The 57,671-nt window shown below is 43.3% G+C and carries 40 protein-coding genes and 1 rRNA gene (1 of these 41 running past the window's edge); 17 read left to right on the forward strand and 24 right to left on the reverse strand.

Annotated elements, in window-relative coordinates:
- From CS948_RS05990 to CS948_RS06065, 16 genes are all read right to left on the reverse strand, one after another.
- Positions 1-210, reverse strand: a 16S ribosomal RNA gene (locus tag CS948_RS05990); the annotation flags it as partial.
- A 722-nt stretch (positions 211-932) separates the two neighbouring features.
- Positions 933-1,571 (reverse strand): hypothetical protein, encoded by a 639-nt coding sequence (locus CS948_RS05995; protein WP_099290826.1) that lies wholly within the window; start codon positions 1,569-1,571, stop codon positions 933-935.
- Between the two features lie 105 nt (positions 1,572-1,676).
- Entirely contained in the window at positions 1,677-2,270 is a 594-nt protein-coding gene (locus CS948_RS06000) for an N-acetylmuramoyl-L-alanine amidase (protein WP_255301882.1), read from the reverse strand.
- Positions 2,271-2,294: 24 nt separating this feature from the next.
- Complete coding sequence (locus CS948_RS06005; RefSeq protein ID WP_099290827.1) at positions 2,295-2,675, reverse strand: 3TM-type holin; 381 nt, start codon at positions 2,673-2,675, stop codon at positions 2,295-2,297.
- Entirely contained in the window at positions 2,672-3,298 is a 627-nt protein-coding gene (locus CS948_RS06010; RefSeq protein WP_099290828.1) for a DUF6266 family protein, read from the reverse strand. Before CS948_RS06010 ends, CS948_RS06005 begins: the two co-directional genes overlap by 4 nt.
- On the reverse strand, positions 3,298-3,561 hold the full coding sequence (locus tag CS948_RS06015) for a hypothetical protein (protein ID WP_099290829.1): 264 nt from the start codon (positions 3,559-3,561) through the stop codon (positions 3,298-3,300). The genes CS948_RS06010 and CS948_RS06015 overlap by 1 nt, the downstream gene beginning before the upstream one ends.
- A gap of 177 nt (positions 3,562-3,738) precedes the next feature.
- Positions 3,739-4,155 (reverse strand): LytTR family DNA-binding domain-containing protein, encoded by a 417-nt coding sequence (locus CS948_RS06020; RefSeq protein WP_255301883.1) that lies wholly within the window; start codon positions 4,153-4,155, stop codon positions 3,739-3,741.
- A gap of 134 nt (positions 4,156-4,289) precedes the next feature.
- On the reverse strand, positions 4,290-5,342 hold the full coding sequence (locus CS948_RS06025) for a TlpA disulfide reductase family protein (protein ID WP_176554949.1): 1,053 nt from the start codon (positions 5,340-5,342) through the stop codon (positions 4,290-4,292).
- Between the two features lie 155 nt (positions 5,343-5,497).
- Positions 5,498-7,018, reverse strand: a complete 1,521-nt coding sequence (locus CS948_RS06030) for a DUF4998 domain-containing protein (RefSeq protein WP_099290831.1) — start codon at positions 7,016-7,018, stop codon at positions 5,498-5,500.
- Between the two features lie 3 nt (positions 7,019-7,021).
- Complete coding sequence (locus CS948_RS06035; RefSeq protein ID WP_176554950.1) at positions 7,022-8,341, reverse strand: DUF4959 domain-containing protein; 1,320 nt, start codon at positions 8,339-8,341, stop codon at positions 7,022-7,024.
- Between the two features lie 25 nt (positions 8,342-8,366).
- Positions 8,367-10,322 carry a RagB/SusD family nutrient uptake outer membrane protein gene (locus CS948_RS06040; RefSeq protein WP_099290833.1) on the reverse strand — a complete coding sequence of 652 codons (1,956 nt, stop codon included), beginning with the start codon at positions 10,320-10,322 and terminating at the stop codon, positions 8,367-8,369.
- A gap of 19 nt (positions 10,323-10,341) precedes the next feature.
- Positions 10,342-13,734 carry a TonB-dependent receptor gene (locus tag CS948_RS06045; RefSeq protein WP_255301884.1) on the reverse strand — a complete coding sequence of 1,131 codons (3,393 nt, stop codon included), beginning with the start codon at positions 13,732-13,734 and terminating at the stop codon, positions 10,342-10,344.
- A gap of 173 nt (positions 13,735-13,907) precedes the next feature.
- Positions 13,908-15,065, reverse strand: a complete 1,158-nt coding sequence (locus CS948_RS06050; protein ID WP_099290834.1) for a FecR family protein — start codon at positions 15,063-15,065, stop codon at positions 13,908-13,910.
- A gap of 152 nt (positions 15,066-15,217) precedes the next feature.
- Complete coding sequence (locus CS948_RS06055; protein WP_099290835.1) at positions 15,218-16,750, reverse strand: RNA-binding domain-containing protein; 1,533 nt, start codon at positions 16,748-16,750, stop codon at positions 15,218-15,220.
- Positions 16,751-16,780: 30 nt separating this feature from the next.
- Positions 16,781-18,133 carry an ATP-binding protein gene (locus CS948_RS06060; RefSeq protein WP_099290836.1) on the reverse strand — a complete coding sequence of 451 codons (1,353 nt, stop codon included), beginning with the start codon at positions 18,131-18,133 and terminating at the stop codon, positions 16,781-16,783.
- A 64-nt stretch (positions 18,134-18,197) separates the two neighbouring features.
- A complete protein-coding gene (locus CS948_RS06065; protein WP_099290837.1) occupies positions 18,198-18,764 on the reverse strand; it encodes an RNA polymerase sigma-70 factor in 567 nt (188 codons plus the stop codon).
- A 178-nt stretch (positions 18,765-18,942) separates the two neighbouring features.
- Between CS948_RS06065 and hisS the strand changes: the two genes are divergently transcribed.
- From hisS to CS948_RS06080, 3 genes are all read left to right on the forward strand, one after another.
- Positions 18,943-20,304 (forward strand): histidine--tRNA ligase, encoded by a 1,362-nt coding sequence (gene hisS / locus CS948_RS06070; RefSeq protein ID WP_099290838.1) that lies wholly within the window; start codon positions 18,943-18,945, stop codon positions 20,302-20,304.
- Positions 20,305-20,542: 238 nt separating this feature from the next.
- Positions 20,543-22,039 carry a histidine ammonia-lyase gene (hutH, locus tag CS948_RS06075; protein WP_099290839.1) on the forward strand — a complete coding sequence of 499 codons (1,497 nt, stop codon included), beginning with the start codon at positions 20,543-20,545 and terminating at the stop codon, positions 22,037-22,039.
- 443 nt (positions 22,040-22,482) lie between these two features.
- Complete coding sequence (locus CS948_RS06080) at positions 22,483-28,266, forward strand: alpha-2-macroglobulin (protein ID WP_099290840.1); 5,784 nt, start codon at positions 22,483-22,485, stop codon at positions 28,264-28,266.
- Between the two features lie 68 nt (positions 28,267-28,334).
- On the opposite strand, the gene CS948_RS06085 is transcribed toward CS948_RS06080, so the two are convergent.
- From CS948_RS06085 to alaS, 6 genes are all read right to left on the reverse strand, one after another.
- A complete protein-coding gene (locus tag CS948_RS06085; protein WP_099290841.1) occupies positions 28,335-29,021 on the reverse strand; it encodes a response regulator transcription factor in 687 nt (228 codons plus the stop codon).
- A gap of 10 nt (positions 29,022-29,031) precedes the next feature.
- Positions 29,032-30,639, reverse strand: a complete 1,608-nt coding sequence (locus tag CS948_RS06090) for a sensor histidine kinase KdpD (protein WP_255301885.1) — start codon at positions 30,637-30,639, stop codon at positions 29,032-29,034.
- A 154-nt stretch (positions 30,640-30,793) separates the two neighbouring features.
- On the reverse strand, positions 30,794-31,477 hold the full coding sequence (locus CS948_RS06095; RefSeq protein ID WP_099290842.1) for a hypothetical protein: 684 nt from the start codon (positions 31,475-31,477) through the stop codon (positions 30,794-30,796).
- 142 nt (positions 31,478-31,619) lie between these two features.
- Positions 31,620-32,921 carry a redoxin family protein gene (locus CS948_RS06100; protein ID WP_141560893.1) on the reverse strand — a complete coding sequence of 434 codons (1,302 nt, stop codon included), beginning with the start codon at positions 32,919-32,921 and terminating at the stop codon, positions 31,620-31,622.
- 121 nt (positions 32,922-33,042) lie between these two features.
- Positions 33,043-34,764: a tetratricopeptide repeat protein gene (locus CS948_RS06105; protein ID WP_099290844.1), complete on the reverse strand. Its 1,722-nt coding sequence runs from the start codon at positions 34,762-34,764 to the stop codon at positions 33,043-33,045.
- A gap of 116 nt (positions 34,765-34,880) precedes the next feature.
- The gene (gene alaS / locus CS948_RS06110; protein WP_099291806.1) at positions 34,881-37,508 is read right to left on the reverse strand and encodes an alanine--tRNA ligase; all 2,628 of its coding nucleotides are present in this window, start codon (positions 37,506-37,508) and stop codon (positions 34,881-34,883) included.
- 161 nt (positions 37,509-37,669) lie between these two features.
- On the opposite strand from alaS, the gene CS948_RS06115 reads away from it, so the two are divergent.
- The 13 genes from CS948_RS06115 to CS948_RS06175 all read left to right on the forward strand — a co-directional run bounded on the left by CS948_RS06115 (position 37,670) and on the right by CS948_RS06175 (position 53,001).
- Complete coding sequence (locus tag CS948_RS06115) at positions 37,670-38,638, forward strand: M23 family metallopeptidase (protein ID WP_099290845.1); 969 nt, start codon at positions 37,670-37,672, stop codon at positions 38,636-38,638.
- Between the two features lie 101 nt (positions 38,639-38,739).
- A complete protein-coding gene (locus CS948_RS06120; protein ID WP_218014302.1) occupies positions 38,740-39,075 on the forward strand; it encodes a MerR family transcriptional regulator in 336 nt (111 codons plus the stop codon).
- A 66-nt stretch (positions 39,076-39,141) separates the two neighbouring features.
- Complete coding sequence (locus CS948_RS06125) at positions 39,142-39,927, forward strand: Nif3-like dinuclear metal center hexameric protein (RefSeq protein WP_099290847.1); 786 nt, start codon at positions 39,142-39,144, stop codon at positions 39,925-39,927.
- Between the two features lie 3 nt (positions 39,928-39,930).
- Positions 39,931-40,773 (forward strand): zinc ribbon domain-containing protein, encoded by an 843-nt coding sequence (locus tag CS948_RS06130; protein WP_099290848.1) that lies wholly within the window; start codon positions 39,931-39,933, stop codon positions 40,771-40,773.
- 149 nt (positions 40,774-40,922) lie between these two features.
- The gene (locus CS948_RS06135) at positions 40,923-43,544 is read left to right on the forward strand and encodes a valine--tRNA ligase (protein ID WP_099290849.1); all 2,622 of its coding nucleotides are present in this window, start codon (positions 40,923-40,925) and stop codon (positions 43,542-43,544) included.
- A gap of 363 nt (positions 43,545-43,907) precedes the next feature.
- A complete protein-coding gene (locus tag CS948_RS06140; RefSeq protein WP_099290850.1) occupies positions 43,908-44,714 on the forward strand; it encodes a M48 family metallopeptidase in 807 nt (268 codons plus the stop codon).
- Between the two features lie 285 nt (positions 44,715-44,999).
- Positions 45,000-46,469: a cysteine--tRNA ligase gene (gene cysS / locus CS948_RS06145; protein WP_099290851.1), complete on the forward strand. Its 1,470-nt coding sequence runs from the start codon at positions 45,000-45,002 to the stop codon at positions 46,467-46,469.
- 16 nt (positions 46,470-46,485) lie between these two features.
- The gene (locus CS948_RS06150; RefSeq protein ID WP_255301886.1) at positions 46,486-47,607 is read left to right on the forward strand and encodes a glutaminyl-peptide cyclotransferase; all 1,122 of its coding nucleotides are present in this window, start codon (positions 46,486-46,488) and stop codon (positions 47,605-47,607) included.
- Positions 47,608-47,708: 101 nt separating this feature from the next.
- The gene (ung, locus tag CS948_RS06155) at positions 47,709-48,377 is read left to right on the forward strand and encodes a uracil-DNA glycosylase (protein ID WP_099290853.1); all 669 of its coding nucleotides are present in this window, start codon (positions 47,709-47,711) and stop codon (positions 48,375-48,377) included.
- A gap of 202 nt (positions 48,378-48,579) precedes the next feature.
- Entirely contained in the window at positions 48,580-49,575 is a 996-nt protein-coding gene (locus CS948_RS06160) for a class II fructose-bisphosphate aldolase (RefSeq protein WP_099290854.1), read from the forward strand.
- A gap of 82 nt (positions 49,576-49,657) precedes the next feature.
- On the forward strand, positions 49,658-51,466 hold the full coding sequence (gene typA, locus CS948_RS06165; RefSeq protein WP_099290855.1) for a translational GTPase TypA: 1,809 nt from the start codon (positions 49,658-49,660) through the stop codon (positions 51,464-51,466).
- A gap of 128 nt (positions 51,467-51,594) precedes the next feature.
- Positions 51,595-52,644 carry a winged helix DNA-binding domain-containing protein gene (locus CS948_RS06170; protein WP_099290856.1) on the forward strand — a complete coding sequence of 350 codons (1,050 nt, stop codon included), beginning with the start codon at positions 51,595-51,597 and terminating at the stop codon, positions 52,642-52,644.
- Positions 52,645-52,722: 78 nt separating this feature from the next.
- Positions 52,723-53,001: a hypothetical protein gene (locus CS948_RS06175; RefSeq protein WP_099290857.1), complete on the forward strand. Its 279-nt coding sequence runs from the start codon at positions 52,723-52,725 to the stop codon at positions 52,999-53,001.
- Here CS948_RS06175 and CS948_RS06180 read toward each other — a convergent pair.
- On the reverse strand, positions 52,996-55,800 hold the full coding sequence (locus tag CS948_RS06180; protein ID WP_141560894.1) for a GAF domain-containing sensor histidine kinase: 2,805 nt from the start codon (positions 55,798-55,800) through the stop codon (positions 52,996-52,998). The two genes, CS948_RS06175 and CS948_RS06180, sit on opposite strands and share 6 nt — an antisense overlap.
- Positions 55,797-56,324, reverse strand: coding sequence for an alpha-ribazole phosphatase (gene cobC / locus CS948_RS06185; RefSeq protein ID WP_099290858.1), 528 nt, complete (start codon positions 56,322-56,324; stop codon positions 55,797-55,799). Before cobC ends, CS948_RS06180 begins: the two co-directional genes overlap by 4 nt.
- A gap of 105 nt (positions 56,325-56,429) precedes the next feature.
- Here cobC and CS948_RS06190 point away from each other — a divergent pair, with 105 nt between their 5' ends.
- Positions 56,430-57,671: the 5' portion of a WG repeat-containing protein gene (locus CS948_RS06190; protein WP_099290859.1), read on the forward strand. The gene runs 168 nt beyond the window's last position; only the first 1,242 of its 1,410 coding nucleotides appear in the window; the start codon lies at positions 56,430-56,432; its stop codon lies off the right edge, out of view.

Raw genomic sequence — 57,671 nt, forward strand, 5'->3', positions numbered from 1 at the left:
TAAAATCAAGACCATGCGGTCTTGAAGTATCATGGGGTGTTAGTCCACGTTTCCGCGGGTTATCTCCCGGTACGGGGTTGGTTGCACACGTGTTACTCACCCGTGCGCCGGTCGCCGGCGAAGTATTACTACTCCCCGCTGCCCCTCGACTTGCATGTGTTAAGCCTGTCGCTAGCGTTCATCCTGAGCCAGGATCAAACTCTTCATTGTAAAATATTATTCAGAAATTTTGTTCTGGCAGGGTCATGTGTTCATGAATCACGACTCTCGTCGTTCTTCGATTCACGCTCGCTACGTTGTTTTGTTCACGTCAATATTTTAAAGAACTCTTCTTCTCTCGTCTTCACCCTCGCCCTTTTCTCGAGGCGAAAGCGGATGCAAAGATAAAACGTTTTTCCCTTCCCTTCCAAATCTTTTTCAAAGTTTTTTCAAACTTTTTTCGCGGGGTGTCGTTACAACTAACTTTTACCCCCCTCGCTTCATCTCTACAACATCTAAAGAACTTCGCCAACCTCTCTCTTCACTCGCCCCCCCTTCCGGTTTAGCGGGTGCAAAGATAACAGCATAAAATCCCCTTTTCCAAATTTTTTACCCTCTTTTTTTTAACTTTTTTACAAGACACTAGAAAACAAATATTTAAAAACAACACCACACGCCATTCCAAGTCTCAAAGTATTCCCGGTACTTGTCTTTTCAGGAAATTTCAATAAAATAGCTTCAGCCAACACGCGAATAAAATGGATTCTTCACTCCTTTTCATATCGATTTCATTTTTGACAAAAGAATGAAAATATCTTTTCACTATCCATTTTAGACTATCTATTTTAGATAATCTAAAGTAGATTATCTAAAATATTTCATCAATCCCTATTAAAAATAGGGAACCGGCCTACTTGACCGATCCCCCTCTTGGCATAGCAAAACGAAACAAATTAGGATTCCCCTATCGTCAAGACTCTACTATCTGATGCTTGTCGCCCGTTTTTCGACGTGGCGAAGCAATACGCCTTCACGTTTTCGTTGTTCCAGTCCTCCGGTAACGCGTAACTCGTGCTACCACTTTCGCCGCGGTCCCGCAAGGTCACCAATCTCGCGCGCCCCAGTACCGTTTCGTAAAGCACCCCGTAAACCCTGTCATCCTGCAAAGCGAATCCATCTTCCTCTCCTTGCATCTCTTGCTCGAACGTGTACTTCTGGCTACCCGTGCTGTACGCGACTGTGACCTTGGGAGGGTAAAGTATCCCCGCGGCCAGCTTCAACAGGTCGAGATCTACCGTTCCCACGTGTTTCTCGTCCACGTTTACCGCCCCCATGTTTCGCGCCACGAAGGCGTTCGAGGTCGTTCCGTTACCGATTCCCACGAATCCTTTCCGGATCACGGGTATAATCTTCCGGGACAAGGATACCAACGCTTTCATTCTCGCCCGTTGGTCAAGAATCTCCGGTGTCGGGTTATCTTTCCTTGAAAACACCTTCGCTTTGGCGATGTTTTTACTTCTCGTGTAACACAACGTGATGTTACCCACTGATCTTCTCGCTTTACCTAACAAATAAGAATTAAATTCTGCCATAATAATTGAAAATTAAAAGTTGAAAATTGAAAATGAAATCACTTGATTACAAAATCCACGAATCATAAATCATAAATCATAAATCATAAATCATAAATCATAAATCTAAAATGCTTCCCTCAAGGCGAATTCCAGCGCCAGTCCCGGGTCTATCTTCCGGTTCGTGATGTCCGAGTGCCCTACCACGTCGCGAATCGGGTAATTGGATTCCAGCAACTTGCACACCTCGACCAACGTCCTCACCTGTACACTCGTGTAACGATGCCAGTATGTCAATTCCTCTCCCGAGCAATCGGCATGTACATCTTCCGGCTTCACTTTCCGTCCACACTCCGCCACGAACGTGTTCCCTTCCACGCGAAGTTTTCCAAGGTTATCCAATTCGATACCGATTGAATAATGATTCAACTCGGCACGTCCCGCGTACCAGCTTCTCCCCGCGTGCCACGCCTCTATATTAAACGGCACGAGTTGAACCAGTTCCCCTTCCCGCCCGATCACCAGATGTGCCGAAGCGGTCACGTCCGGTCTGGTCAAGAAAAGAGCCGATGACATCGGACTCGTTCCCCCGGTATAGTGCAAAACAATCATATCCGGGCCTACCAACTTGCGCGTGTTTTTCGCACATTGCAAGTGAACCACACCGTTCCCCGTCAACCGATGGTTGACGATTGAAATTTGAGAATTAAAAATCATCATGTTTATACATTTAAAAATCTAAAATTAACATCGTTTTCGCGTGACAGCCTCTATGATTTTCTCCCCGCTTCTACCCACCACGTACCCGCCCAACCCGATTTCCAGCAAATCCCAGAAACGGGAGGTTTCCGCCAGAATCGGCAAGCTGGTGAACGTCCCGACAAGAATAATCACGGCAAATATCAACATCACGAGCGGGCGCCACGAGCGTTGCAGCCAGTTTCCCCGGGCTTCCTCCCCGACCACGGCAGCACTCGACTCCAAACGCTGTCGCTCGCGTTCGGCGATCACCCGCAGGATATCTGTTTCCAGCTTCTTTTTCTCCCGGGCGGGAAGCGTCAAGCGGTCGATCACCTCCCCGACCGAGTTGACGAGCCCCGCCACGGGTTTTCTTCCCCCGCTCATACCACCACGTGTTGAGAGTTAGAGAAAGCAGAAAACGACGGTGACACGAAAAAACAATACACGTGCACCGGCACATCTTTCACCCGGTATAGCGGGAACACGGCCATTCCCTCTCCTCGCGTGACTTGCACTTCCTCTACCACTTCCGGCGAGAACGCGCGATCGCCTCGCAACAAGACAACCATCAAGCGATCATTCTGATCCAAGTAGGCACTATCGTCGGCACCCGCCCAGCGAAGGGTTACCCGGCTCCCGTCGTCCACGGAAGCCGACAAGTCGTACACCCCGTCCCGGTTTCCCGTTGCAAGGCGTAAACCGTCATAATCAACAATTTTACCCCGGTGATCGAACATTTTCAGGTTCTCCCTCATGAACAGGGCGAACCCCGTGAGTTTAGCATTCTTGCCGGAACGACGCCAAACCTCTTCCAAGGGTGTTTCTTTCAAACGCTGGTAAAAACGAACCGCCACCCGGAAGCGATCACGAACCGCCTGTTGTTTCTCCGTGTTCGGGTTGCTCACCGATGCCGGTACCGCCCGGGCGTAATACTTGCCGTTCCGTCCGCTAAAAATCGTGTTACCGATTCGCCCTTTAATCTTGAAAATACTGCTTATTTCTGCCATCATCCTGCATTTTTAAGTGAATAAATTGTTTTTACTTGATTCCCGCCACGTGCAAAAAGCGGACGGGAAGAGATAAAGCCCGACCAAGGATACACGATCACGATAACGACCGTGCCACGCTTGTCCGGCAAGATGTTGTACAATACCCGTGTTGGAGTTGTGCCGGAGTTGTGGCTTGTTCTCGCCCTTTCCCCGCCTCCTCTTCGCCTTGTTCTCCCCGGGTCCCTCTCTTGTTCTTTAGTCCTGTCAAATAATAATTCCATATCGTTTAATTTTTGATTACACGACAAAAATAGTATGCCCACACACCACGCACAACTAATTTATCCCGTACACCCGATCCACTGATCCCCCGTCCCGTTCAACTGACCGAACAGCCAAACCGGAACAGCCATTCCACGAAACGGTTTATAAATAATGTTACTTAAGCGTGTTCTTCTCTACTTGTGCAAGCCCTTCACGCTTCCTAAAAAATGGAAACGGGCGAGAAAGCCCTCCCGGTAGGGTTGTCCTAGCGGGATTTCCTGTTTGCCGATATAAATCGTGTTCCCCCGTACACGTTCCACGTGCTCCAAATTCACCATGTAACCGCGATGCACCCGCGTGAACAGTCCCGCCGGAAGACCTTTTTCGAGGGTTAACAGCGGGTGCCCAACAAGAATTTTCGGGCGATCCTTCAAGTGCATGCAACAATAATTACGACTGGCTTCCAACCAAAGGATTTCCGCGTGAAAAACCCGGTCATAAGAATCTTTATTCCAAACGAAGAGCCGGTCTTTTTTGAAATCTATTATCTCCGCGACAGCGTTTTCTGTCGCGGACGTGTTTCCCGTCCCCGGGATGTATCTGTTTTCCATGATTATCAAGTGTTAGGTTTCATGAAATGACCATCCCGATAGATTTTATATATCTCCACGAAAAAACCGGGGTATACACTCCCTTCACGCACAAAAGAGGTACCCCGGCTGAATAAAAACGAGTAATCTTGATATTATTTTTTCTTTAACAACTCGTTGATTTTCTTTTGAAGAACTTTGTTTTCAAGATTTTTAGCAATGATGCGATTCTCCTCATCCAGCAATATCGTGTAAGGAAGCGCTTTCGCCCCGTAAAGATGAAAAACTCGAGCCTCCTGATCCAGACCGTTTTTCCAAAACATCCCGTCCGTGTTTATGGCCTTCATCCACGCCTGCTCGTTTTCATCCCTCGACACGCTAATAATTTCCAATCCTTTCAGGTGGAAGCGCTGGTAAAGATTGAGGATATTCACGTTATCCCGACGGCAGACAGGATCATTCGATGTCCAAAAATGTAACAATTTCAACTTACCTTTTACCGAGTGAAGGGAAAGCGAGTCTCCTTGCAGGGAAGCCACCGTGAAATCCGGGGCAACGTTTCCCTCCTTGACGTTTTCCCACATGGATATCAACGTTGCAACTGCACGTCCCGGTACTGATGTTCTAGCATTTTTACCTAGCAAATCATACCTTACTTTTAATGTATCCAATTCCAGTTGATACATATCGCTCGCCACGACATAAGCAACCGCATAAGTGTCAGCATATTTCTCCAACAACTCTTTTTCCTGTTCACGGGTAATTGCTATCGTTTCTTCAAACAAATTAGACAAAGACTGCATTTTCTCTTTATTATCAACTTGTTCTGCCAACTGATACTCTTTCTGTATACGTTCACATGTTTGCACAAGTAAGGTTTTAATTCGACTAAAATACCCCAAAATATCCTGTTGTTCACCTCCTTTTATTAACATCTCATTCTTTCTCACATTAATCATGAATTGAGTGTTTTCAAGTATCAGTGGTATCTCTACTTCCTCGCCTGTCATAACGATATTTACAGCCACCGCTCTCTCCACTTTTCCATGGAAAACAAAAGCACCATTTTCAACTTTGGTTATAGCCAAGGTGTCCGGAATATCACCTTCATTAGTCAGCAACAAAAGAGAACCATTAGCAACACCGTCAATTTTCCCACTGATCCTATAACCTTCTTGAGCTTTACAAATGACAGAACAAACTATCATTGTAAATAATGTTATAAACTTCTTCGTCATATGATATATTGTAAACAAGAATCCCAGGAAGAAACTTCTGGGAGCTTCTTTTTCAAATTTACACGTATTAAAAAAAAGTAAAAATTCAAGGCTCCATGAAAAAGCCTTGAATTCCCTAATCTACTTTAATAAGCTACAATATCAGCAAGTTTCACCCTAGCAACAGAACCATTTACCCCATCAACTAAAGTTACTTTGATGAATTTCACACTCCGAGTTCCCTCGGCAATCGGAAGAAGGGTGCTTTCCCCAGAACCTTGTCCCAAAGTATTCTCTTCCATAAAAGTAACATTCTGCCAACTTCTCTCGTCCACCGATGTTTTAATTTTAATCGAACTCGGTATATAATACTTCGAATCTCTATCTTTAGTCGGATCGTACAGAGCTTGTACGATTTTAATTCCATGTATCGGTTGTTCCTCTTTCAAAACAATAGTCAATTCATACGTCCGCACGACATCGGATTGCAAAGTGGACTCCCACCACGTGGCCATATCGTTATCCAACAGTTCCTCTAAATAAGACTCCTGATCTTCGATAGAACAAGTAATTGTATCTATCATCGACGGCAAGATGTAACTCAAATTATCTGGTAACTCGGTAGCACCTCTGTTTTCCAAAGAATTCAATTCACTCTCATTACCAAAATAATGATCGTTATACCTCTCGATAACAACTCCCCGTAAATCTATCGCAGCGTTTAGCGCTTTTATACTCCGTTCCTCATCATAAAGAATGCTTTTATCCTTAGTTGTTGGATAGATCCCCACGAGATAACGATTCTTACCGAGTATAATTTTCTTTAACTTGGAACAATACAAAACATCCTCGAATGTGGTCATATCATAGTCAAATTCCAACATAGTTACCGTGTCTATAAAATGTTCAAATTCAATCTTTTCGACATCTGATTTATCAGAAAAGCCATAACGCATTTGTATCGCACTTTTAAAATCAGAAGTATAGATTCGAGTGTCTTCTAATTCAATAGGTTCAAATTTCAATGTATCCGGACATCCCTCCAACTTTCCTTCTCTCTCGATGTAAATTTTCTCACGTGTATCGACATTTTTCAAAATATCAAAACCTTTCTTGAATATCTCTTTTGTCAACGTCATTTGTTTCTTCCCTCCATTAAGGCTACTCGTGTAGTGAAGAGTTATATCAATAATATTATCGTTCCATGTATCCATAAAGAATACCAAATGCTCCCCGACTTTATAGAATTTCGTGATCGCTTTCGTGAATGTCCGCACGATCTCATGGTCTTCCGTGTAAGGTCGAGCATAATTTGTTATCACAAATGATTCATTACCATTTTTATCCACGGCACATACCTCCAAAAAATATGTGCCATCAGCCAAATCAAGAAGCTCACACGAAGTTGTGCCTCTAGGTAACAAAGAATCCCGTTTCACGTCTTTCACTGTCCACGAAACCTTTACAGACTCAATGTCTGCATCGACACTATTTTTCCATTCTAAATGCAATCGTTTCCATCCCACCGTGACACTCAAATCCTTACACTTACCCAAATAACGGATTCTTCCGTTACCGGCGTCGTAAGTATCTTCAAGGCTTTCACCGCACCCTATCAATATCGCAGTGACAATCAATAAATTTATTATATATGATATTCTTCTCATAACTTATTTTTTTACGTAGACCTCTAACTCATGCATGGTAACATAATTTTTCACATTCGGGTAACTTGTCTGTATTTCCGACATCGAAGCATTAAACACCTCGTTGATTACCAATTTCAAATAACGATATTTTTGTCCCGAGTAAGCAAAAAAAACTTCCATGAAAGCAGGATCAGCCTTTTCTAGCTCTCTCGGATCCGAGATATAATCATAAGTTTCATCAAGGCAAGAAGCAGACCATCTATCTTTAAAATAAGTGTCTGGATCTTGTTCAAATTTACCTACTCTAATCCATGAATCATCATCCCCATTTTTATCATTGCTTGCATATACCGTCACTTTACACGGTAATTTATTGGCATAATAATACTCCCACAAATAGTAATTATATCCATACATAGTAAAATATGCATCAATATTTAACATTCCATAAATTCGGAGACTGGCAGGCACGATCTCTTCTCCCAAATCAATAATAAAAGGCTTACCTATCGCATTAGGTCCAGCAAGGAATGTATACGCCTCGTCAGTTTGGGAAGATAAAGCTTTCTCACCTCTCAAATCCCCATCAAAAAGGTATTCTATTCCCATTTTATCATCTTCATCATCAACCGAAAGATTGGCAATATCGAAAAAATTCTCACTTGTCAAGGCAAATTTTTTCTTTTCTAATGCTTCAATGTTTTCCCACACCTTCTGCCTCACGCGATAACCTTTATAATCTTCCGTGCGCAGGACAATCGTGTTAATAGCTGATTCCTGTTGTAACTGAAATACAAGAGTATCTCCACCTTTTGTTATCGGCAAAGTTTTCAACAATAATGTATCTGATTGTTTTGTCAGCGGATCTTCTCCCAAATATAGAACGTGGACAAAACCAGCAACATATTCAGGAGCCTTGTAAATAACCTGAAAGCCGCCCCACGAAGAAGAAACGTCTGCCCCGTCAAAAAAGGCGTAGGGAGCAGAATCATCCGTAGAAAATGTCACATCAATAGGTTCCGACTCCACGTTTTGGTTATTAACAAATGTCACCCGAGCGAGAACATTTTCTCTTGCCTCGTTGAACCCGTCCAAAACAAGTGAATCGCACCCGTAATCATTCACTTTCAACACCTCTTTTCCCCTGCAATCCCTGTAACGTACATTAATACCATATACCCCAGCGTTCGAGGGTAAAACATAACGCATTACTGCCCCTCCCGCAATCTTTTCAAAATTTACCTTGAAAGCATCTTCAGGCACGATAAAAACGTTATCATCTTCGTTTTTACACCCGAAGATTCCCATGAATATAATCAACACTAGTAATTTATATTTCATAATCAAATGTATTATTTTATTCATTTCACCAACCCAAATTCTGTATCACACTAGAAATCAATACTTCTTCCGATTGAATAGGATAGAGATAATCTCGTGGCACTGTAAATTTACACCCGCTCCACACTTCCACGGGACCTTCAAAATTATTGTAAAACTTTTGGGCTGATTCCCCAAGCACGTTCCATCCCATTTGTTTGCAATTCAATTCCTCGTGTGCTATTTTCCAACGACGAAGATTCCAATATCGTTGCCCCTCAAAAGCTAACTCTATATTGATTTCCCTACGAATAATATCACGCATACCTATCTTACTATCTACCCTTCCAGGATCTTTCGAGTAAGATTTCCATGCAGTCACCACATCCACAATACCAGCACGTTCCCGCACTTTATTTAACGGGGCGTACACTTTTTCCTCGTTAGGAACTTCCAGATACTCGTTCCACGCTTCAGCCTGCATCAAATAGAGTTCTGCCATACGAATGACGGGCAAAGTTTGATTATCGGACACATTACCAGCATACCCTTTCAACGGCCATCTGGAATTAAGGTGCTTTTTTAACCAATAACCATTAATATTCTGATAATCATTGCTAGTGATAATATCGTATTGCGTACCAAAATCCTCGTCTTTATAAGCTTCTATCGTTAAATTATCTGTCGACTTCGGTCCCAATTGCCATTTAAGCCGATCTGCCGCAATACAAGCATAAAAGCGAGGTTCCCTACGCAAATGCAGTTTCAGTATTTGAATTCCGGTAGGTACAACATCCTTGTACAAAGGGCTACTTTCCATTGCCATTTGATAACGACCATTATAATCCCACGTGTTGTCCAAATCTATAGGTAGCCCATGTTCCGTGTAGTACATTTCTACCATTTTCATCGAAGGTGCAAGACACCCAAATACCGCAGTCGACAGATAATTCGTTTTTTGTACCCTAGGCAAACACAATGCATGAAAAGTAGCATTCCTGCTGCTTGCATCTTTCCATTCTAACAATACCTCCGAATTAGTGAACGCAGAAAGTACACTTCCTTCAATATCACCCATCGTATTTAACAATTCACTACCTCGTCCAGCCGTCGTATTATACAAGGGATGGGAAACCTCGCATATCATAATCGCACTATCGGCAGCTTCTGCTGCCAATTTCCACTTTTCATGATCATATTCCTCGCTAAAAAGTGTTTCTCCATTCTTTCCTTTAAAATTTGAATAATATTCGTTTCCATTGAAAAGGGGAGAAGCCGCATAAAGTAAAACCCGGGCTTTAAGTGCCCATGCTGATTCTTTACTAAAAAAAGCAACACGCTCTGTCCCCCTATTCATAGCAAGAGGCAAATCTCGAATAGATTCGTCAAGTAGGCGAACCATCTCGTTGAAACATGTATCTACATGAGCACGAGGTTGCTGCATGAGTGATATATCCACATCCACATCAATATTTCGAGGAACCAAAACAATCGGTCCGTAACGACGTACTAACTCGAAATAAGTATAAGCTTTTAATGCTTTGATCTCTGCAGCCCATTGACGTTTTTCCCAATCTTCCATGTTATAAACGTTGTTAATATTTTCTAGAAAAATATTACAAGATCGAATGGTTTCATAAAAGGAAGTATAATGGTTAAATACTCCACCTTGATTCCAAATATTTCCATAAGGTTTATGTGCCATTTGAGCTCCCTCTGCAATTTTAAATCCGGGGAAATTATACTCTCCTCCTTGATAAAAATTTCTCATATATTCACCAGAAACGAACTCATCCGCTCCCAAGTAAGCTTCATTTTCACTAAGACTAGACACTATTCCTATAACTTGAGTATATATTCCACGAAGCCAAGTATCTGCATTCGCCCGTTGTTCAAAAACCGATTCCACGGTTTCAATATCTTTTTCCGGCACCATATCTAGATAATCACATCCATAGAATAGTAAAGCCATCCAAAGAAATGTCGATATTACATGTTTCATATTCTAAACATTTAATAAATTAAAAACTAACATTTACCCCTAACGAGAACGTACGTTGTATTGGGTAATTGAACCCACTATTCCCCAACTCTACGTCCCACACTTTAAAGTTTGTGATCAAGAATGGATTATTGACACGTGCATAAAATTTCACATTTTGCATTCTTAACTTTGTTCTCAACGCACTCGGCAAATTATAAGCCAATTCTATCGATGTGCAACGCAAGAATCGACATTCACGCATAAAATAAGTACTTTTACGCTCTTCCACTCCTGAACTCCAATCTTCTTGTGGATTATGAGTACTGATAGCATACGTGGAAAGACGCGGCCAAAAAGGATTATCCGTCATATTATCTTCACTCCAATGATCATCATAAATGGCCTTTAACATGGCTTGTCCGCCGACAAAAGGATTGATCTGCATGGGATCCATAAAAAATGAACGTTTACCAGATCCTTGGAAAGCAAAACTAAATTCCCAATTTTTATAATTCAAGAAACCGCTAAAACCGTAGATTACTCGAGGTGTTTCGGGAAAACCTATATAAGTGGCATCGTTCACGTCGATTTTTCCATCTCCGTTAAGATCCCGGTAACGAATATCCCCTGGTTTAAGTTGACCGTCTTGCATCGGAGCATTATCAATTTCCGATTGCCCGCGGAATAAACCATCGGCAATATACCCCACGGCTTGCGAAATTTCATGCCCTTTCTTGCGTTGCCATTCTGGCTTATCTATTGCCTCTTCTATTTCCAAATAAATAGCCTTACTATAAGTAAACGTACCGTTAAGAATAACCCAAAAATCGGAAGAAAAAGCATGCTGAATTTTACCGGCAAGATCAATACCTCGGGAGCGAGCTTTACCGACATTCGCCAATTGATACTCCTCCAACCCCACTGTAGCCGGTACTGCAATCCGGTAGTCTAATATATTATGGCGTATCTCTTGATATATATCAGCCGTTACATCCAATAATCCATCAAATAATTTTGTCTCAATTCCTAAATTCATTTGCTCTGCGACTTCCCACTTTATCTTCGTGTTCGGGTAAGAAGATAATTTATACCTATTAGTCGCATTTCCGTTAGGTCTCGGATCTGTTTCATTCTCTTTCTCAAGTACCGGAAGATGAGTGAAACGGGGAGATGAGATAATACCATCATTCCCTACTTGTCCCCATGAAAACCTGAATTTCAGGAAAGATAACCACTGGGCGGTATGGTTAGCTAAAAAATTCTCTTTGGAAGCCACCCATGCCATACCGATAGACGGAAAAAATCCCCACTGGTGATTTTTGTCAAAGCGTTCCGAGCCATTGTAACCAAAGCTACCTTCAAAAAAATATTTATCCCTAAAACCATATGTACCACGCATGGAAAGACTCATGTTGCGTTGAGGGATTCCCCCCAAGACACTACCACCGACATCATCCGTCGTTGTTTCTTGTGCATTGAACACTCCTGTCAAACTGGTTTGATGCTCTCCCCAAGCCGCCGAATGTAACGCACGAATCTCATAACTTAACTGAGTAGCTTGAGTCGAATTTTTACCTTTATAGTCTAAAGTTCTTCGAGCATCTTCTTCATTTAAAGCCACTAATGTATGTTTTCCTGTTTCAAAATCATAGTTCCCCAATGCATACATGAAAGGTTTGGTTTCATAAGAAACTGCATAATATCCCTCTTTATTCAAAGATAAGCTGGCACGCAACTCTAAACCTTTCAATAAAGATGAAAGATTGTGCATATACTCCACCCTGCTGGTTGCCGAATAACGACTACGATCCTTATACCCACTATGCAGACTCTTGTATGGATTGGTTGTTTCACTATTTATTCCTCCAAATCGCAAATGAGGCCAGGAATATTTTTCATCTCCCGGATACGTCGGGGCAAAATCCACCGGAGAAGCGTTAAAAGCCAAATAATAAGCTTCCGTCACGTCAGTTAACGGTCCATGATATTTATCCAAATTAGCAGAAGCATTAACCAATAATCTAATTCCCGCCGACAAATCAATATTAATATTAGTACGGAAAGTAAAAGTATTACTTTTGATATTGCAATCAAACTGATTTAATCTATCAGTTTTTAACATACCTTCGTCTTGATTATAATTGAAAGAAGCATAATATTGCACCATGCTCGACCCACCCCGCATGTTCAACCCCATGTGGTGATTAACCGTATAATCTTTAAACAAAATGTCGTACCAATCATTAGCAGGATATACCCACGAGGGATACTTTCCAGAAGCAGTACGTTCGATACGCTCCACGCTATATTGAGGAGTTGCACTTGGATTTCGAGCTAAAAGAGCCTGGTTATACATTTTCATGTAAGTAACAGCATCTACAACTTCGATCTCTCGCGTAGGCATAGAGGCAATCGCCTCGTAACGTACAGAAGTATAAACAGAACCTTCTTCTCCTTTTTTAGTTTCAATAAGAATAACCCCATTCGCCCCACGAGCGCCATACATAGCCGTGGCAGAAGCATCTTTCAACACACTAAAACTCTCAATATCTTCTGGAGCAATACGAGATAAATCCAATTTAGAAGATTCCACCCCGTCAATCAAAATCAATGGATCAATATTTGCTCCGGTCTGGAATGAAGTGATACCCCGAATATAGAATTTCGTATTCATTTCGTCCTCAGTCAACGCTCCCGGAAGTCCTCCTGTCTGCCAAGCGATCATACCGGGAATCTTTCCAGCAAATTGTGTCGTCAAATCGCTACTCGAAGATTTTAAAGTTTTAGCATCAACAGTTGTGATAGAAGCAACCACACTTTCCTTTTTCTGTGTACCAAATGCAACGACTACCGTTTCATCCAATACCTGACTGTCTTCCTTCAATGTAATCCGAAGAGTGTCTTTAGCTGTTTTCTCGAAAAATTCCATCGTTTCCCTTTTAAATCCGATGAAAGAAAACTCCAAGGTCCCCTTCGCCATGGGCAATTCCAAAGCAAACCATCCTTTCTCGTTCGTTGATGTACCTAATGCCAATCCACTCACTTTTACCGTTACTCCCGGGATTGGCTGTTTTTGCGTGTCATACACGAACCCTTTCAAGCGAACTGATTTTTTCTCCGGCTCATCCGAACCCACCACAGGCTTAATAATAACCATTTTGTCAACATATTCCCACGTGAATCTCCTCCCTAGCATTTGCCGTAATACCTCATCAACCTTCGCATTTTTCACGTTGAGCGAGATCGCTTGATTCACGTCCACCTCGTCAAAACTGTAAAAGAAATCCAGTTGTGTCTGCCGTTTCAGTTCAGAGATTACCTTGGTAAAAGGCATCCCCTCGACTTTCAGTGTCACCATCTGATCCTGTGCTCGCACGGACGCAGAAAGCGAAAAGACAAAACCACACATCAATAAAAAAGTCAATTTCATAACCATTAAAATTTTCGCACGTGATTTTTTTAACGGGAACCACGTGCCCGTTCGTTTTTTTTTCATAGTTTTGTGATAAGAGTTAAACATTCATCCTCGGGAAATCGCAAGTTTCCCGGGATGGTTTCGCTACACCGGGAGTTGTTGCTGCAATTCCCGGTTTATTTTTAGATTCATCTATTCAGTTCAGTCACGACAACCGTCCTACCGTTCACGGTAAATTTCACCCGCGTGGTTTTCTCTATTATCGAGAATATCTCGTTTGCCGTGTACTCCTTCTTGATTACCCCGGCAAAGACAAAACGCTTCACACGCTCGGAAGCAAAGAAGAAATCAACATCATACCAACGCTGCAATTGCGCCGCAATTTCTTCCAATGTCGCACCTTCCTCGAAATAGAATTTTCCGTCTACCCAAGCAGAAACTGCTGCCGCATCCACTTCTTTCGTCGAGATTCTACCTTCTTCCCACACGGCTTGCTGTCCGGGTGCAAGAATGGTTGACGCTCTATCTTTTCGATCGCTTACCCGCACCTTTCCGGATACCAACGTCGTACGAATCACTTCGTCCGGAGTATAAGCATTCACGTTAAACCGGGTACCCAGTACCCGCACATCCACTTCACCAACGTCAACGATAAAAGGTTTCCCGGCATCGGGTGCCACCTCGAAGAAGGCTTCTCCCTTAAGATACACTTTGCGTTCCTCACCCGAGAAGAATGTCGGGAAGCGAATTTCCGATTCGGAATTCAAGTAAACCCTAGAACCGTCTGCCAGTGTCAACTGATACTCTCCTTTACGCGGGACTACAATCGTGTTGTATTCCACCTCGGTCGATTGCCCCTCTCCCTGTTCATAGGTCACGCTTCGAGCCGAATCCAAGCGAACACGCACGCCTCCTTTAGTTGTTAAAGTATCAACTTGGACGGATGCCAAATTTATCCGTTCTCCTTTCGCCATAATCAACACGGCTTGAGGACTGCCCGCCTCCAGTACCGGAACTTGTGCCACGGGAATCTCTTTTGTTTCCCGTAACGAGAACCATATCGTGCCACCCACGAATAACGGGATCATTACCGCCGCAACCCAACGCCACAACATTGCCACCCGACGCCGATTCTGACCTTCACCCCGGTATCCCTCGACAACTCTCCACATTTTCTCCCGGTCGAACACCACATCACTCCGCTCCATCATCCCCACTTCCCGCAACACGCCCCGCACCCTCGCGAAATCCGCATCCCGCCAAATTTTCCGCCACTCGGCATCACCCGGCTTCACTCTCCCTTCCAGCACCGCTCGTAACCATTCTTTTTCGTCTTTTATGCTCATAGTTTTTCTGTTTTCTACCCTCTAAGCGAGAAGGGGTGAAAAAAGGGTGAAAAGAAAATGAGATTTTTTCAGAAAAATTGAAAAAAATCTTCGGCAAGCACAAAATTCTAAGACCAATATAGCACTAAATGTCTATAATAACATACTAATTCTTATTCACCACCTTGTTGCTCTTTGATTATCCAATGCCCATAAGTCTTTCCACCTTCACGTATAAGATTAATGCCAAGTTTCCTAATCGCAGAAAAATCACGCTGCACAGTTTTTTCTGATACTCGAAGTCTTTCAGACATTTCCTGTCCAGTCATCGTTGGCGTACAATAGATAAATTCTAATATAGATTTCTGACGATCAGTAAGTTCCTTTAGGACATCCTTTGAGACATTCTTTAAGACATTCTTCAAGACATCCGACATGTCATTAGGCTTCTCTTCTACAAGAGTTTCTATATGCAGTATCAATTTTACCTGCATTAATTCCGGTTGCTCAATGAGTTCCGGCTTCAACCAATGCTTCTCATTCCACGCACTAAGGATAAGCGGGAAGCCTGACCCAAGATTCTCCCCGTAACCAATCGCACGAAGCATTGCTTGCATACGCTGATTACGAGCTCTTGACTCTCCACCTGCATAAATTTGTTCTACAGGAAGTTTTAGTAAGCCCGGATTTGTAAGAACAAAACGATCATCATATTTTTCTACTTTCAATACACCATTAAGCATTAGGTCTGCATGAATGATAGCATTGGTCAAAGCTTCACGCACAGCCTTATGTTGAGGTGTATCATCTTTCCTGATAACCCCCTCCATCCTGAATGGTCGTGGTAGATCTTTTGTCAATTTAGGCAACACATTTTGTATGAAATTAAAAAGGTTATTTTCCCAAGTTCCATCGTATGTAAGGCGGTCACTATAACGTTGCTCTCCTATAAGATTGGTTTTATCAATATAATCCATACGAAGATTATCAAAACGGTCACGTACGGGTAAGCCCTTACCAAACATCAACAATCCTGCCATAGTCAATCCTTCAGTCTGTTCTTTACGATTCACCACATAGCCACCAATCTGCACTAGGAATTCCTTATGTTCAAGGCTATTCCATACATGCTCTGGATGATCTGTCCTGAACAACATACGATACCGTTCCAAAGAAGGAATGTCAATATCATCCATCGTATAATATTCTAAGAACATACGATCATTGCCTGTTTCATTAGAATCACGCACCATCATTCTTAGTTCTTGTTCCGTGCAATGATAATCACCTTCGTGATTTCGCTTGTAAGTTCCTCTTGAAAGATTATTGTTAATGTACACAGGGCGAATAGTATAATCTGCTCGTGGTACATTTATTACTATCACGTTCTTCCCCTCCACAGACACAACTTGCACATCCTCGTCACGCAACAAATTGATACTTACCTTCTCATGACTATTTATCGTGTTCCACAAGTCCTTACGCATCCTATCCGCCTCTCCCACACCGGTAATGACAAATCTCTTTGCCTGGCCCTCCCCTACCATGTTCTCGTCAACACCAAGAAGAATGGTACCACCATATGTATTAGCAAAAGCAGAATACGTTTCCCATAAAGAACTTGGCACACCTTTCTGTGCTTTCTTACATTCCAATGTCACACACTCTCCATCCGCAAGTAGTTTATATATATCTTGTTCTTTCATTTTTCCAATTTTATAAACATACCCAGAAAACTACATATCCTCCAAAGAGAAGAATTTCGTTTCAATGGAATATTTCGCCATTTCCTTTTGCTTCACGTGTTCCACTTTCTCCATGAACAACTTATGATTATAGTTATTCACATTTCGTTTCACCTCTGCCACCAATGCCTCGTTGCCTCGTGCCCGTAAAGCAATAATATCAATCTCAAAAGCCTCTATCTTTTGTTTACCGGACATACTTTTCATTTCCCACCATGAGCCGATTTCTTTGAAACCTCCGGCTTCCGCGAGTTTTTGCCTGAAATACTTTTCCAATACCCGTCCGGAATAAGTCGGATAATCAGCCTGCGCCAAGTGATACAAATCATCAAAATTTTGTAATTCGATATAGGAACGATTACCCTCTATATATTTGAACCAGAAACTCAAAAAATTATCTATTATAATATAGCGAACATTTTTTTTACTACCCGGCTTCGCGAAAATAGGACGTTCACGTGTGATCAAATGATAAACATTTTCCAGTTTATTCAAATGTCCCCCGATGGCTATTCCTCCCAAACGAGCTTCAATCTCGCCCTGCGTGTAATACCCGTTAGCCAATTCTTGGAGTATAGAAAAATATGTCCCGTAATTCTTCCCGAATTCCGTGATTAACAAATTCCGCCCCTCATCTAAAAAAGGCGACATTTCAGAGAAAACAAAACGATACATCTTCTCGACAGTCAATCGATCGTTATCACAAAACAACTCCACGTATTTAGGGACTCCCCCGGTAATCGTGTACAGAGCAAGTAAATCATCGTTACTATAACCGGGAGCGTATTCTTCCATAATCTGTTTCAAAACTTCCACTTTGAACGGACGCAACTGTAAGATATTATCCGCCCGCCCGAACAGGGGTTCACTATGCTCCGTGAATATCTTCTGCATCAAAGAAAAAACGGAACCACAAATGACCAGATTTACACGTGTATCCTGCCGATATGAATCCCACAAATTTTGCAAATCACTGAAAACTGTTTCATTAATATTATAGAACTCTTGAAATTCATCTATCACGAGATTGAAGGAACGTGTTTTACCCAATTCAAAAAGATATTGCATCAAATTTGAAAACGAAATCATCCCTTCCGGTACAAACACGGATAACACTTCACGCACATGTCCCGCAAATTCGGAAACCAAAACACTTTCCGACTTCCGACCGACAAAGAAATAAAGCGTCACAGAACCATCATCCTGAAATGCCTGCTTTATCAAACTGGTCTTCCCGATACGCCTCCGCCCTGTTACAACAAGCATTCGGGAATTTCGCGTGAAAGCAAGTCCCTGCACCCGCTTCAATTCTTCAATTTCCTTTTCTCGATTATAAAACTTCATTTGAACTAAAATTATTATTTTTGCAACCACGGTTGATTCAACCGCTGTTGCAAAAATAATAATTTTACTCGAAAGCGACTAAAAGAATCATCATAAATCTCTTGTCCTTATCGCCGAATTCATCCTTAATTTTCTTATACGCTGTTTTCATCTGTGTCTTTACCGTGTTCACGGAAATATCCAGTTGCTCGGCGATTTCTTTATAACTCATGCTTTCCATGCATCCCAAGATAAAAATTTCCCTACATTTCGGGGGGAGGGTTTCCATAATGGATTGCAAACGGTCATAAAGTTCCTCGAAATTATCATTCTCGTCAGAATCATCCACTCCGGTCATCATCATTTCCTGACGATAACGTTCCTCGACCTTCTCGTGAAGTTTGTAATCGATACATGAATTTTTAACGGAACGGCAAAGATAGGCATAAACGGAACCCGTGTAAGTAATTTTATCCCGATTCGTCCACAAGTAAATAAAAACTTCCTGCACAATATCCTCCGCCTCTTCCCGATGCTTCACGAATCCCAAGGCATAATGAAATAATTGTTCCGCATAACGGTCAAAAAAGGAGTTGAAAGCACTCCAGTCACCCTCTTGCATTTTCCGGAATAATATGTCCTCTCTTATCATCACACTAAACCACTGGTCCACGAAACAAATATCAGAAAATTCTATCTAATAAACAACCTCAAAATCCGAAATCAACAATCATAAATCTAAAATCAATTAATTCCCCGAAGAAGTTTCAAAAGAAATTAGAATCGTTTATATTTGCAACACATTTAAATCTAAAGCTTAAAAACGAAAAATGGCACAGACTCCATCTATTCCTAAAGGGACAAGAGATTATTCACCGGAAATTATGGTGAAAAGAAATTATATATTCGACACGATTAAATCCGTATTCAAACTGTATGGCTATTTGCCACTGGAAACTCCTGCCATGGAGAACCTTTCCACGTTGATGGGTAAATACGGGGAAGAGGGTGATAAATTACTTTTCAAGATACTAAATTCCGGCGATTTTCTTTCCTCTGTTACCGATAGCGAAATGACGGAGCGCAACATTCCTCGCCTGACAAACAAAATTTGCGAGAAGGGCTTGCGTTACGATTTGACGGTACCTTTCGCCCGTTTCGTGGTGCAACACCAGAACGAAATCACGTTCCCGTTCAAGCGTTACCAGATACAACCCGTGTGGCGTGCCGACCGTCCGCAAAAGGGACGTTACCGGGAGTTTTACCAATGCGACGTGGATGTCGTGGGTAGCGACTCCCTGTTAAACGAGGTGGAAATAGTGCAAATCGTGGACGAGGTCTACAAACGCTTGAAGATAAATGTCCGCCTGTTGATGAACAACCGGAAAGTGTTAGCCGGAATTGCCGAAACCATCGGTCACCCGGAAAAATTGGTTGACATCACCGTGGCTATCGACAAAATGGATAAAATCGGGGCAGAGAATGTAAACGCCGAATTACGGGAAAAAGGAGTATCGGAAGAGGCCATCGAAAAATTACAACCTATCCTGCATCTGGAAGGAACGAACGAAGAGAAATTAGCCCGCCTGCAAGAAATACTGCAAGGAAGCGAAATCGGTTTAAAAGGCGTGGCAGAATTAAGTACCGTGTTCCGTTACCTGCAACAACTCGATATCCGAATTGAAGTAAAATTAGACCTCACGCTTGCCCGCGGGTTAAGCTATTACACGGGGGCCATTTTCGAGGTCAAGGCATTAGACGTGGAAATCGGAAGTATCACCGGGGGAGGACGTTATGACGACCTGACCGGAATATTCGGGATGAAAAATATGTCGGGCGTGGGAATCTCGTTCGGTGCCGACCGTATCTTCGACGTGATGAACCAATTGGATATCTTCCCGAAAGACGCCACGGCAACCACTCGTATCCTGTTCGTCAACTTCGGGGAAAAAGAAGAGGCTTTCTGCCTCCCGCTCTTGAAAAATTTACGGGCAGCAGGCATTAACGCCGAGATATACCCGGAAGCCGCCAAGATGAAAAAACAAATGACGTACGCCGATAAGAAAAATATCCCGTACGTGGCATTAGTAGGGGAAAACGAAATCGCCAACAACATGGTAACCCTGAAAAATATGCTCACGGGAGAACAAGAAAGTGTTGCAATCATCGAATTGGCAGAGAAATTAAAATAAAAGCGTATGCAACTATACCGCAAAGAACAACGCCCGCTAAAAAACCACGGCTTCGATACTCGTTTTCCCTGACGGGAAAAGAGTTCATAAAGTTTATAAAGTTCATAAGGTTTATAAAGTAAAAAACTTTCAGAACCGCAGGTTCAACTTTATGAACCTTACGAACCTTATAAACCAAGGGGACCTCGTCCCCGCATGTGTGCAATCTAAAATCTAAAATTTAAAATCTAAAATTCCAATGACTCATTATATTACCCCGGAGTATTTAACCTTCGATCAAATAGAGAAAATCATTAATAAAAAATATAAACTCGCTTTATCTGACGAGAGCAAGAAGTTAATTAATGACTGTAAGGCATATCTGGATCACAAGATTGCCACTTCCGAAAAGCCGTTGTACGGCATCACGACCGGATTCGGTTCTTTATGCAAGATCACCATTTCGCCCGAAGACCTGAGTCAACTGCAAGCCAATCTCGTGATGTCACACGCTTGTAGCGTGGGAAAACCCGTGCATCAGGATATTATCCGTTTAATGTTGTTACTGAAGGCTCACGCTCTTTCCTTGGGTAAATCAGGAGTACAACTGGTGACCGTGGAGCGTATCATCGATATGTTCAACAAAGACGTGCTTCCCGTGGTAAAAGAATTAGGCTCATTGGGTGCATCCGGTGACCTTGCCCCGCTTGCCAACTTATTTTTACCGCTGATTGGAGAGGGTGAAGTATTCTATAAAAACAAAATCTATCCCGCCAAAGAGATCAACCAAAAATTCGGTTGGGAACCTATCCAATTGGGTGCAAAAGAAGGCTTGGCCTTGTTGAACGGGACTCAATTCATGAGCTCACATGCCGTTTACGCTCTATTGAACGCTTTCAAGGTGGTTAAATATGCCGATATTATCGGTGCCCTTTCTTTGGAAGCATACGACGGACGCATCGACCCGTTCTTGCCACAAATTCACGAGGCCCGTCCTCATCCGGGACAAATCGAAACGGCACGCAATATCCGCACTTTACTCGAAGGCTCTGAATTCCAAAAGGTGGAAAAAACTCACGTGCAAGACCCGTATTCTTTCCGCTGCATGCCGCAAGTACACGGTGCAGTGAAAGATACCGTGAATTACGTGGCTTCCGTGGTGGAACGCGAAATCAACTCCGTGACCGACAACCCGACCATTTTCATGGACGATGACCTGATTATCTCCGGTGGTAACTTCCACGGCGAACCGTTGGCACTGGTTCTCGACTTCCTTAGTATAGCTATCGCCGAGTTAGGCAGTATATCTGAAAGACGGGTATACCGTTTGATTGCCGGTGACCGCAAGACTCCCGAATTCTTGGTTGCCAATTCCGGTTTGAACTCCGGTTTCATGATCCCGCAATACGCCGCAGCCGCTATCGTGAGCAAGAACAAACAACTGTGCAGCCCGTGTTCCGTTGACTCTATCCCCTCTTCCAACGAGCAGGAAGACCACGTCAGCATGGGTGGTAACGCCGCCGTGAAGACGGTACAAGTAATCGAAAACGTGGAACGCGTACTGGCTATCGAGTTAATGAACGCCGCACAAGCTATCGACATGCAACGCCCAACCAAAACTTCCGAGTATTTGGAAAACTTCCTGTCTGAATTCCGCACTATCGTGCCGTTCAACAGCGAGGACCGCGTGATGTATCAAGATATTGAAGCTGCCGTTGAGTTCCTGAAACAAGGCGAATTCGCAAACTTCAAATAAAGTTGTCCAAAAAGCACTCATCTGCCGCGTTCCTACCTTGCATCTAAGTACTTTTTGAACAACTTTCTAAAATGAAAAAAAGGCTGTCCCTGAAAAGACAGCCTTTCGCATATAAAATACTAGAAATCAGCACAACAAACCTACAAAATCCCTTCAACTCCTTCCCTTCATTCGTTCTTCTCTCGTTTATCTTTCGTTCTTCAAACACTCCCGCATGTAGAAAGAACGACATAAAACGAACTGAAATTCATTCACCGGAACTTATTTCAACTGCAATTCGACAGAAACATTCCGGCAATAATCTATTTCCTCCAAAGATACATTAAAGAATTTTATTCGTACTTTTATGGAATTTCTGTTCCGTTTGCATCTATGTAATAACTTTCCCGTTGGGAATTGCGAATAACATAGGATGAAAAAGTATAATTCAAACAGATAACGATATGATAAAAAGACTACTAATTATTACGGTATTATTATTCGGAGTACATGTTGCGTTCAGTCAGCAGAATCTCTCCGACAAAGAAAACGAGGCAGCCCCGAAAATGGCCTTGCTTCAAGCACAGAAAGACTATCGACAAGCGGTAAAAGAAAAAAACTCCCCGCTACTGATACAATCTCTGATTCGCCAAATCAAGTATCAGGCTTTGATTGACATGGATAGTATCCCTCCCATGTTACAGGATCTGGAAAAATACATCGGAGAAGACCGGAATACGGTGGAAAAAAGCATTCTTCATTCATTGATAGCGGAACTCTACCAAATGTATTACATGAGTCAACTCTCCCAAATATACAACAGGACTCCCGTTACCGGATATATCCCCCGCAACATGGCGGAATGGACCGGTAACATATATATCGAGAAAATATTTCAGCACGCACTGGACGCAGTGAAAGCGCAACCGCAACTTGCAGAAGTAAATTGTCTGGATTACAAGGAAATAATGATTCTCGGGAAAAACTCCCCGGCTCTTCGACCGACAATGTACGATTTTCTGGTATATCGCAGTATTGATATATTAAACGGCCTCTATAATATTTCACAATATTACAAACAGAGTCCGGTCACCGATAATCAATTATTTGCTCCAGTAGCGGATTTCGTGGGAATGACTATCGAGGCTAAAACCTTCGACGTTTCTTCAAATATCATCAAACTCTATCAATCTCTATTACAATCGGAACTGACAGCCAAACGTGTGGATGCCGTTCTCATTTCCGATCTGGATCGTCTGGAATATATTCGTAGAGTAATCAACACGAACGACAGCGATTCACTATATACAAGCGCTTTAGAACAATTGGCTCACCAGTATAACAAAAGCCCTTACAACACGGAAGTTCTTTACAAACTCGCGCTGACTTATTATGAACCCGCCAGATTCAATTATGCCAATCCCGGCACCACGGAAAAACCTGAATACAAAAAAGCACTGGATATATGCAATAAAGGTATTCGCCAATACCCGAATTATTTCCGGATCAACATCTTGAAACAAATGGCTCAAGAGATAACACGAACGAACGTATTTTATACGCTTGAACCCAATGTCTATCCGGGACACACTCAAAACATAAAACTCTCGTTCAAAAATTTATCCGACATTTCGTTCACGCTATATAAAGTTGATGAAACCACATTAGACTATTTGCATCTTGACAAAAAAACACCGAAACTGAAAAAGATATCTACCCACACGTACCGCCTCCCCAAAGAACTGTATTCACAGGATACCGTTTTACAGATTCCCGTGACAAGTACCGGGCGTTATCAACTGACAGTTTCTTACGGAACGGCAAAACAGCAAGCGGATTCCTCTTATTTCAGTTCCAGTCGTCTGTCAACCATTGCCAGCAAAACGAGTGACAAAAACTACAATGTACTTGTATGCGATCTCGTCAGCGGAAAACCGATTCAAGGGGCAAAAGTGAAAATTTACAGCAGAAGCGGACGTAAATATGTTCTGGATACAGAATTCACTTCCGATGCGAATGGAATTGCCTCTATAAAAAACGTCCCCCAAGACCGTCTCTATCAAGTTACTTTAGGGAGTGACGACCACGGGGTAGTAACCCGCCTCCCGAATCAATATTTCAGTTCCTCGAAACCGATAGTAAAAGAAACCAGTCTTTTTACCGATCGGGCAATATATCGACCGGGACAAATCGTCTATTTCAGCGGAATTTCTTGGGAAGCAACCGCCGAAGCCTCAAAAGCCGTCACAGGAAAGAAATACACGGTAACGTTATCGGATGTCAATAACCAAGTCGTGGCGAAAGAAGAAGTACAAACCAATGAGTTCGGTTCCTTTGCCGGTAAATTCACGTTACCGCAAGACGTACTGAACGGACTTTTCTTCATTACCGCAGGCGAAGCCAATCACACCATTACCGTAGCCGAATACAAACGCCCGAAGTTCGAAATCACCTTTAACCCGATAAAAGGAGCTTACAAAGCTGGTGACCGACTTACGGTTTCCGGTATCGCCAAGAACTATTCCGGCGCCAATGCGGGCAATAGTAAAGTCACCTACTCCATCCAAAGCCGCTCTTTCGCGTGGAGATTCCAAGAAAATACAATTGCCGCCGGGAAAACTCAAACAAACGAGAAAGGCGAATTCAGTGTTTCATTCGACACGGAAAAAACAACAGACAATTCTCCCGGGGCTCTTTATAGAAATTTCGTCACGTACACGGTTTCGGTCACGGTCACCACTCCCAACGGGGAAACACAAGAGTCCAATTATTCGGTACAAGTAACACCCCAAAACTATCGGTTGAATTCTTCCGTTTATCCTTACATGAATAAAGAGAAACCGAATAGTATTACAGTCACGACGCTAAACTATAACGAATATCCATTAACCGAAAATATCACTTACGAGTTATCCGCGTTAAAACCGCTACAAAAACTCGGGGAAGAATATGACCGGAGTAATTTACCTGTGGATAAAAAAGTATTGGAAGGCACATTTACCACCAATACGGACAAAGCATTGGAGTTGAATCTATCTTCACTGCCTTCCGGAGCGTATCTGTTGAAACTTTCCGGCACGGGAGACAATAGTAACATTACCAACGAAAATATCATATATCTTTATTCCCCTCAGGATAAACGCCCGCCTTATCTCACCTATTTCTGGAGCGTGGAAGAGAAAACAACTTGCATCCCGGGAGAAGATGCCAGAATCTTATTAGGCTCATCCGCTAAAGACGTGTATGTATTATATGAAATATACTCCGACCAGAAACTCATGGAGCAAAAACGATTGGTACTAAACAACTCCAATACGACTTTGGCTATACCGTATAAAGAGGATTTCGGGAAGAAGGCAGAGGTAATTGTCAGCTTTATCAAAGACGGCGAATTTTTCACGAATAATTTCATGCTGACTCGGGAAGAAGCTGACAAAAAACTGGATATTATCACGAAAACATTCCGGGATCATCTTACTCCCGGACAAAAAGAAGAATGGTCATTCATCATTAAAAACGGACAGGGAAAAGCTGTCATTGCAGAGATGATGGCAGGTATGTATGATGCTTCTCTGGACAAAATCCGTCCAAACATTTGGAATTTCAACCCGGTTTACTACAATTACAGCACAACGCCCCGGTGGAGGTTTGAGAACTATCCGTTAAGGGGAACTCTCGGCTATAATCAGAAACGCATGGAGGTACCCGGATTTGAATTTAATAGATTAAACCTCTACGGATTAAGCCAATCCACATTCCTCGGTTGGGATAATGCTGTTGTCGCGGGATATGGCCATTCCAGAGGAGGGGCAAAACAAGAAATGATGGTAGAAGCAATGGCAGAAGAAGAAATAGTATTGCCCAGAAAGGTTGCCGGTATTGCGGAAGATAATGATAACACGAAATTTTATATCAGAGGGTTGAGTTCATTCAAAGCATCAGCCGATTCCGGTGTTCCGGGAGTCTTATCGGAAGAAAGTGTTATTGACGCGACTCCGCAAATCAGACAAAATTTCCAAGAAACAGCATTCTTCTACCCGCAACTTTTAACGGACTCAACGGGTAACGTGGTAATCAAATTCACGGTACCGGAATCTACCACGACGTGGAAATTCATGGCACTGGCACATACCCGGGATATGCAATTCGGACAAATTGAAAGATCGGTTATCACGAGCAAAGAGTTTATGGTCAATACCAATCTGCCCCGATTCGTACGCACGGGGGATAAGGTCGTGCTGCAAGCGACAATCAATAATCTCACGACAACCGCACAACAAGGTGAAGCATACCTCGAACTGTTCATTCCCTCGACGGATGTCGTGATCAGGAAACAACAACAACCGTTCAACGTGAATGCACAAGAGAACCAAACCGTAAGTTTCGAGTTTACCGCCCCGGAAGACACGGATCTACTCGGGTGTCGTATTGTTGCATCTTCAACACAATTCAGTGACGGAGAACAACATGTGCTTCCCGTGGTTCCCGATGCCACACTGGTGACTCAAACCTTACCGATATTCGCGAGCAAACAAGGGCAACAAACGTTCAAGTTGAATGCACCGAAAGGAATTACCCCATATCGCCTGACGCTGGAACTCACCGCCAACCCGGTATGGTACGCCGTTCTCGCCCTGCCGACGATAAACACGCCGCAAACCGAGAATGTAACCGAAATCACGGCGTCCTATTATGTCAGTACATTGGCGACGGCTATCGCTAACGCGAATCCGCGAATCACGGATGCCATCCGGCAATGGATGCAAAAACCGGATGCAGCACTAACTTCTCCGCTGGAAAAGAATCAGGAATTAAAATCCATTCTGCTACAACTTTCCCCGTGGGTAACCGAAGCACAGAGTGAAACACAACAAATGCACTCCTTAGGTGAACTTCTGGACGTGAACCGCCAGACCTATATCGCCCGGCAAGCCATCAAAAAATTGGCTGAACTGCAAAACGAAGATGGTGGTTGGTCATGGTTCAAGGGATTCTATTCCAGTACCTTCATGACTGAAAATGTCCTTGAGGCAATGGCACGGCTTGTCTCGTTAAACGCCACAAGCCACCCGGAAGAAGTAAAGATGATGCAAATCAAAGCGTTGAACTTCCTCGATAAACAAATCCAAGAATCCTACAAGGACATCAAAACTGCCGGATATTCCCAAATATTATACCTGTACACCCGCAGTTCATACCGGGATATCCCGTTGACCGATGCTCTGGAAGCTCACAAGTTCTATCTGGGACAACTGGAAACTTCATGGACCAAACTTTCACTGTACGAGAAAGCCTTGTCAGCCATCACTCTTTATCGATACGGTAAAACGGATGCGGCGAAACAAATCATACATTCTTTGAAAGAATACTCCACCACCACACCTGAAATGGGTATGTACTGGGCGAACAACCGTTCAACCCTTTTCACCAACTCCGCTATCCAGACTCACGTGGCGATCATGAGTGCTTTCCGTGAAATTGAAGGCAATTCCACGGATACCGAAGGGATGAAACAATGGTTATTGCGCCAGAAACAAACTCAAAACTGGGGCTCAACACCCACGACGGTCGACGCTATCTACGCTTTACTCCTCACGGGAAATAATCAATTGGCATCCCAAGAAGAACTGGCGGTAAAACTCGGTAACAAGAAATTGAATATTACCCCGGAAGAATCCAAATTGGGATACATCAAACAAAGTTTCACGGGCAAAGAGATTACCCCGAAAATGCTGAATGTAACGCTCTCAAAACAACAACAGCAAGCAAGCTGGGGTGGTTTATACCTGCAATATTTCGAGAAACTGGACAAAATCACCAGTCATTCGGGCGGAATCTCTGTCAAGAAACAGCTATTCATCCAACAAGAAGAAGATACCGGAAGTACGTTAATCCCGCTGGCCGGACAAGAATTAAAAGTCGGTGATAGAATCTGTATCCGTATCACGGTATCCAACGATCAGGATATGCAATTCGTGCATCTGAAAGATTTAAGAGCCGGATGTTTTGAACCGACGGAACAACTTTCCGGCAACCGTTGGCAAGAGGCTCTCGTGTATTATCAGGAAACGACAGATGTTGCTACCAACTTCTTCTTCGACTTCCTCCCGAAAGGTACGCATGTATTCGAGTACACGGTATGGATCGCGCAAAGCGGAACCTATCAAGACGGTATCAGTACTCTACAATGTGTATACGCCCCACAATATTCGGCAAACAGTGATGCAGGAACCATTACCGTACACTGAACAAATTGAAATAAAAAAATAGAAGTGAGGAAAAATCCTCACTTCTATTTTTTTATTTCAATTACCGGCTATTCAAGAATCAGACGGAATCCGGAACCATGCACGTTCTCGATCTTAATGGATGAGTCGTCTTTAAAATACTTTCTCAATTTCGTCACGTACACATCCATACTACGAGCCGTGAAATAATCGCTGGCACCCCAGATTTCATTCAAAGCCTTGTCCCGTTGCAACAGACCATCCTTGTGATAGTACAACAATTCCAACAACCGGGATTCTTTCGGAGTCAATTTAATCACTTCATCCCCTTTCGTGATCGTGCGCAATTCCGTGTTGAACAGATAAGCTCCCAACTCGATCATTTTCGGTTTAACCTCCGTATCCTCGTGTTCGCAACGGCTAAGGATTGCTTTGATTTTAAAAATCAACAATTCGGAATCAAAGGGTTTTATAATATAGTCATCCGCTCCAATCTCGTATCCCTGCTTCATATCATCTTTCATACTCTTTGCCGTGATATAAACAAAGGGCACGGTTACATCCAGTTCTCTGATTTTTTTCCCTAATGTAAAACCATCCATCTCGGGCATCATGACATCCAAAAGACACAAATCGAACTTCTCTTTGCGAAATGCCTCGAATCCATCCACCCCGTTCGTGCAATGCACTACATCATAATCGGATAATTCCAGATAGGATTTCAATACTGATCCGAAACAAGGATCGTCTTCTACTAAAAGTATTTTATGTCCCATATATTCAATTTTAATTTTCCATTTTAAAAATAATCTCTACCAAAGTACCTTTATTCTTTTTCGAGGTCAAGTGAATCTCACCCCCGTGCAATTCCACGATCGATCTGGCGTAACTCAACCCCAACCCGAATCCCTTTACATTATGCACGTTACCGCTCGGCACGCGATAGAATCGCTTAAACACCTTATCCTGAGCCTCTTTCGGTATCCCGATTCCGGTATCCCGAACTCCGATGATAAAACGATTCCCCTCCCGCTTTGTAAATATATATATATTCAACGAATCATGCGAATATTTTATCGCATTATCTACCAGATTACATACCACGTTGAGCATATGTACCTCGTCGGCTTGCATCACGTATCCTTCCGGATCAAGGTCAGCCTTGATAACTCCGCCCCGTTCTTCTACCTGCAAACGAAAATGCTCAACCGTTTCATCCACCAGCACGTTCAGATTTACATTCACTTTCTTCAAATGTACTTCCCGACGATCAAGTTTAGCCTGCAACAGAATACGCTCCACGTACTTATTCATACGTTCATTCTCGTTCCGGATCATCGAGTTGAATTTCAGCAATTGGTTTTTATCGTTTAGCACCTTTTCTTTCTCGATAGCAGCCGTTGCCAAAGAAATCGTGGCTAACGGTGTCTTAAACTCGTGTGTCATGTTATTAATAAAGTCATTCTTGATCACGGAAAGCTTCTGTTGCCTCATAATCACGACGATCGTTATAATAAACACGGACATCAAACCGATAATACAAAAACCGGAAGCAATGAACATCCACCCGATATTATTATAGAAGAGCGAATCTTTCGTGTCGAACATGATACACAAGTTAGCGTCTTTCTTGATTTGATCATTCGGGAAAAGATCCGTGTAATAGAACCCCTTCTTGCCGTGTTCCTTGATATATTTCAGCAATTCCTCGCCTTTCATCACCTTCCATTTGAAATGATTCTTTATTCCCGTACTCGCCATCTCATCTTTCAAATAGATATCCAAATCCACCCCCTCAAGCCGTTTGGCTACATCGGCATTATGCGGATCTTCCTCTTTCATATAACGGATCACCACTTTCCGAATCATATCCGACAAACGCTGTCCGTCCAATGAATCCGTCTGTTGTTTTACCTCTTCCTCTTCCGATTTTATCAACTGATGCGGAAAACTCCTGTCTGTGGCTTCCCTTATCGTTCTGGAGATTTCTTGAAGATATCTTGAATACCCCTCTAAAGGATCCTGATACCCGACACTCATATGCCTTATCGTCACCTGCCCGTTCGCCTGCTGCATCTCAAACGAAAGACTCGCGGAATTTGTTCGCAAGCGCTGCTCTTTTCCTTTTTCCAAAGAATCCAACATCTGGTCTGTGGCCGCAATCTGTTCCTCCAGAATATTGTATTGTTCTTTGACCTCCTGATAAAGTTTTCGTTCACTGACCTGATCTACTAAACTGACAGCTTTACCTAACACGTCATACACTTTCGAGGTAAAACGTGCTTCTCCTTCCCGCATACTGTATTTCATCCAAATCCACTGCACGCTTACCACAGCAATAAAAGCAATAAGCATGACAATAGACAGTATCCTGATAATAATTTTCTTAATCATAAGCTGACATATACAATTAGCGAAGTTAGTGTTTTTTATGTCATCATGCAACGCCTGACACAAAAAATTAAAAAGAGGTACCCGGGTAGGTACCTCTAAAAAACAACTAAGTAATAAAAACGGGAAAATAAAAACCAATTAATGGTTTTATACTTTATTGCAATTTGGTTTCCAATACTTTATAAATATTGCTTTCTTTATTTTCGATCTTCATTTTCTTGAAAAGACGCTTTTGCAACGCTAAACTATCTTGTAACTCATCTTTAAGCAAGAACAAAGACAATTCTTTACCGGGATTCGCTTCAATCAATTGTTTCGTCCAATTAGCACGTTGTCTCAGGAAACGTTGTTTCTGTAACTGGTGGATACCCAACATCACCTCGTCGTCCTTCGACAGCTTCTCTTTCTTGCTGATCTTCTCTATCAACCGATCTACTTTTCCAAGATCCTTTCCGTATCTCTCTTTATATTGCTTTTTCAGGTCATCATACTCGTCCATCAAGCCGGAACCTTTAGCTTCAATCTGATCCGGGAACTTTATTTTTCCTTGAATCCAAATCATATCCTTGGTGTCCAGTATAGCTTCAACCGTGGTTTTCCCATCAATATCCACCCATACCCTACCCGGGATTTGGAATTGCTCTGTCCTCAAATCAATCTTTCCATCCGTAACATCCTGCTCGGCTAAAATCGTCAACCCGGGTTCTCCCGGCATTTCTGCCAATAACTTAACCTTCCCTTTTAATCCTTCAACCTCACCTCGCACTTTTACCGTATTACTGTCACAAGCACCCAGTAAAAATGTCACAAGCACTAAAAATAAACCAATTCTTTTCATACTAACTAAATTTTATACACCATTTGTGACCATAGCCACAAGTGTAAATTTCATCTGTTATTATACTTGCTCTAATAATTAACCTAACATTACAGCAAATAAATTTACCTGCCGTAAACATCGACAAATATACAAAAATAAATTATAACCCAATATTCTGCAAAAGTAATTTCATCGATCCTGAAGGTTTTGACGCATCAGCATCGGTAATCCTGCCGTCCGGGTTGATTAATATGAATCTGGGAGAATTGGTTATCATGTAAGAACGATAAAAATCAGGATCTTTTAACAGGAAATGTTCACCCGGAATGTTTTTTACACGCGAAAATGCTTCCTCATCCGTGGCAAATGTCAGGAACCGTATATTTTTTTCTTTATATTCTTCAACAAGTTCTTTCCACGCTGTTGTTTCTTTTTCTTCCCCCATCGTACCGAAACTTGGCGTCAAGACACAAATATAAAGATATTTCCCGCGCATATCCTTCAACTGCACGTCCTTGCCCGAAGCATCGGTTAAAAGGATATTCGGTGCTGTTGCCCCGGCGGACAATTTTCTCCAACGATCAACCAACTGACGAACTTTTACCAATTTACTGGTATCGGAGACCTCGTTCCAACATACCGAAAGCAAGTAATCAGAATCTTTCAATCCGTTTTGGGCAAAATAGACATACACCACCTCCGATAACAAGAAATCCCGTACTTTAAGATTCGTCACGTTGTTTAAAATATAATTCACGAGCCTTCTGCCACTCATATTTTTCCCTCTGTAATAATAGAAATAATTCAGCAGGAATTGTCTATAAAAAGGGAACGACAACAGTTCCTCGTTGTTAAAATCAAAACCGGTAATAAAATCCGTGAACGCGATTCCCGGTTCATATTTCACGGAATCAGGGACTTGGTGCATACTCGGATATCCCACTGCCTGCAAGGCGATCTTATATCTTATTCTTTCTCTTTCCTTGTTCGTGAAATCATCACCAAGATTTTTGGCTTCCAGCAAAAGAATATTCATGTTAAGCATGTCCTGCATTCGCTGTATAAATTCTTCTTCTCCCAACTGATATACTTCATAAGGAAGATAAGACATCGTTCGCCCCTGCTCTCTCAAGTAATTATTAATCGCACTCAACGTTCCCTTAAATTGCGGAGACACAGTATTACGAACAATATTCACTTCCAAATCTTCTCCCGGGGAAAGATACACGTCAAAAGAGTTAGGCCTGTATACTCTTGCATAGACCCCTTTTTCCAGTGGTATTTTACCGGAAAAAAAGTATTTATTGTCCAACTTGAACTCGTACGACGTCCCGTTCACGTCAAAAGATATGACGGAATCACGAGTCATTCCGGTTTCTACACGCCCCGATACCTGTACACTTTTATTATGGACGCATGCAGCCAGAAGAACAATAAATAATATACCTACAAAACTCCTCATGCTCAATCACGTTAACTTTTGGAGTACAAAGATATGCATTCAAAACAAAAGTATGTGTTAAAGAAAAGGTAAATAAAAAAGGCGACCGAAGGGTCGCCTTTTTAGATATATTAACAATCGCTTATTTTACGATAGAAGTGAAATCACTGTTTTCGAAATATTTAGCGAACTCCATATCGGTAGCAGCTAATTGTTTGAATGAAGCGTCCATAGCGCATGCTTTGCTCAGATTACTCATTACAGCGTTAGCGTCATTGGTTCTCGCACCAATTACAGCTTTCAAGTAATAAGACATCGGGCATTCTTTGCTCTCTGCATTCAATTTCTTCAAAGCCTCGTTATTATTTCCGGCAAGTACGTTAGCCAAAGCGGCATTCACGCAATTGCATTTTCCAAAATAATTTACAGCCGCAGCGTAGTCACCACTCTTGATAGCGATGATACCTTTGTTGTAGTCCACTTCCGGACCGACACCGGTAGCGGCACCGAAATAAACTTCAGCTTGTTTCAAATCACCATTCTTCAAGGCCACTGCACCCAAGTTGTTTTGTACAACGGGATTGTTAGCTGACAAAGAATTAGCTTTATTGAAGTTTGCTTGAGCCTCTGCAACATTACCCATTTCGAATTGAACCATACCGGCGTCGTTGAAACCTCTCCAATCACTCGGGAATTGTTTCATGCAAGCCTGATAGATAGCCAACTTATCATTGTTATTATCAAACAAAGTAGCGGAATAAAGCAATTCGTCAACATTCAATTCAGCAGGATTGGATTTAGCCAATGCTTTCAACTCGTCGTCTGATTTACCAATCAATTCGGTATTTACCACGAACAAAGATCTTCTCAATTTCGGAAGGATTTGATCAGCCACAACGGCAAACACAGAAGCGATGTTCTTGATTTCTCTTTCTCTCACTTCAGGATCCGAATGCATTTCCAATACGCGAAGGATCAATTCTTTATCTTGGATATTTGATTCTTCCATAGCTTTCTTGAATCCGTCCCAGTCTTCAGCAACCACAAATTTCTTGAAGAAATTCTCGTCTTTGTATTGCTCAACTTTACCTTTTCTCATTTGTTTTTTCAAGAAATCGGAAGAACCGGCTTCACGTTTGTTGGCCAATTTATCATTCCAGTCATAAGAACCGTCGGGTGAAGCGTATGATCTGATATCAATACCATTCAAGTTCATGTTTTCTTTAGAAGCAGCTTCTTTGATATATGCTTCCAACTTCTTCATTTCTTCAGAAGTCATTTGTTTTGAACGGATATTAGCTGAATTAATCAAATAATAAATAGCAGCTTCTTCTTGTTGTTTGATAATTCTTTGGAATTTATCTTCACCGATAGTAGTAGCCGGAGCGTTAACAACCAGCATTTCGGTAGCAATCACACCGTCACCGATCTTTCTCGGCTCGAATTTCACCACTTTAGCGCCTTTAGATCCGGTAATATCAATCTCCAAATCAGAAAGTCTCATCGCATCCTCAAAAGGAACACGGCTTACATAAGTAATCGTCTTTCCTGCTTCGTAAGGAATAACCTCTGCATTTCCCTGAACTTTCTCTCCTTGGATGGCTTTCATCTCGTAAGCTTTCTCTCCACCTTTAAATCTTAACACGGGAGTAGCCTCGATAGCCACTTTCTTGTTAAAATATTTGGCAGGGAATGTCACGTCGATTTTCAAATCTACCATTCCACCTTTAGCCACTAATGTTTCCGGAGTTACAGAGTACGAAATTTCTCCTGCACGCTTCTTCATCTTGTTTAATGAAGAACAGGAAACAGTTATTAACCCAGACAAGGCAACAACAGCAACCAGACCTAATGTTCTTTTCATAATGATTTCTTAATTTTATTTGTAATACTCAAATTAGTTCACATGTTTTTTCACAAAACAAATGTATAAAAATTTATCTATATACGAAATCCTTCGCACAAATTTTGTACCAAACTCTAATTAATTTTGTCCAAAATTAATTTTTCTGCTCTTTCAAGTGCGCGAGACACCCCATTCGGATCAGATCCCCCTGCTGTAGCGAAGAATGGTTGACCACCGCCGCCACCTTTGATTTCCACCGCCGCATCTTTCACGATCTGTCCGGCATGCAATCCATAATCCTTCACTAAAGTATCGTTAATCATCACTGTCAAGTGAGGTTTTCCGTTAAATACTCCTCCTAACACGAGTACCAGATTATCCAACTCACCCTTTAACTGGAACGCGACATCTTTTGCCGCCGCCGGAGCCATACCGACCGTCCTCACGATCATGTTGATATCCCGAATCACGCGCTTTTCATTCTTCAACGCTTCCTTGAGTATTTTCAAACTCTCTTGAGTGAATTTCTCCACGTCCTTTTTCAGTCCCTCGTTCTCGTCCATCAATTCCTTGATATTCTCCAATATTCCGCGATTGGATTTGAACATGCTATCCATTTGTTTCAGCATCTTGAACGTGTTCAGTATATAACTTTCTGCTTTAGCCGCGGTAATTGCCTCTATACGACGAACTCCGGCAGACACTGAACTTTCGGACATGATCTTAAAGAAACCGATCTGTCCCGTGGCATGGGCATGTGTACCTCCACACAATTCCACAGATTCCCCAAATTTCACCACACGTACCAGATCGCCATACTTCTCTCCGAATATTGCCATCGCCCCCATTTTCTTTGCCTGACCAATCGGAATTGCCCGACTCTCCTCCAGCGGATAGTTTTTCCGTATCTCCTCGTTCACGATTGCTGCCACTTTGTCCAACTCCTCGTCTGTCACTTTCTGGAAATGCGAAAAGTCAAAACGCAGATACTCGTCGCTCACGAACGATCCTTTCTGTTCCACGTGAGTTCCCAACACTTTTCTCAAAGCATAATGCAACAAATGCGTGGATGTATGATTATTCTCCGTGGCAACCCGTTTATCCAAATCGACCTTGGCAGTAAAAACCTGAGTCAGGTCTTCCGGCAAACGATCGGTGAGATGCACCGTCAACCCGTTTTCTTTCTGCGTATCCAGAATATTTATCTTTTCGGTTTCGGAAATCAACCAACCGCGATCACCTACCTGTCCCCCGCTCTCTCCATAGAAAGGTGTTATATTGAATATCAACTGATAAAACGCCTTCCCTTTCGTACTCACCCGGCGATAGCGTGTAATCTGTACTTCCGTTTCCGTGTAATCATATCCCACGAACTCCTGCGTGTCGTCTGAAATCAACTCCACCCAATCATCCGTATTTACAGCCGCGGCTGAACGCGAACGCTCTTTCTGCGCCTCCATTTCCGCCTTAAACTCCCTGCGATTCACCACCAGCCCGTGTTCTTTCAAAATTAATTCGGTCAAATCCAACGGGAAACCGTAAGTATCATACAACTCGAAAGCCACGTTACCCGGCACGGTCAAATAATCCTCCGCCTTGGTTTTCTCTATAATCTTATCCAATAACTTGATACCCTTATCCAAGGTGCGCAAGAATGCATTTTCCTCTTCTTGAATCACACGCTCGATCAGTACCCGTTGTGACACTAACTCGGGGAAATGCTGTCCCATTACTTCAATCAGCACCGGAACCAATTTATACATGAAAGCATCTTTCTGATCCAAGAATGTATACGCGTAGCGTACGGCTCTCCGCAAAATACGACGGATCACGTATCCGGCTTTCACGTTCGAGGGCAACTGCCCGTCCGTGATAGAAAAAGCAATCGTTCGCAAGTGATCGGCAATTACGCGCATAGCCACGTCCGCCGCACTATCCTTCCCGTATTCTTTACCGCTCAACCGAGCTATCTCCCCAATAATCGGGGTAAATACATCGGTATCGTAATTGGACGTTTTCCCTTGTACCGCCATGCATAAACGCTCGAAGCCCATCCCCGTATCCACGTGATGGCTCGGCAAGTTCTCCAGATTGCCATCCGCTTTCCGGTTATACTGCATAAACACAAGATTCCATATCTCGATCACCAAAGGATTGTCCTTGTTAACCAAGTCACGCCCCGGCTTAATCTTGCGTTCTTCGTCAGGGCGCAAATCAATATGTATCTCGGAACAGGGACCGCAGGGTCCCATTTCTCCCATTTCCCAGAAATTATCTTTTTTATTCCCGTACAATATTTGTTCCTTGGGCAAATACTGCAACCAATACTCCAAGGCTTCATTATCCGCGTCAAGATGATCCTCCTTGTTCCCCTCGAAAACCGTGGCGTACAATCGGTTTTTATCCAACTTCATCTCTTCCGTCAGAAACTCCCACGCGTAAGCTATTGCCTCTTTCTTGAAATAATCCCCGAATGACCAGTTCCCCAACATCTCGAACATCGTGTGATGATAAGTATCATGCCCTACCTCTTCCAAATCGTTATGTTTTCCCGATACCCGCAGACATTTCTGCGAATCCGCCACCCGAGTCGCTTTCGGACGAACATTACCTAATATAATATCCTTGAACTGGTTCATTCCGGCATTCGTGAACATCAACGTGGGATCCCCCTTGATGACCATCGGTGCCGAAGGTACTATCGTATGTGATTTCTTCTCAAAAAAATCTAAAAATTTCTGTCTAATCTCTGCCGACTTCATACACTCAATATTTAGTAAATCCACCATTAAACAACGAATGTTACTTCTCACATTCAAACGGAAATATCATGTAATCATATTGATTGCCTGATTTCCCAAGTTGCAAAATTAGATTTTTTCTTTAACTTTGCATCGGAAATACTATTTTTTATTGAGTAACTATGCGAAAAGCAGGGTATCATTTTAATTCGGACACACTATCTTTTGATAAAATAGAATCAACTCTAAGGAAAAAAACTTGGCGGTTGTTCAAAAAATTCTTCTCCAGCTTCTCGTTGGCCATCGTCATGCTATACCTCGTGTATGCATTCATTGATTCCCCGAAAGAGAAACAGTTAAAACGCAAATACGAAGAAGTTCTTACCCAATACAGCCTTCTCAGCAACAAGGTAGAATACCTTGATAATGTTCTGAAAGACATGGAATCAAGAGATGACAATATCTATCGGGTGATTTTCGAGACAGAACCGATACCGTCCACCATCAGGCGTGCCGGCTCAGGTGGAGTGGACCAATACGAACATCTGAAACATCTGGATAACTCCGATCTGATTATCGGGACAGCTAAAAAAATCGACGAACTGTCCAAAGCCATTTTTGTCCAGAGCAAATCTTTTGATGCCATCGAAAATCTGGCTAAAAACAAAATAGAAATGCTGGCATCCATTCCGGCAATCTTACCCGTGTCGTTAAAAGAAGCTCATCAAGTAAGCTCCTCATACGGCTACAGGATGCACCCTATATACAAAACGATGAAGTTTCACGCCGGCATGGATTTCACAGGAGCCATAGGCACACCGATTTATGCCACGGGGAACGGCCTTGTCGTGGAAAGCCAGTTTGACAAAGGGTACGGTCGTCACGTTATCATTGATCATGGGTTCAGCTACCAAACGATGTACGCCCACATGGAAAAAATTGTCGTGAAGAAAGGACAAACTGTCAAGAGAGGGGATGTCATCGGCTACCTCGGTAATACCGGACTCTCTACCGGACCTCATTTACATTACGAAGTCCGGAAAAACGAAAAACCCGTAGATCCTATCAATTTCTACTTCAACGACCTCTCCCCTGACGAGTTCGAAAAGTTAGTAGAGATAGCGAACAACACGGGACAAAGCATGGACTAACAAATTGTAGATTTACGATTTTAGATTTAAAGATTGTATAACACTGGTATTGAAATCTGAAAATAATCTCATTTTCAATTTCCAATTTTCAACTTTCAATTATTATGGTGGAAGAAGAAGCATTAAAACTGTATTACTCTATCGGAGAAGTAGCCGAGATGTTTGGGGTTAATACTTCCCTCATCCGGTTTTGGGAAAAAGAGTTTGATGTAATCAAACCCCACAAGACCAAAAAAGGGAACCGCCAGTTCACGAAAGCAGATATAGACAACTTTCATCTGATCTACCACCTCGTGAAGGAAAAAGGAATGACACTGAAAGGTGCGCAACAACAGTTGAAAAACCGCAAAGAAGAAACCGAGCTTCATTTCGAAGTCGTGAAACGGCTGAAAAACATAAAAGAAGAACTGTTATCTATCAAAAATCAACTGCCATAATAATTTTAGATTTATGATTTTAGATTTATGAATTTCACAAGCTAATATCATAAAAACAGCAAGACCATGTACATTAAAGAAATTATTGCGCTAATAGAAGAATATGCCCCCCTAAAATTCCAAGCGAGTTTTGATAACTCCGGGTTACTTTGTGGAGATCCCAAACGGGAATTAACTTCCGTGCTTTTATGCATTGACGTAACAGAGGAAGTCGTGAACGAGGCCATTACCCACGGTCACAACTTAATCATCTCGCACCACCCGCTTATCTTCAGCGGGTTGAAACACATTACACCTGCCACGTACGTGGAACGCTGCGTGATCTCCGCTATCAAACATGATATCACGATCTACGCCGCCCACACGAACATGGATGTCGTTGCCAATGGTGTCAGCGGGCGCATGGCGGATAAATTACACTTGCATAACAGGCAAATATTACAACCGGAAGGCGACCTCTCGGAAGGCAACGGCTTCGGCATTATCGGGGAACTTGAAACTCCGGTCGAAAGCATGGCATTTCTCCGACAAGTGAAAGCAACATTCCACTGTGACAGGCTACGCTACACGCGACCTCATACTCCCTCTATCCATAAAGTTGCTGTTTGTGGCGGAGCCGGAGCCTCTTTTTTCAACCGGGCTCTAGCGAATGCCGCGGATATCTATATCTCCGGTGATTTCAAATATCATGATTTCTTTCTCACGGAAAACCGGATTATGATAGCAGACATAGGACATTATGAAAGCGAACAATTCACAAAAGAGATATTTTATGAGATACTTACAAAAAAAATATCTACATTTGCGGTTCAGTTTTCAGAGATTAATACAAATCCGATTAAGTATTTATAATATATGGTGACGAATAACAATGAGAAAATGCAAGAGCTGACAGTTGAAGAAAAACTGCAGAACCTGTATGAATTACAACGAATTGACACCGAGATCGATAAAATCAAAACTCTTCGAGGAGAATTACCTTTGGAAGTTCAAGACCTTGAAGATGAGATCGCGGGGCTAGAAACACGTATCGAAAACTTGAAGGCTGAATTAAGCGAACTTGATAAAACGACTTCCACGAGGAAGCAAGAAATCAAGAAAGCAGAAGAAGCGATAAAAAAATATAGCGAGCAACTCGACAACGTACGTAACAACCGTGAATACGACGCGTTGAGCAAAGAAATCGAATTCCAAAAACTCGAAATCGAATTACAAGAAAAAAGAATCCGTGAAGCGACCAAAGCCAAAGCGGAAAAAGACGCGTTAATGGAAGAATCCAAAAAGCGTTACGAGGATAAGGTTTCCGACCTCGAAGCCAAGAAAAACGAGTTGAACGACATTATCAACGAAACACACAAGGACGAGGAATCCTTACAAATAAAATCCGAACAATTGGCTGCAACTATCGACGATCGTCTATTGACCGCTTATCGTCGTATTCGTTCCAACGCACGCAACGGTCTGGCTGTTGTAACCGTGGATCGTGACGCTTGCGGCGGATGTTTCAACAAAATTCCGCCACAAAGACAATTGGATATCCGTTCCCGGAAGAAAATTATCGTCTGTGAATACTGTGGTCGTATCCTCATCGATAAATACATCTGTGATTACGACGGCTCGCAACAAAAAGCAGACCTTGACGCTCTCCTTGATGCACAAAAGAAAAAAGGACGAAGAATTAGAAAATCAGAAGAATAAATAAAAGTCAAAGGTCCATAAGGTCCATAAAGTCCATAAGGTCAACAATTGACACGAGGGCATAAACCTATAAACATTGACTTTACGGACCAAAGGGGGCTTTTTGAAAAGCCCCTTTTTACGAATCTAAAATTTTAATTTAAAACAAAATGATTCCAACAAACTACGATCCGCGAAAAAGCGAAGAGAAATGGTATCAATACTGGATGGAACATCGTTTTTTCCATTCCGTTGTTGATAAAAAGAGAACTCCGTATTGTATTGTTATTCCCCCGCCTAACGTCACGGGAGTCCTGCACATGGGACATATGTTGAACAACACGATACAGGATGTACTCGTCAGACGGGCTCGCTTGCAAGGAAAGAACGCTTGTTGGGTTCCCGGAACAGACCATGCCTCTATCGCCACGGAAGCCAAAGTGGTTGCCAAATTGAAAAGCGAAGGCATAGAGAAACGGGACCTTACCCGGGAAGAATTTTTGAAACATGCTTGGGCATGGACAGAGAAACACGGGGGAATCATCCTTGAACAATTGAAACGCCTCGGTGCCTCTTGCGATTGGGACAGAACCTGCTTCACGATGGATGAAATCCGTTCGGAAAGCGTGATTCGCGTATTTGTAGACCTTTACAACAAAGGATTGATCTACCGGGGTATCCGAATGGTGAATTGGGACCCGTCAGCCAAAACAGCCGTGTCTGATGAAGAAGTAATCTACAAAGAGGAACACAGCAAACTGTATTACCTCCGCTACAAAATAGAAGGCTCGGACAACGAGTACATCACCATTGCCACCACCCGACCGGAAACCATTCTCGGGGATAGCGCCGTGTGCGTGAACCCGAATGACGAACGTTTCCGCCATCTGGCAGGTAAAAAATGTATCGTGCCGCTCGTGAATCGTGTCATCCCGATTATCCAAGACGAGTACGTGGATATGGAATTCGGTACCGGTGCGTTGAAAATCACACCCGCCCACGATATTAACGACTATGAAATCGGTTTCAAGCATCATCTTGAATCCATCGATATTTTCAACGACGACGGGACACTGAACGAGAACGCCCAACTTTTCGTGGGCAAAGATCGTTTTGTCGTGCGTCAGGAAATCATCCCGGCATTGGAACAAGCAGGTAATCTGGTAAAAATCGAGGACTACAATAATAAAGTAGGCTACTCCGAACGTACCAACGTGGTTATCGAGCCGAAGCTCTCCATGCAATGGTTCCTGAAAATGAAAGATTTGGCTCAACCGGCATTAAACGCCGTGATGAACGACGACATTCGTTTGACACCATCGAAATTCAAGAACACCTATCGTTACTGGATGGAGAACGTGAAAGACTGGTGCATCAGCCGTCAATTATGGTGGGGACACCAGATTCCGGTGTACTATCTGCCGGATAGCAACGATTACGTGGTAGCCAATACTAGAGAAGAAGCGGCAAAACTGGTAAGAGAAAAATTCGGGAAAGACATCCCCGCCGATCAATTGCGTCAAGATGAAGACTGTCTTGATACTTGGTTCTCCTCGTGGTTATGGCCGATCTCCGTTTTCAACGGCATATTGGAGCCGGACAACGAGGACATCAATTACTATTACCCGACCACGGATCTAGTTTCCGGACCGGATATTCTTTTCTTCTGGATGGCACGCATGATTATGGCAGGCTACGAGTACAGGCACGAGAAACCGTTCAAAAATCTTTACCTAACAGGTATCGTACGCGACAAATTACATCGCAAAATGTCCAAATCACTCGGTAATTCACCCGACCCTCTTGACCTCATCAATCAATACGGGGCAGACGGTGTACGGGTAGGTATGCTTTTATGCGCACCCGCCGGTGGTGATTTATTATTTGACGAGAGTCTGCCGGAGCAAGGACGCAATTTCACGACGAAAGTGTGGAACGCCTTCCGTCTGGTAAGCAACTGGAAAGTAGCGGACATCGAACAACCGCAACATTCCAAGCTGGCACTCGATTGGTTTGAACAATACCTTAACAAGTGTAAGGAAACATTGAACAACCAATTCGACCAATATCGCTTGTCGGAAGCTCTAATGACGGTATATACCGGATTTCGCGACGAGTTTTCATCTTGGTTGTTGGAAATCATCAAACCGGGATTCGAACAACCCATTGACCGGACAACTTACGAGAAGACTATTTATCTCTTCGAAGAGATGTTGCAATTACTCCATCCCTTCATGCCGTTTATCACGGAAGAAATATGGCAAAACTTACGGGAACGCAAAGAAGGCGAGAGCATCATGATTTCCGTGCAACCTCAACCCGGCAGCTATGATGAAAACTTCCTGAGCGAATTTGAAAACACCAAAGAAGTTATCGCAGGTATCCGTACCATCCGCAAACAAAATAACGTTGCTTTCAAAGATGCCATCTCGTTAAGAGTAAAAAGCAACGACCGCTACCCGCTACGCTTCGAAAGCGTAATCATTAAAATGGGTAACATCAGCGACGTTGAAATGGTGGACGAAACCGTCAAAGGCGCATGGAGTTTTATCAGCAACACCGTTGAATACTTCATCCCCGCCGTGGGCGAAGTAGACACGGAAGAAAAAAGAGCCAAACTGGAAGCCGATCTGGCTTACGCCCAAGGGTTCCTCGCTTCCGTCATGAAGAAACTGAATAACGAAAAATTCATGAGCGGAGCCCCCGCACAAGTCATCGAAAACGAACGCAAAAAACAAGCTGACGCCGAAGCCAAAATCAAAGCTATCGAGCAACAGTTAGCTGAACTGTAAAAATCCGAAAAAAAGTCCCGGGAATCATATTCGCATTTCCGGGACTTTTTTTTACATCAAACAGAATAATCGCCCAATTCAAGAAAAATATAAACAGAAATCAAACACCCGCACATATATTCCAATTCCATCACTATGCAACAACATTACTCCCCTCCGGTCCTATATAAAACACGGTCGGGAGTTGATCTGGCGTTGTTGCCCGTTCTCACCCTCATCACATCCCATTTTCATCTAAACTTCTCCGGATACGCTCCACTCGCTCCCTCCTTACATCAAATTCCGCAAACTGAAGATTATTTCTTATATTTGCACAAGAACCACAAATCTATTCGTCAGTGAATTTATTAAAGATGATAAAACATGAAAACATTAATTTCACGTATCGCATTACCGGTAATAATATTGCTACTTTTCGCGCAATGCGCCACCGTACCTATCACGGGACGTCGTCAGCTTATCCTTTTCCCCGAAAACGAAATGGTATCCATGAGCCTGACCTCATACAGTAGCTTTTTAAAGGAAAACAAACTATCCACTGACGCGGTAAACAAAAAACGCATCAAAGACGTGGGGGCACGAATCTCGAAAGCGGTAGAACAATATCTTGCCGCTAACGGCATGCAGGATCAGATCGCCAACTTTCAATGGGAATTTAACCTTGTTGCCAGCAACGAACCGAACGCATGGTGCATGCCGGGCGGGAAAGTCGTGTTTTACGAGGGCATCCTTCCCTATTGCAAGACAGACGCGGGGATAGCGGTCGTCATGGGACACGAGATCGCTCACGCCGTGGCACATCACAGCAACGAGCGAATGAGCCAGCAAACCTTGCTACAATACGGTCAAGCTGCCGCAACGGAAATTCTCGGGCACGACCAATCCGATACACGCAAAGCATTGCTCGCCGCGGCAATCGGCATGGGCACGAATTTAGGCGTCACTCTGCCCTTCTCCCGGAAACACGAGTATGAAGCCGATCGCTTGGGCTTGATCTTCATGACCATGGCAGGCTACGATCCTAACGAGGCTGTGGCATTCTGGAGTAGAATGGCAAGCTCGGGAAGTGCCAAACAACCCGAATTTCTCTCTACCCATCCCGCTGACCAGAACCGTATCGCAAAATTGAAGGCCACGATCCCCGAGGCATTGAAATATAAACCTCAATAACCCCCGGGCTACCCGAAGGCTACCCCTTCCTGCCCCCATGGACGTAGCATGAACGTAGCACGAACGTAGCATCATCGACGAGAAGCGAATATGCTGGCAAGTTGCTACATTTATGTTGTCATCATAAGAGCGGGAAGAGGTAGGCAATCCATCAGGAACATAGGAAGGAAGACAGGAAATCGGGCAATAATTCACGATTTTCTTCATTTTCAATTTTCAATTTTCAATTTTCAATTATAAAATTCATACTTTTGTTGAATCATATCAATATAGTACTTTAGAATTATGGAAAACAAGTTGACGATATACAACACGCTAAGTCGAAAGAAAGAGTTGTTTGAACCGTTGAACCCCCCGTTCGTGGGGTTATATGTCTGCGGGCCTACCGTATACGGGGACGCACATTTAGGACACGCCCGCCCCGGCATCACGTTCGACTTGTTGTTTCGTTATCTCAAATATTTAGGTTATCGGGTGAGATACGTCCGCAATATCACGGACGTGGGACACCTCGTGAATGACGAGGATGACGGAGAAGACAAGATCGCGAAGAAAGCAAAGCTGGAACAGTTGGAACCCATGGAAGTCGTGCAATTGTACACGAACCGTTATCACAAGAACATGGAACAACTGAACACGCTCCCTCCCAGTATAGAACCTCACGCGTCGGGACATATCATCGAACAGCAGGAATTAATCAAAACCCTGATCGACAAAGGATATGCCTACGAGAGCGAAGGGAATATCTATTTCGACGTGGAGCGTTACAGTAAAAAATACCATTACGGGATTCTTTCCGGACGAAAAATAGACGAGTTGCTGGTAAATACAAGACAACTCAGCGGACAGGAAGAAAAACGGAACTCCGTGGATTTCGCCCTATGGAAAAAAGCGACTCCCGAACATATTATGCGCTGGCCTTCCCCGTGGGGAGTGGGCTTCCCGGGGTGGCATCTGGAATGTTCCTGCATGAGCCAGAAATACCTTGGCAACACGTTTGACATTCACGGGGGCGGTCTTGACCTGCAATTCCCTCATCACGAGTGCGAGATCGCGCAAAGCACTGCCGCGCAAGGACATCCTGCCGTGAGATACTGGATGCATAATAATATGGTAACGATCAACGGACAGAAAATGGGTAAATCACTCGGCAATTTCATTACCTTGGACCAACTCTTTGCCGGAGATAATGCCGTTTTGGAACAAGCCTACTCGCCCATGACCGTGCGTTTCTTTATCCTTCAAGCTCACTACCGTAGTCCGCTTGACTTCTCGAACGAAGCACTGAAAGCAGCAGAAAAAGGATACGAACGCCTGATGTCCGCCATCGTGCAATTGCATAAATTGAAAGCATCAAACGAGAATACCGTGGATGTAAAAACATTACGGGACAATTGTTTCAATGCCATGAACGACGACTTGAACACGCCCATTCTGATCGCACACTTGTTCGACGGGGTACGCGTGATTAACTCTATCGCCGCCGGAAGTGAAAAAATAGATGCTGAAAACCTGCAAATCTTAACGGAATTATTTGACAGCTTCGTGTTCGACATCCTCGGGTTGAAGGGTGAAACGGATTCCAGCGCCAGCAATCAAGCCCTTGGTAAGGTAATCGACGCCATGATGAATGTCAGAAAGGCGGCACGGGCAAACAAAGATTGGGCAACTTCGGATAAAATCAGGGACGAATTGAAGAATGCCGGGATTCAGATCAAGGACACGAAGGACGGTTACGAATGGGAACTAGAATAATTCAACGATGCATATTATGACTTCTTGCTACTATTACATATTATTATCCATTCTTCTGGTTGCTGCCTGTCAGGGGACAAATAAAGCCAAAAACACCGGGGACACGGCTGTTTCTTCCACCACGGAAGAAGCACGCGGCACGGGTCCGAAATACGTGAAAAGCGTACAATTTGTCTATCCCATGAAAGGTGATACCTGTCAATTTAACCAAGAGTTGAAAATAGTGTACGCCAATAACAAACGCTACAAGATCGACTCGGCACACCTTTTTTTTAACCAGAAAAAGATTGCCACGCTTGACAGTACCACGAAAGAATACATATTCAAGCTCCCGAAAGAAAAGTGCGGTACGAACACGCTGAAAATTATCGCCTTCCACCCGGATAGCAAGCAAGGAGTCGCCACCCAGTCATTTATCGTGAAACCGGATAAAGCACCGAAAAGACTGAATTACAAATTAGTCAAGACATACAACCACGCGACAGACGCCTCCACCCAAGGTTTGGTCTACATCGACGGAATCATGTACGAGGGAACCGGGATAAAAGGTCAGTCCACGCTACGCAAGATTGATTTGGAAAGCAACAAAACGTTAGCATCCCTGAGCTTGGATGCCCGTTATTTCGGGGAAGGAATCACCGTGTACAAGGATAAAATTTATCAACTCACGTGGACATCCAAAAAAGCGTTCGTGTACGATTTGGCAACCTTCACGTTATTGACCACCTTCGACTATTCCATGCAGGAAGGTTGGGGACTTACCACCATGGGTGACAAACTCGTCATGAGCGACGGGACACACCGATTGTATCACCTAGACCCGGAACTGTTCACCGTGATAAAAACAGTAGAGGTATACGATAGCAAAGGTCCGGTCACCAACCTGAATGAATTGGAATATATCAACGGTTATATCTGGGCAAACGAATGGCTCACGGATCGCATCGTGATTATCGACCCGGAAACAGGGGAAGTAACAGAAGAACTATTGTTACCGAATATGCTGACTCCCGCGGAGAAAGCCAAGTTAGACGAAAACGACGACGTGTTGAACGGTATCGCTTACAATGAAAAGAAGGGCACGATTTACGTTACCGGAAAACACTGGCCGAAATTATTTGAGATAAAAACTTACTAATTTACGATTTATGATTTCAGATTTACGATTGTATGAAAAGCGTTCGCCTCATGCGATAGAAATCTAAAATCTTAAATCATTAAATCTAAAATTGAATTGTTATGGTTGACGTGAAAATCGAGCCCTCTTGGAAGGAATTATTAAAAGATGAATTTGAAAAGCCTTATTTTTCAGAATTGATTCGATTCGTGAAACAAGAATATAGCACCACGAAAATATACCCTCCCGGCAAACTCATTTTTAACGCTTTCGACCACTGTCCTGCCGACCGGACAAAGGTTGTCATTCTAGGACAAGATCCTTATCATGGGCCCGGACAGGCACACGGGCTTTGTTTTTCCGTACCCGAGGGAATCGAGCAACCACCCTCTTTGCAAAATATCTTCAAAGAGATACAAAACGACTTGGGTACCCCTATTCCTACCTCGGGAAATCTGGAACGCTGGGCAGAACAAGGAGTACTCCTGCTCAACGCCACGTTGACCGTGAGGGCACATCAAGCCGGCTCGCACCAGAACAAAGGTTGGGAAACATTCACGGACGCCGTTATCAGAGTCATCGCGGAGCGCAAAGACAATCTGGTGTTTTTCCTCTGGGGCTCATACGCGCAACGTAAAGGTGCTTTCATCGACACGAACCGTCATCTGGTATTAAAATCCGTCCACCCTTCCCCCTTATCGGCAAACCGGGGCGGTTGGTTCGGCAACCACCAATTCAGCCGGGCGAATGATTATTTGAAGTCACACGGGCTGCAAGAAATAGAGTGGTAAACCACTCTATTTTTTTGTCCGTGTGACTTCAACCTACGACTCTGCAACTTGTAACTTGCAGAGCCGTAGGCTCAACCCGCAACTTGAAAATTCAAAGAATTTTCAATCTCCGCAAACGTTTGAAATTTTTCTCTCATTTCCTTGTGAAAGTCTGTTTTTAATATATAACTTTGATGCACGAAATATAAACAACATATCAGCTATGGTTAATTACAAAGACTTAGGACTGGTTAATTCCAGAGAAATGTTCAAGAAAGCAATGGAAGGCAAATACGCTATCCCGGCTTTCAATTTCAATAACATGGAGCAAATGCAGGCTATCATCGGTGCTTGCGTGGAAACGAAATCACCTGTTATCTTACAAGTATCAAGCGGTGCGCGTAAATACGCCAATCAAACGCTTCTACGCTACATGGCACAAGGAGCGGTAGAATACGCTAAAGAATTAGGATGTAATATCCCCATCTGTCTTCACCTTGACCATGGCGATACATACGAATTGTGCGTTTCCTGTATCGAGATGGGTTTCTCGTCCGTGATGATTGACGGTTCAGCCCTCCCGTATGAAGAAAACGTGGCACTCACCAAAAAAGTAGTAGAGTACGCTCATAAATATGACGTTACCGTGGAAGGAGAGCTCGGGGTATTGGCAGGAATCGAGGACGACGTGGTTGCCGCCGCAAGCGTGTACACCAGCCCGGACTTAGTGGAAGATTTCGTGAAGAAAACGGGTGTTGACTCGTTAGCTATTTCCATCGGTACCTCTCACGGGGCGAACAAATTCAAACCGGAACAATGTACCCGCAACGCTGACGGTATATTAGTACCCCCTCCATTACGTTTTGACATACTGGAAGAAATCGAAAGAAGAATCCCCGGATTCCCCATCGTTCTTCACGGTTCATCATCCGTTCCGCAAGATCAAGTTGCCAAGATCAACAAATACGGCGGTGCGTTGAAAGACGCGGTAGGTATCCCGGAAGAACAATTACGTAAAGCAGCCACTTCCGCTGTCTGCAAAATCAATATCGACTCGGATGGTCGTCTTGCCATGACCGCAGCCGTTCGCGAAGTGTTCGCCAACAAACCGGCAGAGTTCGATCCCCGCAAATATTTGGGACCGGCAAGAGATGCTTTAAAAGAATTATACAAGCACAAAACCATTAACGTTTTGGGAAGTGCCAACAGGGTAGAATAAAAAAAGGGGCTCAATGAGCCCCTTTTCTATGAAAAAAACACTACCTTTGCGCCCTATTTGGATTTAATACCATAGGAGCAAAATGCAGAAAATTAGAAACATCGCGATTATCGCACACGTTGACCACGGAAAAACAACTTTGGTTGACAAGATGATCTTTCAAGGAAACCTTTTCAGAGAAAAAGAAAACACGGGAGATTTAATCCTTGACAACAATGACTTAGAAAGAGAGAGAGGAATTACCATTCTGGCAAAGAACGTTTCAGTTCATTACAAAGATTACAAGATAAATATTATTGATACCCCCGGACATGCTGACTTTGGTGGAGAAGTGGAGCGGGTATTAAATATGGCTGACGGAGTTTTATTGTTAGTTGATGCTTTCGAGGGAACGATGCCGCAAACACGCTTCGTACTTCAAAAAGCTCTCGCATTAGGTAAAAAACCGATTGTAGTTGTAAACAAAGTTGACAAAACAAATTGCCGCCCGGACTTCGTGTACGAGCAAGTGTTCGACTTGATGTTCTCGTTGGATGCCACCGAAGAACAATTGGATTTCACGGTTGTTTACGGTAGCGCGAAACAAGGTTGGATGTCCACGGATTGGCGCAAACCGACAACAGACATTACTTCATTGCTGGACGCTATCATCAAAGATATTCCCGCCCCGAAAGTACAGGAAGGGACACCCCAAATGTTAATCACTTCTTTGGAGTATTCTTCATACGTGGGACGGATTGCCATCGGTAAATTAACCCGGGGCACGTTGAAATCCGGTATGCCCGTCACACTTTGCAAAAGAGACGGCGTCACCAAAATAAAAACCCGTATTAAAGATCTGATGACCTTCGAAGGGATGGGCAAACAAAAAGTAGAAGAAGTTGAATGTGGAGAAATTTGCGCACTCGTGGGAATCGAAGGCTTTGAAATCGGGGACACCATCGCGGACTTCGAGAACCCGGAAGCTCTTGCTCCCATCGCCATTGACGAACCGACCATGAGTATGTTGTTCACAATCAACGACTCGCCATTCTTCGGACGGGACGGAAAATTCGTGACTTCCCGCCATATCAAAGATCGTTTAGACCGGGAATTGGAAAAAAACCTTGCTTTACGGATTGAGCCGGGGCAATCAGCCGATTCATTTATTGTATTCGGGCGAGGCGTTCTTCATTTGAGCGTATTGATCGAAACCATGCGTCGCGAAGGTTATGAATTACAAGTCGGACAACCGAAAGTAATCATCAAAGAAATCAACGGCGTGAAATGTGAACCCGTGGAAGAATTAACCATCGACCTCCCGGAAGAGGTTTCCGGCAAGGCCATCGAGATGGTCAACCGCCGCAAAGGAACTATGACAAACATGGAGCACCGTGACGAACGGGTACACCTGACTTTTGATATCCCTTCCAGAGGCATCATCGGTTTAAGAAGCAACTTGCTGACCGCTACCGCGGGAGAAGCTGTCATGGCACATCGTCTGAAAGGTTTCGAGCCCTACGCCGGAGATATCGAGATGCGCATCAACGGGTCGCTGATTGCCATGGAAACAGGAGATTCGTTTGCCTATGCGATCAACAAATTGCAGGATAGAGGTAAATTCTTCATTACCCCGGGCGACGAAGTATATGCCGGACAAGTAATCGGCGAAAGTTCACGTCAAGACGATATTGTTATCAACGTCTGCAAATCCAAGAAATTAACGAATATGCGTGCCAGCGGTTCGGACGAGAAAACGAACATCGCTCCCCCGGTATTATTCAGCTTGGAAGAAGCACTGGAATATATCAAAGAAGACGAATACGTGGAAGTCACCCCTAAAGCTATGCGTCTTCGCAAGATTTACTTGGACGAAAACGAACGTAAAAGAAGAAGTAAAACGATAGAATAAGTTCATAAGGTTCATAAGGTTTATAAAGTTTATAAAGTATATAAGTTTTTTCAGTAAGATGCTTGTGGCGGTAAAGACTTTATGAACTTTATGAACTTTATAAACCTTATAACTTAACAAACCCACATATGTTGACAAACATCCGTCTGCAATGCCAACAATTGACAAATTCACGATTCGAAACACCGAAAGAACTCGTGACATGGATGGGTGCGATACAAGCACAAAACTACCCGATGGTAAAATGGGCTATCGGAATAAGACTAAAATCAGGTTCTTTATCTGCCGTTGAAGAGGCTCTACAAAAAGGAGAAATCATCCGCACCCATGTCATGCGTCCCACGTGGCACATTGTCGCAGCAGAAGATTTACGCTGGATGCTGAAACTATGCAAACAACGTAATATAGCAGCATTCAAATCATGGTGTAGCCAAATAAATATCGGCGAGAAAGAATACCAAAAATGTAAACAGGACATAGAGAAAATTCTTGAAGGTAAGAGTCTAACCAAGGAAGAACTGGAGAAAACTCTTGTGCAAATGAGCCATAGCGGAGATCCTATATTCTTGAAATATTGTTTAAACCGCTCAGAATCGGAAGGCATCATTTGCAGCGGCGTTGATAAGAAACAAAAACCGACTTACGCTCTCTTGGAAGAACGCATTCCCCCTGTAAAAGAACTAAACAAAGAAGAATCTTTGGCTAAATTAGCTACTTATTATTTCAGAAGCCATTCTCCTGCCAGCCTAGAAGATTTCACTTGGTGGTCCGGTTTGCTCATCTCGGAAGCCAAACAAGCGATAGAAACCATCAAATCGGAGTTGCACGTGGAAAAATACGACTCTTTCGAGTTATACGTGCATGAATCCTGCTCTAACGCACTTTCCCCGCGAACACAACTTCATCTCTTGCCTTCCTATGACGAATACCTTATCAGCTATAAGGAGCGAGGCACGGTAATAGACCCCGTTCACCACCCGAAAGCATTCTCTAACAATGGCATATTCTATCCCGTCATCTTGTATAACGGCAGAATTGTCGGGAATTGGAAAAAGATTGCTCAAAAAAGTCAGATAAAAATAGAAACCACTTTCTTTGAACGTCAACCGAAAATCGAAAAAGCATTGCTTGAGGATGCAATTGAAAGATACCGAGAATTCTACAACACACGGGAATAAGTGAATTTCACGTGATTGATATCTAAAATTAATTTCATACCTTTACAGAAATATAATTACGCACTAAACCACAAGGTCATGAAAACAGAAAAGGAATCTTCCGATAATGACATCATTGCTTCCACGGAAAAGAAGCTGCGGAATGTACGCACGTGTCTGTATATATTGATCTTGGCCGCAATCGCTAAATTTGCCATGACGGACTTCTACGAGTCCAGTTTCCGCACGTGGCTCAACGTTGCGATACTATTTCTAATCGTCTTCCTTGTACTTGCCGTCGAGAAAGGATTGCGCAAAAAACTCCGTGCAGAAAAAAAGAAAGCAAAGAATAGCGCATACGAACACTCCTCTCTATAATCTCGGCACGGTAAACCAGAACGTGGAACCTAGTCCCTCTTCCGATTTTACACCAATCTGTCCTTTCCATTTCTCCACGATAGTGGAACATATTGAAAGTCCCAGTCCCGTACCTTGTTTGAAAGAATCCAATTTCACGAAACGCTGAAAGATAGACTCCTGTTTCTCCCGCGGTATTCCGGTACCTGTATCCTCGACAAAGAAATACACGTCATTCTCCCGGACTTCATACCCGAAATAAATATGTCCTTTCGCGGTAAATTTCAAGGCATTATTCAAATAATTACATATCACTTGACTCAACCGGTTTTTATCTACAAACAAAAACTGCAATCCGGTATGTTTACTCACAAACTCAACATTCACATTTTCCCTGACTTTCATCTTGTATAAAGCCTCGATGCCCGACAAAAGTAACTCCAAATCCACTTTCTCCGGGACAAAATCCAACACTCCGGCTTCAATTTTCGACAGATCGAGAATATCGTTTATCAACTGCAACAATAAATCCGTGTTCGTCCGTATCAACTTGATATACTCGTCCCTCTCCTCTTTTTCCACCTCCTCGTCCGTGGTAAGCAACTCGGAAAAACCGACGATAGCATTCAAGGGAGTCCGTATCTCGTGCGACATATTGGCAATAAAAGCAGATTTCAAACGGTCGGACTCTTCGGCCTTCGCCCTCGCCTCCACCAGTACCGTGTTATCAATCCAAACCATCATATACCCGAGAGTATTATCAACCTCATCTTTCAGTTCTTTCACGTGAACCGTGAAATAACAGGAAGAAACCCGACGGGAATAAATCCCGTACGCCTCTTTCCATGCCTTGGGAGAGAACACGTAATCCATTACCAATTGTCCCGTTCCGTCCAGCACTTTCCAACGCTCATCGGAAAGGAAACGAAGAGAATAGAGAGATAGTCCCAACAAATCTTTTTTGTTCATGATTCCCGTCGCCTCGAGGAAACACTCGTTCACTTCCTGCAAAACCCCTTTAGTGTCAAAAAGGCATATCGCCAAGGAGGTATTGCGATAAAGATAACCGAAACGCAATTCACTCTCTTTTTGAAGTATTTCCGAACGATAATGGGACATGCCGATACACAAAACATGCGACAACGTGCTGAGATACAATTTATCCTGTTCCGTCCACACCTTCTTTTCCCGCACGAAATCGACCCCCACGAATCCCCATGTACGATTATTCGAATGCAAAGGAGCCACGAGAATAGACTGAATACCCTGATTCGCCAATATCTGCCATTCCTCCTCCGGTATGCTTCCGCGGGTAGCCTCTAAATCATCCACGGCAAGCAACTCATTCTGCCATACCATGGAATAAAAATTTCCCGAGTTTGCCAAAAGTATATGTTGCAAGTATTCTTTTTGAGGTTCAATACCTTCCGCCACAATCTCGTACGTGTTGTCACAATATTGCCCGGAACGGTCCAGTTCGAATATATACGCCCGGTCGGCATTATATTCCTCCAACATCCGCAACAACATTTGATTCACCGCTTCCGCTTCGGTTTTCTCCTGTAAAAAAGTTTCCAGTGTCTCTGAAACATGAAGCTGGTTCTCCAAAGAACTCTTCAAACTCTCGCTTAACTTCTGTTGCCACTTCAAATAGTTCTTTGTCCGGTAAAAATAGAAACCGATCATTACCACCAAGACAAAAACCAACGAACCGATCAACGCATTTAGCAGTACTCTCCTGTTCTCTTCCCAGAAAGAAAGAGGAACGTTGAAATAAGTCACCGGTTCTCCCACGACTGCCGGGTCCAAGTTATACTTCACGACCAAACTCTTGTTCAGATGCGCCCCGAAATCATCACTGGCATTGTGTAACGGTATATCTTCCGGTTCAACCCCATGCAACAGTTCGACAGCAATTCCGGCTAACCGTTGCCCGTAATTCATGGACGAATAATAATAACCACCTATAAAATCGTCGCCTTTCCCGCCCCAATCGGAAAGAGAAAACACAGGCTGCCCCACCAGCGAGAGAATGTTGTCGTTCATTCTCTCGAAATCATTCGTCTGTCCGGTAACATCCTGCAACCATGACGCGTACACGATACCCGTGTGTTCCGGTAATTGCCGTAAACGCCGCAACAAAGAATCCGTCGTGAGGAAACGACCGTCCAACGGTATATAATTCAATTCCGGATGCTCTCCCGAAATAAACTTCTGGGCAAGTAAAGAGGCAAATATCCCGTAAAAACAATTATCCCCGATAAGGGCAACATTCTTCGTATCCGGGAACAATCGTTTCATCATATGTATCGTCCTATTCACCCCCATGCGCTCCGTCAATCCTGTTGCGTTATACCGCTTGCACAAATCGGCCGTTGCCACGAAATCATTCGCGGACAAATGTTGTTTGTCACAATAACGGTCAAAATCCATTCCCCAATCCTTGACCCCGCCAAGCAGTACTTTTACATCCCCCCATTCCCCGGAATAGGCTTTCCGGTAAGCCATCCAAGCCCCGTCGGCTATCAGTACGACAATTTTAGGAGGACGGGAAGTATGATTCCGAATAATCATCCTCATCCTCTCCAACCATATTTCAGAGGAAGAAAACCTGTCGCAATTCAGATACTCGCTATACACTTTAACCCTTCTTTCCACTCTTCCCACCTCGTCACGAAAAGTATTCTCTATCATCTTCGGCCAAGGATAGCGACTACTATACGAACTAATCAATAGAATATATTCATCCTCTTTTTCTTTCTGTTCACCAAAAAGATTCACCGTGAATAACAGGCATAAAACAATAACAATATTTCTCATATTGTTATCCTGATTTGAGAACCGTAATCCACATCGTCCGTGAAAGCTTGATTAAAATTGTACTTCCCGGCATAAATCAATGCCGCCCGGATTGTTCCCCCGTGAGTGAACACGCAGACATTCCGACTTTTCGTTTCTTTCAAATCATCCATGAAACTTGAAACCCGGTTGTATTGTTGTAAAAAACTTTCAGCCCCTCCCGCCGGCATACTTAACCAATCGTCATACCACTCCTGCAACCGGGGATCCTGAATCTCGTCCCAACGCTGTCCTTCCCAACTCCCGAAATTCAATTCTTTCAACCGCTCGTCCAACAGCATATTCTCGTACCCGCAATAAAGAGCCAGTTTACGACACCTTTGCAAAGGACTCGAATAAATAGCGTCAAACTCATGCTTTAATAATGCCAGCCGTACACGCTCCGCCTCTTCTTCAAACGAAGAAGCCACATCCACATCCGTATTCCCGTAACACATGCCCGGCACGACATTCACTTTCGTATGTCTTACCAAAATTACTTCCATAATACAATCTTTCACTTTGTAAAAATCGTCTTTTTTTTCCTATCCTGCTAGAATTTTGCCAATTAATTTATATTTTTGATTCGATTAGAAGTAAATCTAACTACAATGAAAAGTTCTATTTTATTTATACTAAGCGTCTGTTACATAGTAATTGTATGTTCATGCCAAAATAATTACAACTTCACGGGATACGCCCACCAGCTTGCCAACGGCAAATGGGGGTTCATCAACGAGAAGGGGGAAGAAATCATTTCCTACAAATATGACCACGCTCTTGACTTCCAAGAAGGTTTGGCGGCAGTCAAAATGGGCAGCAAATACGGGTACATCAATATGTCCGGCGATATCGTTATCCCGTTGAAATACGATGCCGCAGAATCTTTCCAAAACAACGTGGCAAAAGTCTATTTCAACCGCTGCCAAGGAATTATCGCGACTACCGGCGAAGAAATTATTCCCTGCCTGTATGATGAAATCGAATTTCCGGGAGAAGACACGATTATCAAAGCGAAAAAACTGAATAAATACGGCTATATCACCCTTACTGATCAAACCGTTATTCCCTTCCTGTACGACGACATCGAAGAGTTCGATTCTACAGGTATCGCTCTCGCGAAACGGGAACAAAAATTCGGGTTCATCAACAAAAAAGGGAAAGAAATCCTTCCTTGCCAATACGATAAAATCCGTAAATTCGGTCCAATTCTATACCTCACGACACAAGATTCCCTTCATGGACTTCTCGATATAAACAGGAAAGAAATTCTTCCCTGCCAATATACCTCCCTCACGCTATGCGACGGGAGAGTGAACCTATTCAAGGGCAAACTGATACGCGTGGAACGGGACAATAAATTCGGGCTTATGAGCGGGGACGGCAGGGAACTGACCGAATGTAAATATGATCGGATAGAAGACTTCCAGAATTACGAAACCGCTCCCGTCAAACGAAACGGGAAATACGGGTACATGAATCGTTCCGGAAGAGAAATCGTCCCTGCCGAGTACGAGGATATTCAAGATTTCGGGAACGGACTATTTCGCGTGAAAAAAAGTCAAAAATACGGGCTTGTCGATAGTTCGGGCAACGAATTACTCTCTTGTATTTACGAATCCGTCGGAAAATTGGGAGGTAACCTGTACCGCATGTCTCAAAACAAACACTTCGGCATGGTCAATATCAGGGGAGAAGTCATGCTTCCATGTAAATACAAAGACATCTATTGGCTAAGTCTGAACCTCGGACGCCTGCTCGTCATGGATGACGAATTCATGGTCGGCTTACGAGATAGCGAAGGCAAAGAACTTGTTCCTTGCAAGTACACCTATATCGGAGAATTTACCCCC

It is taken from the genome of Butyricimonas sp. Marseille-P3923 (assembly GCF_900184685.1).
Classification (GTDB): Bacteria; Bacteroidota; Bacteroidia; order Bacteroidales; family Marinifilaceae; genus Butyricimonas; species Butyricimonas muris.

Excerpts from the sequence above, each read along its gene's own strand:
- CS948_RS05995 (WP_099290826.1), bottom strand. The coding sequence starts at position 1,571 with ATGGCAGAATTTAATTCTTATTTGTTAGGTAAAGCGAGAAGATCAGTG.
- CS948_RS06000 (WP_255301882.1), bottom strand. The coding sequence starts at position 2,270 with ATGATGATTTTTAATTCTCAAATTTCAATCGTCAACCATCGGTTGACG.
- CS948_RS06005 (WP_099290827.1), bottom strand. The coding sequence starts at position 2,675 with ATGAGCGGGGGAAGAAAACCCGTGGCGGGGCTCGTCAACTCGGTCGGG.
- CS948_RS06010 (WP_099290828.1), bottom strand. The coding sequence starts at position 3,298 with ATGGCAGAAATAAGCAGTATTTTCAAGATTAAAGGGCGAATCGGTAAC.
- CS948_RS06015 (WP_099290829.1), bottom strand. The coding sequence starts at position 3,561 with ATGGAATTATTATTTGACAGGACTAAAGAACAAGAGAGGGACCCGGGG.
- CS948_RS06020 (WP_255301883.1), bottom strand. The coding sequence starts at position 4,155 with ATGGAAAACAGATACATCCCGGGGACGGGAAACACGTCCGCGACAGAA.
- CS948_RS06025 (WP_176554949.1), bottom strand. The coding sequence starts at position 5,342 with ATGATAGTTTGTTCTGTCATTTGTAAAGCTCAAGAAGGTTATAGGATC.
- CS948_RS06030 (WP_099290831.1), bottom strand. The coding sequence starts at position 7,018 with ATGAGAAGAATATCATATATAATAAATTTATTGATTGTCACTGCGATA.
- CS948_RS06035 (WP_176554950.1), bottom strand. The coding sequence starts at position 8,341 with ATGAAATATAAATTACTAGTGTTGATTATATTCATGGGAATCTTCGGG.
- CS948_RS06040 (WP_099290833.1), bottom strand. The coding sequence starts at position 10,322 with ATGAAACATGTAATATCGACATTTCTTTGGATGGCTTTACTATTCTAT.
- CS948_RS06045 (WP_255301884.1), bottom strand. The coding sequence starts at position 13,734 with ATGAAATTGACTTTTTTATTGATGTGTGGTTTTGTCTTTTCGCTTTCT.
- CS948_RS06050 (WP_099290834.1), bottom strand. The coding sequence starts at position 15,065 with ATGAGCATAAAAGACGAAAAAGAATGGTTACGAGCGGTGCTGGAAGGG.
- CS948_RS06055 (WP_099290835.1), bottom strand. The coding sequence starts at position 16,750 with ATGAAAGAACAAGATATATATAAACTACTTGCGGATGGAGAGTGTGTG.
- CS948_RS06060 (WP_099290836.1), bottom strand. The coding sequence starts at position 18,133 with ATGAAGTTTTATAATCGAGAAAAGGAAATTGAAGAATTGAAGCGGGTG.
- CS948_RS06065 (WP_099290837.1), bottom strand. The coding sequence starts at position 18,764 with ATGATAAGAGAGGACATATTATTCCGGAAAATGCAAGAGGGTGACTGG.
- hisS (WP_099290838.1), top strand. The coding sequence starts at position 18,943 with ATGGCACAGACTCCATCTATTCCTAAAGGGACAAGAGATTATTCACCG.
- hutH (WP_099290839.1), top strand. The coding sequence starts at position 20,543 with ATGACTCATTATATTACCCCGGAGTATTTAACCTTCGATCAAATAGAG.
- CS948_RS06080 (WP_099290840.1), top strand. The coding sequence starts at position 22,483 with ATGATAAAAAGACTACTAATTATTACGGTATTATTATTCGGAGTACAT.
- CS948_RS06085 (WP_099290841.1), bottom strand. The coding sequence starts at position 29,021 with ATGGGACATAAAATACTTTTAGTAGAAGACGATCCTTGTTTCGGATCA.
- CS948_RS06090 (WP_255301885.1), bottom strand. The coding sequence starts at position 30,639 with ATGATTAAGAAAATTATTATCAGGATACTGTCTATTGTCATGCTTATT.
- CS948_RS06095 (WP_099290842.1), bottom strand. The coding sequence starts at position 31,477 with ATGAAAAGAATTGGTTTATTTTTAGTGCTTGTGACATTTTTACTGGGT.
- CS948_RS06100 (WP_141560893.1), bottom strand. The coding sequence starts at position 32,921 with ATGAGGAGTTTTGTAGGTATATTATTTATTGTTCTTCTGGCTGCATGC.
- CS948_RS06105 (WP_099290844.1), bottom strand. The coding sequence starts at position 34,764 with ATGAAAAGAACATTAGGTCTGGTTGCTGTTGTTGCCTTGTCTGGGTTA.
- alaS (WP_099291806.1), bottom strand. The coding sequence starts at position 37,508 with ATGAAGTCGGCAGAGATTAGACAGAAATTTTTAGATTTTTTTGAGAAG.
- CS948_RS06115 (WP_099290845.1), top strand. The coding sequence starts at position 37,670 with ATGCGAAAAGCAGGGTATCATTTTAATTCGGACACACTATCTTTTGAT.
- CS948_RS06125 (WP_099290847.1), top strand. The coding sequence starts at position 39,142 with ATGTACATTAAAGAAATTATTGCGCTAATAGAAGAATATGCCCCCCTA.
- CS948_RS06130 (WP_099290848.1), top strand. The coding sequence starts at position 39,931 with ATGGTGACGAATAACAATGAGAAAATGCAAGAGCTGACAGTTGAAGAA.
- CS948_RS06135 (WP_099290849.1), top strand. The coding sequence starts at position 40,923 with ATGATTCCAACAAACTACGATCCGCGAAAAAGCGAAGAGAAATGGTAT.
- CS948_RS06140 (WP_099290850.1), top strand. The coding sequence starts at position 43,908 with ATGAAAACATTAATTTCACGTATCGCATTACCGGTAATAATATTGCTA.
- cysS (WP_099290851.1), top strand. The coding sequence starts at position 45,000 with ATGGAAAACAAGTTGACGATATACAACACGCTAAGTCGAAAGAAAGAG.
- CS948_RS06150 (WP_255301886.1), top strand. The coding sequence starts at position 46,486 with ATGACTTCTTGCTACTATTACATATTATTATCCATTCTTCTGGTTGCT.
- ung (WP_099290853.1), top strand. The coding sequence starts at position 47,709 with ATGGTTGACGTGAAAATCGAGCCCTCTTGGAAGGAATTATTAAAAGAT.
- CS948_RS06160 (WP_099290854.1), top strand. The coding sequence starts at position 48,580 with ATGGTTAATTACAAAGACTTAGGACTGGTTAATTCCAGAGAAATGTTC.
- typA (WP_099290855.1), top strand. The coding sequence starts at position 49,658 with ATGCAGAAAATTAGAAACATCGCGATTATCGCACACGTTGACCACGGA.
- CS948_RS06170 (WP_099290856.1), top strand. The coding sequence starts at position 51,595 with ATGTTGACAAACATCCGTCTGCAATGCCAACAATTGACAAATTCACGA.
- CS948_RS06175 (WP_099290857.1), top strand. The coding sequence starts at position 52,723 with ATGAAAACAGAAAAGGAATCTTCCGATAATGACATCATTGCTTCCACG.
- CS948_RS06180 (WP_141560894.1), bottom strand. The coding sequence starts at position 55,800 with ATGAGAAATATTGTTATTGTTTTATGCCTGTTATTCACGGTGAATCTT.
- cobC (WP_099290858.1), bottom strand. The coding sequence starts at position 56,324 with ATGGAAGTAATTTTGGTAAGACATACGAAAGTGAATGTCGTGCCGGGC.